Here is a 48,899-nt window from a genome sequence, read left to right on the forward strand (position 1 = left end):
TATCCTCTCAATCTAGTCTGTTTTCCCAGGTCTCAGAATCGAGACCTGGGGCACCCACCCTGTGGCAGACATTTAAAATTCTTTCGTTGTGCCGGCCGTAATCCGTAAGCTACCTTTCATGAAAGCGGTCGTGCGCCGGTCCTCCCCCAGGCAATCCGGGCCGGTTCGCCGCTGATTCAGACATCGATGAGGTCACGGATGAGAATCGGGTTACGCACGACAGCAGCGGTGCAGCTTGCGCTGGCAGTCATATATTCCGGCGCGCTGGCACAGGCGGGCGACAATGCAACCACAGCAAGCGATCAGGCGCGCGGCGAGCAATGGTGGGCGCACGTGCGCGTGCTCGCTGATCCGGCGATGAAGGGCCGCCTTACCGGCAGTCCCGAATTTCTGAAGGCCTCGGCCTACGTTGTCGACCAGTTCAAGCAGTGGGGACTGAAGCCTGCGGGCGAGAACGGAACCTGGTATCAGCCGGTGCACTTCGACGTTGAACTCGTCGTCGCGGAGAAGTCATCGATGGCATTGGTGGCGGACGGAAAGGACGCACCGTTGGTGATTGGCGACGACGCCATCCTTGGCACGCGCCTGCAACAACCGGCGAGCATCAATGCACCGCTGGCGTTCATCGGATACGGACTGAACCTGCCGGAGTCCGGCTATGACGACTTCGACTCGAAGGAACTGCCGAAGGCTGCATTGAAGGGGAAGATCGTAGTAGTGGTGAACGGTGGGCCCGCCGACTTGCCGGGGCCGTTGAAGTCGTATGCACGCACTGCGCCGATGATCCGTGCGATTCGTGAGGCCGGGGCCGTGGGGCTGATCTCGATTCCGACGCCCAAGTCGATGGATTTCGGATGGCAGCGCATCGCGTCGAGTGCGTCGCAGCCAGGCATGCGGCTGGCGGCGATGGAGGGAGACGAGGCCGTTGGCGCGCAGCATCCGGCACTCGCTGACGACCATGGCACGTTGTTTACGGCCATGTTCAATCCGGCGCAGGCAGAGAAGCTGTTTGAAGGGAGCGGCCACAGCTTTGCGGATATCCTCGCGCTGGCTGATACGCAGAAGCCGCTGCCGCGCTTTGCGTTGACGAAGAGCCTGCGCGCGACGGTGGTAACCGAGAATACGCATGTCGAATCGCCGAACATTGCGGCGACGCTGGAGGGCTCGGACCCTGCCCTCAAATCGCAGTACGTCATCGTGTCGGCACATCTCGATCATCTCGGAGTGGGCGAGCCAATCCATGGCAAGACAATATACGCGGGCGCGATGGATGATGCTTCCGGCGTGGCCACGGTGCTGGAGACGGCGCGCGCGCTAAGCCAGCGAGAGCGACCGAAGCGGTCGGTGCTGTTCCTGGTGTTCACCGCTGAGGAGAAGGGATTGCTCGGGTCACGCTACTTTGCCGGGCGCCCCACGGTTCCGTCGGACAGCATCATTGCCGATCTGAATCTCGACATGTTCATGCCGATCTTTGCGCTGAAGAAGCTGCACGTGCAGGGGCTGGAGCAATCGACGCTCGGCGATGAGGCGCGGGCGGTTGGCGCGGCGCATCACATTGAGATTGCCGGCGATCCTGAGCCCGATCGCAACTCCTTCGTACGCACGGACCAGTACAGCTTTGTGCAGGCCGGCGTGCCTGCGCTGGCGATGAAGTTTGGATGGACGGCAGGATCACCTGAGTACAAGGCGTGGCGTGCATGGCTCGCAGAGCGGTATCACTCGACGGATGACGATTTGAATCAGCCAGTAGACCTTGCGGCTGCGGCGCAGTTCAATGCGTTCTTTGCGGATTTGGCACGGGCGGTAGCCAACGACGCGGGGCGGCCGCATTATCTGGAGGCGAGCTTCTTTCGGCGGTTTGAGTCGCGGGAGTGATGCGGAGGAAACAGCGCTCGATCAGTGGGGCTTGAACCCAGGTCTCAGAAGCGAGACCTGGGGCACCCAGATTCGCATCGAAGCTGCGTCTTATTCGCCACGCAGGGCTTGCATGGGATCGATGGATGCGGCGCGTAAGGCCGGTAGCGTGGATGCCGCAACGGCCAGCAGCAAAACGCCGATGGCGGCGAAGGTCATCACCAGGGGGTCGAAGGGGCTGACGCCAAACAGCATCGATCGCAGTAGTCCCGAGGCCGCGGCAGCACCAGCCAATCCAATCACACACCCGATCACGGCAAGCTTGGCACCGGACTCGATCACCAGGCGAACAATCGCCAGGCGCTGCGAGCCCAGCGTCATACGAATCGCCATCTCCTGCACGCGCGAGGCCACTGAGAACGCGATCACGCTATAGATTCCGAGCACAGCAAGAAGCACGGCGGCAAAGGCGAAGCTCGAGATGAGCACCGTATTGAATCGGCGCGAAGACTCGGACTCGGAAACCACCTGCTCCATGGTCTGCACCTGTGTGAGGGGCAGCAGGGGATCGATGGAGCGAACCGTGGCACGAAGAGCATTCTCCATCTGTTCGGGAGGAACCGCCGAGCGCAGCGCGATGTAGCCGCCGTTGCCATTGAGATCTCCCGGCTGGGCGAGCGAGCCGACGGCGTCTTCTTCCTGATCGACGGGCATGTAGTACTGTTTGGTGGCCGGATTGTCTGGCGAGAGGAGTTGGGTATCAGAAACCTCACCCACCACCGTTAGCCAAGGCGTCTGCATCTGCACTGTGCCGATGCGAATGCGCTTGCCGACGGGATCCTGGTTGGGCCAGTAGTGCTCTGCGAATTCATGATTGACGATCACGACGAGTTGGGTGCCCGCATGGTCGGCTTCGGTAAAGAAGCGTCCCCGCAAAAGACGAATACCCATGGCCGGAAAGAAATCGCCAATAACCTGGGTCACCGTCGAGAGGTTCATGCTCGCGCCTGGCGGCGCAGCGTATCCATCGACGACGAACGTCTGATTGTTATGCACACCCTGTGAAGGCAACATGCTGGTCAGTCCGACGGCCTGGACGCCCGGAAGTTGGCCGAGCTTGAGCATCAGTTCGCGATTGAAGGTGTCGATCTGCGATTGTTTCGCGTACTGCAACTGGGGCAGCGAATACGCTGCTGTGCTTACATGCTGTGGATTGAAGCCGAGATCGACGGCGCGCATCTTGTCAAAGCTGCGCAGAAGCAGCCCGGAAGCGGTGAGGAGAACGAGTGCGATGGCGATCTCGGCCACCACAAGCGTGGACCGCAAGCGCGCATGGCCTCCGCCGGCACTACCGGTGCGGCCGCCTTCTTTCAGATTGCTGTTTACGTTGGTGCGGATCGCAGCGAATGCCGGCGCCAACGCGCAGACGACTCCAGTCACGACCGCCAGTCCAAGCGCAAAGACGATCACCTGCCAACTAAGCGAAATCTCATTCACGCGCGGCAAGCTTTCGGGAAGCATGCTCTTGCCGACGCGAAGTGAAATGGCAGCGAAGATCAATCCGAGCACACCGCCGCCGACGCTGAGTAAGAGGCTCTCAATTATGGCCTGGCGGACGAGGGCCGAGGCACGGGCGCCCAGCGCGAGACGAACTGCAACTTCGCGTTGGCGGCGAATGGCGCGGACAAGCATCAACCCGGCGAGGTTAAAGCAGGCAATGAGCAGCACAACCCCAACTGCAAGAAACAGGATGCGCAGAAGGGATCGCGATTGCTGCACGGTTTCATCTTGCAAGGGGCGCACAAGGGCGTTGATGTGGAGATTGCCCATCATGGCCGGATATCCCCGCATAATCTCCTGCGCTACGCGATCTGCATCGCTTTGGGCCTGGGAGGGTGAGATGCCGGGCTTGAGCCGCCCGATCATCTGATAACTCCAGTTCGCCGCGGCCGCCGCCGCAATCTCGTCGGTTCTGAAACTCATGGGCACCCAAAGTTCTGAACGATTCAGTTGTCCGGGAATCAGTGGGAATTCAAAAGTGCGCGGCATGACGCCAATGACGATGTAGGCTTTGCGATCAAGCAGAATTTTGGTTCCGAGGACATTCGGATCGGCATGGAACCGGTTGCGCCAAGTCGCGTCGCTCAGCACGACCACCTTTTGATCATGCTCGTCTTCCTCTTTCGTAAACACGCGGCCAAGTTCCGGAGCGACACCGAGCGCACTGAAGACGCCCGCAGTGAGGCGCGAAGCATTCACTTGAGCGGGGTCGCCAGTTCCGGACAGTTCGTAGCCTGCTCCTTGATACCCGCCAAGAGCGGTGAAGCCGTGCGTATCGTGCGTGTAGGCTTTGATGTCGGGTACCGTCACACCGACTTCATCGCCACCGCCGCCGAGTTCAATGCCTTGCAGATGATCGGAGAGCACCATCAAGCGATCGGGATCGGGGAAGGGCAGTGGACGCAGCAAGACTCCTTCGACGATGGAGAAGATCGCGGTGGTGGCGCCGATGCCGAACGCGAGCATGAGAATTGCAGTGACGGTGAAGCCGAGCGATTTTTGCAATTGGCGGAGGGCAAATTTAAGATCAAGAAGGATTTTCTGCATGCACTACCTCGAGGACCGTCCAATAATGGCAAAGCACGTGGTCAGCCAAATGCTTCGACCACTAATTCGAGCAGCATCAGGGAGTTGAGGATGCCAGAGTTTCGCGAGATATGCGAAAAATTGTTCACAGGGGCCTTCAAGTGTTCGGAAATGGACGGCAACTCAGATCGTGTTTGCGCCATCGGCAAAACGCGTCGACCGGCAGGGAAGCCGGGGGCAGGAATCGGGAATTGCGAATGCGCGGTCAATCGTTGATGAATCCCTCGTGAATCGGAACCAACCTTAAGACTGGCTTAAGAATGGACAACCTAGTCTGCGTTCAGGCCCCCAAATGTGCTGTCTCGAGGGTAAGGAGTGCCATGCGCAAACTTCATTTGAGTGTTGTCCTTCTGATTTGCTTCTTCACCGCGACGCAAGTCTTCAGTCAGTCTGGAAAGGGAGTCATCGAAGGTGTGGTCAAGGATCCAGCGGGCGCTGTCCTACAGGGCGCCAAGATCGAGATGAAGCCGCAACTCAGGCCGATCACGACCAATGGTCAGGGAGAATTCACGGTTGCGGATGTTCCGTCCGGCACGTATAGCGTGACGGTCACTTACGTCGGATTTGCTCCATTCACAGGCAGCCTTACGGTCGCTCCGGGCCAGGCAATTCACTTTGACGCGAAGCTCCAGGTTGCGTCGGCGTCCGATGACGTGGAAGTGACGGCAGACCGGCCACGAGGAGAGGCGGAGGCGATTAACCGCACCCTTGCCGCAGAAAACATTCTGCAGGTGTTGCCGGCCGATGTCATTACTTCGTTGCCGAATGCGAACATTGCCGACGCGCTGGGCCGCATGCCGTCCGTCTCGATCGAACGAGACGAGGGCGAAGGCAAGTATGTACAAATCCGCGGAACCGAACCGCGCCTCAGCAACACGATGGTGGACGGAGTGTCGATTCCGTCGCCGGAATCAGGCGTGCGCCAGATCAAACTCGACACCATTGCCTCTGACCTCGTGGACTCCGTCGAAATCAACAAGACTCTGCAGGCGAACATTGATGCGGACGGCATTGGCGGATCCGTGAACCTGGTGACCAAGACCGCGAGTGACACTCCCACAATTGTTCTCTACGGAGTGGGCGGATACACCCACATCATCGGCGGCCGCGAGGTCGATCAATTTGGCGGGACACTAGGAAAGCGTTTCTTAGCCAGCAAGAAGCTCGGCGCGCTGTTGGGGGGCACCTACGATTACAACGGTCGCGGCATTAACGACATCGAACCTGTGCCGACAGCGGGAGACGCATCGCCTCACTACGACAGCCTGGATTTTCGCGACTACATCTACAACCGCAGCCGCTGGGGAGGCACGGGCAGCATCGACTACAAGCTTGGCGAGGGTTCCAGCATCTCCCTGCGCGGTCTCTACTCCAACTTCCGGAACTGGGGCAACAAGTGGGTCTTCACGATGAACGATGGGGCGGCTCCGCAGTACAGCCAGGACTGGCGGCGTCCTAACATGGCCATCGGCAGCCTGAATCTTGAAGGCAGGCACCTCTTCGGTTCCAACACGATTCTCTGGAACGCATCTGTTGCACGCTCGCGGTCATTGGGCGGCAGCGGCGGAGCCAGCTATCAGTGGATGGGCGACCCCGATGCGCAATGTGTGAATGTACCAGGCGTCAGCGTAAACCGGCCCGGGTGGGCGGGGTGTGTTGGCAGCGGAGTAGCGCCGACAGACAACGGATTCGACAAGAACAACTATGGTTTTGTCGAATTCGACTACCCCACCTACGGCTTGAGCGCGCAGCTGAACCTCGAGGCCTCGGGCTCTTTTGCGCGGCAATATCATCTGGGTTCGCGCTACGGCACCATCGAGTTCGGCGCGAAGATTCGCAACGCGCACAAGTTCGATAACAGCTACAACATCTGGTACACGGTGCCGAATGACGACAGCGGTGATCCTGTTCCCGTGCCCAATGCAGCGCATCCCGAGTGGAACAGCACGTTCAGCGATCCGGTCTACTATGACGGCACGTATGGCGGAAAATATCCCGCCGTAACGGACTGGGGCAAGCTCCGGGGCTGGGTGGAGTCGAACAAGAGCCAACTCGTGTTCAACGAAGATTCGATGCCGAATTCAAACAACTATGACCTGATCGAGCGCATTCCTGCCGGCTACGTGATGAACACCATTGAACTCGCAAGTCGCGTGCGCCTGGTTGCGGGGCTGCGCATTGAAGCCACGCACGTGGATACGACAAGTTTCGATGAAACCGCAAACACGCTCACGTACAAAGCCGGCGGAGACTACACCAACATCCTGCCAAGCGCTTCGCTACGATTTGCGCTCGACAAGGATTCGGATCTGCGCCTGGTATACGGACGCGGGCTGGCCCGGCCCGATCCTCAGGACCTTTCTGCCGCAGTCAGCCAGCCGACCCTGGATCAGACTCCAGTCACGATCAGCATAGGCAATCCCAACCTGAAAGCAGAGCAGGCGAATGACTACGACCTGCTCTACGAGCGGACTTTCAGCCATACGGGTCTGTTACAGGTTGGGTACTTCTACAAGGACCTGACGGACCCAATCGCGTACGAGCAGTTCTTTTCCACGGCAACCTTCCCTCATGTTCCGGCTGGAACCAGGGTGCAGGTAACGGAGCCCATTAATGCAGGCAGCGCCTACGTGCAGGGATTCGAGATCGGCTTCGAGCAGCGCATGGCCTACCTGCCAAGCGTGATGGGCGGGTTGGGTATCTCGGCGAATTATAGCCACACGTCTTCGGCAGCTCGCGACTTGCCGGGACGCAGCGATCAGCCTGCGCTGCTGCGCGATGCTCCTAATACCTGGAACATCAGCCCGACGTACGATACGAAGCGGTTCTCGATGCGCATCGGCATGACTTACGACGACGCAATGATCTACCAGTACCAGTGGCAGGATGGCGCGGACTCTGTCGGTGTGAAGGGGCCTTCGGGTGACGACTACCTGTACGCGCATTACCAGTTTGACACGCAGGCAAGCTACAACCTGCCGGGAGGCATGCAGGTTTACGCGTACGGTTTGAATCTGAACAATGAGGTTTTCGGGTTCTTCAACGGCAGTCCGCAGTACGTGGTGCAGCGCGAGTATTACCACCCGACCTACGCGGGCGGAATCCGGTGGAACATCCGCCACGAATAGCGACGTCAAGGGTCTCCAGAAGACAAGAGACCCACGGTGACGAGCCGTGGGTCTTTTTCTTGCGGTTGCTCTGCGGCAGATGGATGTTTGCTCAGAAATCAGAACGAAGGGCGCGCGATGGCTTTAGTTCCACTCCCGCCACAACGCGACGCCGCCCAGAAGCCCTGCCTCGTTTGAAACGATTTCAATATTCTTGCCGGGCTTGAAGTCGATCTTTTTGGTGTTGCCGCCGCCCAGATACATGTGGTCCCAGTTGAAGAGCTTGGCGGTCTGCTCGATCGCCTCCTGCAGCAGCTTGTTCCAGCGCTTCTTGCCGTACTTGTCGAGACCGCGCCTGCCCAGGTAGTCCTCGTACTCGCGATCTTTCTTCCAGGGGTGATGGCCGAGTTCCACTCCGGGGCATAAGCGTCCGTCGGTAAACAGCGAAGAGCCAAGGCCCGTGCCTAGCGTGATCGCCAATTCCACACCGTCGCCTTTGATGGCGCCATATCCCTGGACGGCTGCATCATTCGCCAGCCGCACCGGCTTCTTCCAGCGCTTTGCGAGTTCCTTTTCCAGCGGAAAACCGTACCACAGGGGATGAAGATTCGCGGCTGTGTAGGTGACGCCTTTCTTGACTACGCCGGGGAATCCAACCGAGATGCGATCGAAATTGGCGGGTATCAAGGCGTGCAGCGCGTCCAAGCCCTTGAGCACGGCTCTTGGCGTGGGAATGGCGGGCGTCACCACGCGCTGGCGGTCGCACACGGGATGGCCCTTGGCGTCTACCAGCATTGCCTTGAGTCCGGAGCCGCCGATATCGATGCACAAGGTGATGGGGTTGGAGGTTTTAGGCGAGGCGCTGGGAGCAGTTTTGGAGGGTTTGATAGGTTGTGCGGTCATCAGGAGGAATTGTACTGAAAGACAGGGAGTAGGCAACAGGGATTAAGGGCTAAAACACTCTCGCGGGTGCGAATTCCAGGGGACCCGTTACGCACAGAGGCGGCGGCGGGGTGACCGCTACACTGGAGGTTGCTCCCGATGCCAGCCTTCTGCGAAGTCGCGTTGCCGGTGCCGCTCGATCGCACTTTCACTTATGCCTTGCGCGATGATGATCAAGTGGCGCGCGGAGCCCGCGTGATTGCGCCGTTTCGCAATGAAAAGCTTATTGGCGTGATAACCGCGACCGACGTGGCCGCACCAACGGAGTTCGAGGCAAAGTACCTCGAAGCGGTGCTCGACGACGAGCCATTGCTCAGCGAACACCTGCTCGCACTGGCGGAGTGGATCGCCGGCTACTATCTTGCCCCCCTGGGCGAAGTGCTGCGAGGCATGTTGCCCCTGATGGCCGAAGTGAGGCGGGTGGTCTATTACCGCATCACCGATCTTGGCCGAGACCTGCTGGCCGGCACTCTTGACGGAGATGGAGGAGTCCTCAACTCCGGACCTTCACGAAGGAAGAGCAAGGAAGCGCGAAGTGACAAGGGTAACTTGGAACGGCGGGTTCTTGAGCGCCTCGCTACCGGCGAATCTGTCAAAGTTTCAACCCTGCGCACCGCGACCGCCGCCAGTTTGCCTGTGCTGGCCGGAATGCTTCGCAAGAAGTGGATTGTCCGCGAGACTTCGGCCAGCGAGCGAGACGCGCGACGCACCGAGCGCTTTGCCGTCCTCAGACCGGACACGCGCCTGCCTGCTCTCACAAAACTGCAGCAGGCCATCCTCGCCGAGCTGGCTGCCAACGGCGGTGAACTTCCCCTGGTAGCACTGCGCCGCCGCGAGCTGCCGTCCTCCACGCTTCAGACCCTAGTTCGACGTGAACTCGTGCGCATTGAAGAAAGGCCGGCTGCTTTCCGGATGGGTGGAATCGAGGCTCCAGCGGGCCCGCTCATGCTTAATGAATCGCAGCTCGATGCCGTTGCCTCCATCGTTTCGCAGCTTGGGGGATTCCATCCCTTTTTACTCCATGGGGTGACGGGGTCGGGAAAGACGGCCGTGTATTTGAAGGCCATGCAGCGGGCGCTCGATCGCGGGCAATCGGCCATTTTGCTGGTTCCCGAGATCGGTCTTACTCCACAAACGGTTGGTCTGCTCGACGCGGCTTTCGGCGAGCGCGTGGCGCTGCTCCACTCTGCCCTGACACCCGAGGAGCGCACCGAGCAGTGGCGTCGGATCCACCGCGGCGATGCGCCCATCGTCGTCGGTACCCGCTCGGCCATCTTTGCTCCCGCACCAAACCTCGGCCTCATTCTCGTCGACGAGGAGCACGATCAGAGCTACAAGCAGGAGGAGACACCGCGCTACAACGCGCGCGATGTCGCCGTGATGCGCGCCAAGCTTGCCGGTGCAGTCGTGGTACTCGGATCGGCGACGCCGTCGCTTGAAAGCTGGCAGAACACGGTGCAGGGAAAGTACACGCGCATCGCGATGAACGACCGCGTCAAAAATCGCCCGCTGCCCGAAGTGGAACTGATCGACATGCGGCGCGAGTTTCAGGAGACCGGGCAGGAGCAGCTCTTCTCGCGCTCGCTGGTCGAGCAGACGAAGTTCGCGATCGAACGCGGCGAGCAGGCCATCATTCTGCTGAATCGCCGCGGCTATTCGTTTGCTGTACTCTGTCGCGCATGTGGGCAAAAGCTCGAATGCCAGAACTGCGCCATAGCGCTCACACATCACAAACCTTCAGACGGCCTGGCGCGCGCAGGCCAGCGGCTGGAGTGCCATTACTGCGGATTCAAGCGCACGGTGCCGTCGAAGTGTCCGAAATGCGAGAGCGAGCATCTGTACTATCTTGGCGCGGGCTCGCAGCAGGGTGAGGAGCGTCTCACCGAGATTTTTCCTGGCGCGCGCATTGGGCGCATGGATCGCGACACGGTGCGCGGCCGGCACGATCTGGAACATCTGCTCGCGCGTCTCCATTCGGGTGAGATCAACCTGCTGGTCGGCACGCAGATGATCGCCAAGGGCCACGATATTCACGGCGTCACGCTGGTGGGCGTTGTCGGTTGCGATCATGCGCTTTCCATGCCGGACTTTCGCGCCGCCGAGCGTGTCTTTCAGTTGATGACGCAGGTTTCGGGCCGTGCTGGCCGCGGAGAGCTACCGGGCCGCGTTGTGGTGCAGACTTACTATCCCGACCATTACGCCATCGTAGCGGCGAGCACACACGATTACGCGTCCTTTGCCGAGCGCGAGCTGAAGTATCGCCGCTGGATGCACTATCCTCCCTTCGGCGTGCTGGCCAATGTACTGATCCAATCAGAAAAACTCGAAGAGGCTGCAGGATGGTCCGCTGCGATCGGCACGTGGTTTCAGAAAACTGCGCCCGAAGGCATTCGTGTGCTCGGCCCCTGTGCAGCGCCGATCGCTCGCATCAAGAATGTCTATCGCTTCCATCTAATTCTGAAAGCGACCTCGCGCAAGGCACTGAATGCAGCGCTGCGGGGTGCACTGGCGCATGCAGACGAGGCCGGTATTCCACGCCGCAACATCGTGGTAGACGTCGACCCCCGGCGTCTGATGTGAATTTGACGTTGGGCAGTGGAGACAAACCTTGTCACATTCCGCTGGACCCGTGCTGCGCTAGGATTCCATTGCTTTCTTGAGGTGCGCGATGGAATACATCAATGCATTTAAAGGCAGGGAAAACCGTCCCTCAGACGCGGAAATCGCCGATGCCCTCGGTCCCACCGTTAACCTATGGAACGAATTCATCAAGTGGATGGCCGATGAAGAAGGGGTTACAGAGCAAGAATGGAAGGGAATCGTGGTCAAGAAGTACGGCTGGAGTCTGCGCCTCAAGCAGAAGAGCCGCAACATCGCCTATCTCGGCCCCGGGAGAGGCTGCTTTATGGTGTCGTTCGTAGTGAGCGACAAGGCGTTGCAAGCGACGAAAGAGGCGCATCTGCCCAAAGCCGTTGCAGAATTGGTGGCAATTGCTCCGCACTATCCTGAAGGAAATGGGCTGCGTCTCATCGTGCAAGGTGCTGCCGATATGCCCGCGATCCGCAAAATTGCCGCGATCAAGCTCGCGTGCTGAAGCCGTTTCAGCGTGCTAGCGCATCTAGACAGCAACTGAAGTTGTCCACGCCACGGGCTGGCGTCCGAAGACGGTCGAAGACCTGCGCACACAATGTCGCGCAGGATAAGATCAGCAGCACTATCAGCGTGAGGGCGCTTGCTTTGGCTCTTCCGTCTCCTCGTCTTGCCGGTCATTCGCGGTTCCGACCGGTGGCACGATCAAGCGCTCGGGGTCGGTGCTCCCTTTTCCAATGTATGCAGTTCTTTACCGGGTTTGAAGCGCACGGCCTTTCCCGGCGTGATGCTAACTTCAGTCCCAGTGCGGGGATTGCGTCCGATCCCGGTCTTGCGTGCGCGCACGCTAAACACACCAAAGCCGCGCAACTCAATGCGTTCTCCTGCAGCAAGGGCTTCTTTCAAGCCTTCAAACACGGTATCGACCGCCGCTTCGGCCTTGGTTCGGGGCAGGCCTGTGCGCTCGATCACATGGTGCACGATGTCTTGTTTAATCAAAGCGGTCACCTCTCTAGCGCGACTGTTCTCGACTTTACCACGCCCTACCGGACTGATGGTACAGCCTTTGCCTCATTTGTGGAACACTAGGGCCGATGATTTTTACATAGAGTGAGGAGGAAGACAGGGCAACACCGGATCAACTGTACGTGTTCCGTCTCACAGTTGGAGCGGATTCGGCCGCCTTGGCCGGTGGAAAAGTCGTCCTTTGTGACTTTAGAGATAGGGCAAGCCGCTTTCCTGTGCGCTAAGGCCTATACGAGAGAGTGACTTTGCCGGATACTGTTATTTCAAGGTAATCAGTACCACGATGCCATCGGTAACAACCGCCTGGCGAAGTGCAACAAAAGACAGGGGATGTGTCTCAGGAACTTCCGGCCTTGCAGGCCGATTTGCTCTGGGATCCGGCGAAAGCCAATCCGTTCCCGTCGCTCGTTGATGCCAGGCAAGGAGAGAGGCTCGATGTCCGCAATTTATAGCTTAGAACCAATCCGAATCGGCGTCGTCGCTAACGAACCGATGCGGCTCGAAGGCCTCACCAGCATCTTTGAAAATCACGCCAAGCCGGGAGAGACACCACTTCTCCCCGTCGTGGGTACGCTCGAAGAACATCTGGATAATGAATCGATTGAATACGTGCTGATTGACTGGAGTAGTTCCTCCAAAAAGCTTGGCGTGCTGGAAGGCATTCGCCGCAAGCGTCCCAACCTCCGCATGGTTGTCATCGGTCCAGATAGCAACGAGCAGGTCATGATGGATACGATCATCGCTGGCGCCCGCGCCTATCTTGACACCGGCGCGGGGCCGCGTCTTGTTCGTGAAGCACTCGACGTTGTGATTTCGGGTTCCATCTGGGCTCCGCGCAAGCTGCTCTCCAAGCTCATCGACCGTCTCCTTTCCGGGGACGACGCGAGCGTGACGAGCCCGCGGCCGCATCTGACCGCGCGCGAAGAACAGGTGCTCCAATTGCTTCTGCTTGCCCGCTCCAACCGCGAAATTGCCCAAGAACTCGGGATCGAAGAGCGTACGGTCAAGGCGCACGTCGGCAAGCTCATGCGCAAGGTCGGCGCTGAGAACCGGATTGAGCTCTCCATGCGAGCACTCCACGGGTCGTACAAACCGGCGGCGCAGCAAATCCATATTGCTGAAGCTGTCATCGCCTAAAGGCTCGCCGGGATGTCGCTAGTGACTAGAAAAATACCCACGCAAGAGTTACTAAAAGTGTAAAACCTTAGTACTCTTGTGCCATTCCGGGACATTACTAATAATCATTCCAGAAACAACGCAGATCTGGGGAAAGGAGTTCCCAGGCACCATGTAAACCATGAGGCCTGTGAACTCCTCTTTTTTCTTTGCACCTGATCCCGTTGCGCGCGCACCTTTCCGCCGGCGAATCTCTCCCGTGAGTGCTCTCATCCCCCATGTTCCTCCCGGTAGGGACTTGAAAGCCCTGCGTAATCCGCTTGATGCAGCGACATCGAATTCCTTGCGCCCTGTGGATCGACTCAGCGTGGCGATGCTGTAGGCTGAAGCCGGATGTTGTTGCACGCAGATGTTCCTCTATGCGAAACCTTCGGTCGAGTGCGCGACTTCCGGCTCTCAGCGCTGTCCTAGTTGTCAGCACCCAACGAGCCGCGCGATCCACGTGTGCGGACAAATTGAAAGGACTCCCCGAATGAAGAAATTGATTGCTTCCCTCTGTCTTTGCTTCTTGGCTACAGGAGCAGCCAACGCGGCGTCGTCGAAATCGGACCTGGAAGACCGCATCCAAGCTGCAAAAACCGTTCTCGATCAAATCATGCAGGCACAGGACAAGACGATTCCGCTGAACATCCTGGAGCAGGCAACCTGCGTGGGCGTGGTGCCCGGCATGATCAAGGGCGCGTTCGTATTCGGCGCCCAGTACGGACAGGGCGTGGTCACCTGCCGCACCGGCCATGGCTGGAGCGCTCCGGTCTTCATCCGCATGGCGGGCGGCTCATGGGGATTGCAGATTGGCGGCCAGTCCACTGACCTGATCCTCGTGGCGGTGAACAACCGCGGTTTTCAGGACTTGCTTAAAAGCAAATTCAAGATCGGTGCCGATGCCTCGGCCGCGGCGGGTCCTGTGGGCCGCGCCGGACAGGCAGCTACCGACTGGAAGATGAATGCCGAGCTGCTGAGCTACTCGCGCAACAAGGGCCTGTTCGCCGGCATCAGCCTCGATGGCACGAGCGTCTCACAAAACAAGGACGACACCGAGACCTTCTATGGCGCCCCGCAGGATTTTCAAAACGTGCTGAAGGGCAACGTGGGAGTGCCGGCGGGCGCCGTTGAGTTTGTTCGCGCAGTGGCGCACTACTTCACACAAGCGAAGCACAACTGATAACACTGCACATAGCACAATCGGGGGCGGCCTGAGCAAGGCCGCCCTCATTTTTTGCGTTTGCGTCGAAATCGTCCCATCCGGCAGAAGCCCAACCGAATGTCCTAAACTTGTGTTTGCCTCAAACGATGCAGCAGACCCTCGAATATTGGCTGGTAGTCGCGGTAGCGCGCGCGCTTGGTGCAATGCCGCGCTGGCTGGCGCGCCTGCTTGCCGGCGTCCTTGCCTGGGCTGTCTTCCATTCCATGGGACGCCTGCGACGCGTGGGTGAACGGAATCTCTCTCTCGCGTTGCCCGATCTGTCGAAGAGTGAGCAGAGCAGAATCCTGCGCACGGTCTATCGTTACCTCGGTTGGCAGCTCGTCGAATTCTGCCGCATGCCTGGATACACGCGTGAGAATACGCAGCACTGGATTCGAACCGACGGACTTGAACACTATCTCGCGGCCGAAGCACTGGGGCGAGGAGTGCTGGTGCTCACCGGGCATCTGGGTGCGTGGGAGCTTTCAAGCCTTTACCACTCGCTGATGGGCCACCCGATGGGCATGGTCATTCGCCGCCTCGACAACCGCCGTCTCGATGAATTCGTCAACGGCGTCCGCTGCTTGCACGGCAACCGGGTCCTCCCCAAGGACGACTTTGCGCGCGGCCTGCTTACTGCGATGCACGAGGGCGGCGCCGTGGGCATCCTGATGGACACCAACATGACGCCGCCGCAAGGCGAATTCGTAGAATTCTTCGGGATCTCTGCATGCACCGCTTCGGGCCTCGCGCGCATCGCGCTCAAAACCGGCGCAGCCGTCCTGCCGGGCTTTATGCTGTGGGAGCCTACCGAAAAGAAGTACGTTCTCCACTTTGGCTCCCAGATGCATTTTTCCGAAACTGGCGATACGGAGGCCGACGTTCTTGCTGCGACCCAGAAGTGCAATGACGTGCTCGAGTCCTGGATTCGCCGCTATCCCGACCAGTGGCTCTGGATTCATCGCCGCTGGAAGACCCGTCCTCCCGGCGAACCTGCGGTCTACTAGAGGAGACTCGGAATCCCAGCTTTTCAAGATCAACGAAGGCGGCTTGTTCCCGGCAAAAAGGCAACCCGACTCCGTGGCTTCGGTCCGACCAATTTCGGAACCGTTCCAGATGAAAGCCATCGAGCAGGGAATCGCAAGCTTCGCATAAGATGCAGATATAATTCGCAGAGGTTTCGCAAGGACAGCGACGATGGAATTTGACTTGCACAGCGCAGGAATCCTGCGCATGCTCATCTATCCGATTCAGTTCGATCCAGAACCGGTGAAGGGAATCGACCGCGTTCTCAAGATGGTGGTCTTTGCGGATCATTTGAGACTGCAGGTGCCTGACGTGATCGCCGCAATTGACGCCGGTCTCGCCAGTAATGCCAGGCTCTCTGAACTCATCCCGCAAGGGCACAATGAGACAGTGATCTGCGGCTTCCTTTCCGCCGTGCGTGTGCGCCTGGAGTCGCCTCCTCCGGCGGAGCGGACCTGACCGGTTCCTCACCTGTGTAGCGAATAGGGAGTTGTGATTTTCCGCCACATTGGCAAAGGCCTCAGCCTTTCGCGCCGGGTTTCGCCGCTTGCGTTTCCACATCGGACAGCATCTTTTTAACCTGGTCTCTGGCCGCGTACTCGGGGTTGGTTGCCAGCAGTTTCTTCCAATCGGCGATGGCGGCGGCACTATCGTGCTTGCCCTCCCACTTGACGAGTCCGAGATTGAACAGGGTGTTCGGATTAGTCGGTGCAGACTTGAGCGCCGTGTTAAATTCCGCGATGGCCTTATCTGCATTGCCCAGATACCAGTAAGCCGTCGCCATATCGGTGCGCACCGCCGCATCGGACGGTCTCACCGCGAGCACACGTCCGTAGTAATTCACTGCGACGGGATATTGCTGTGCGTCGTAGTACAGGTTGCCGATGCTGGTGAGCAAATCGAGATTCTTCGGATCCGCATTCAGCTTCGCGATCAGCGAAGCAGCCTGGTTGTCGGCCATGGTCTTCAACTGGTCCGGACTCGGCGCCTGAGGCACGGGGTTTGCGCTGGTTGCGGCTGCTGCTGGAATGTCTGCAGCCTTCGCAGTCTCAGTTTTTGCGGGACGCCGCGTTCCGCGAATGGCCCATCCCCCAGAGATTCCAGCCAACAGGCAAACTGCCATCAGGGTCAGGGCCCGCAGCCCGGTCCACTGCTTCGCAGGAGATTTATTCGTGTCCATTGCTGTTTTGCGCTCTCTCGATTCCATGTTGATCGCCCATCATAGTCATCGCATCCGCCATCAGTTTCAGCACCATGGCTTTGCGCTCGGGGCTGAGCTGAGGATTTGTTTTGAGCAGGCGCTGCCACGTTGTCAGCGCGCCCTTGGCGTCGCCCTTGCCTTGCAGCTTGATCATGCCCAGATCAAAGAGGGCATTCGCGTCTGTCGGCTGATCCTTGAGAGAGCGATTCAATTGCGTCATCGCGCCATCGATATCTCCGTTGCGATAGAGACTTGAAGCCAGCTTTGTGCGAACGGCAACGTTCTTCGGGTCGAATTCAAGGGCGCGAGTGTAGTAATCGGCCGCTTCTTTGAATCGGTGTGTCGTGTGATAAATCGCGGCAACCTGCACAAGAAGAGAACTGTCGTTCGGATTGCTCTGAAGTTTGTCGAGCAACGGTGCAGCCTGCTTGTCGGCCATTTGCCGCATCTCTTCGAGACCGGGATGATGCCCCGCAGGCTTCGCACTTGGAGTCCCCGCATGAGTTGTGTTTCGCTGCGCTGTCGTTGCCGGCTGCGAACGGAGGAGGTATCCGACACCCAGGCCGGCACACAGGCAGAGTGTCGCCATGAAATACACCTGCACCGCACCGAGTGTGGGCGCCGCTGGCAAGGCCGTGGTTGATTCGTTGGTCATACCGTGAACTCCCGTTGTGAGCAGAACTCGAGAAGGCTGTCTCCTCGAACCACTGCAACAGCGTAGCAGCGATTCAGCAAGCACGTTGATCGCCGTAAAGAGGCTCCATTGCGCCGGTGCGGTTCATAGTGTGCGTGAACGCGCGCCACCCTGTAGTAGAGCAAGTTGTCAGTCGTGTTGACGTGACGCAAATCACACTACTATTCGCGAGTGGAGGCGATTGTTCGGAGTTGAATCACTGTTGTCGCAGTTTAGATTGAGTAATTTGTGACGGCTGTCACGAACGACTTGGGGCATTTCACCAATGCGGTGTGGGAGAACGCCCATCGGATCGTGGTGAATTTGACGCAAGCTTGTTGTCCGTGCGTTGAAGCAAGGGCACAACACTCCTGTCGACAACGGATTACGAACGATGTGCGAATTCATTACCCCTGCTGAGGCAACGGCACAAGGCGTGCACATTCTGAAAGCAGACTGAACTGAAAGCAAGAGACGTGACGGTTCAGACAAGTTGTAGGAGTGCGCACTAGGAGGCTCCACATAATGAAGAATATTCTTCTCATCGCTCTTTTGTTATTGGCAACCGCAGGTTTTGCGGCCGCCCAGATAGGAGCGGCACCAGCGACTGACGTTCTTGGTGCCCACCTTAACTACGGCCGCGGCTGCGCGGCCTGTCATGCACCACACAGCGGCGCCTACGGAAACGGCAAAGCCGGACTGGCCGATCCGACCGCCGGAAGCATCGCTCTCTGGGGCGAGGATGTAAGTGCTCTGTACGGTAAAACCATCACCACGGGTCAAAGCGAGCACGGCAATGCCATCGAGACTCTGCCGACAGCCCTGAACGCTGGAACACCTGATGTCGCTGGCGTTCTCATGTGCCTTAGTTGCCACGATGGCAACTATGCACAGGGCGCCATGATGAAGAACCAGGTCTATGAGAAGCTTCCTGCGACTTATGGAACCGCTCCCATCCCGACGCTGCTCGGCAATGACGGCTCCACCACAGGGAACTACCTCAATGATCACCCGGTGGGCATGAATGCCACTATGACGTGCGGCGGAACCTACGACTGGGATTGCACCATCAGCGCTACGGGTGCGGTACAGATGACGGGACCAAATTCCAGCAAGTTCCTTACGAACTATGGATTCTTCGTCAGCCCGGGCGTTTACAAAAACCAGCCAGTGGTGATGTGCACGACCTGCCATAACCAGCACTTGATGAACGTTGTAAAGGTAACCACTGGCCCGAAGTCGGGTCTGCCGAGCGGAAACTACGCAACAATGTTCTTCATTCGCGCTCCTTACAATCCGGCGAGCGGCACCGGCGCGAGCAACCAGACAGCGCAATTCTGCCGCCAGTGCCACGGTGGCGAAGCGAACGAGATGAACGGCGGCACCGCGGTTACTACTTTCTAAATTCTTATGCATGGGGGAGGGGGGTAGCGCTTTCCCTCCCCTTCCTTTTCAACGGGGGTCAATTAAATGAAGTACACAGTTTCAATTATTGGATCTCTTCTCCTGGGGATGAGTGCTGCCTATGCGCAGGTCTCGTCACATGCTCCCACCGTATTCAATCAGGCGCCAGCTCAAACCGTAGTGAAACCAGCGCCGGCTGCAGACAAGCCTGTTGCCCGCGTTAACGGCGCGATGCTCACCGACTCAGACCTGGTCCGCGAGGAATACGCGATTTTTCCCTACGCCCGCCAGCATAACGGAATTCCGAAAGAGTTTGAAAAGCAGATCCGTGACGGCGCGATGAAGATGATCATCTTCGAAGAGCTCGCCTATCAGGAAGCGCAGCGTCGGAAGTTGACAGTCTCGGCGCCGAAGCTGCAACGGGCAGAAGCGGATTTTCGCAAGCAATTCGTTACTCCGGAGGAATACAACACTTTCCTGCAGAGCGATTTTCACGGTTCGCGGCAACTTCTGCTGGAGAAGATCCGGCGCTCGCTGTTGATTGAAACCTTTCTGAAGACCGAGGTTGATGCAAAGAGCATTGTTTCGCCAGCAGAAATTCGGGCTTTCTACGACAAGAACCCGGCTCGCTTCCATCATCCCGAAACATTCACCTTTCAAACGATCTCCATTCTGCCGCCGGCGAATGCGACTGCAGAGCAGTTGAAGGAAGCGCGCACGCGTGCAGAGAATGCGTTGCACCAGGCAAAGGCGACGAAAACCGCCGAAGAATTCGGACTACTGGCCGAGAAGATTTCCGATGACGACTATCGGGTGATGATGGGGCAGCACAAGCCGCTTCCTGTCGATCAACTGGCGCCGCAGGTTGTGAAGGCGTTCAATGCAATGCACCCGAACGACATCAGCGGACTTATCCAGGTGGAACAGGCCTACACAATCGTGCGCCTGCAGGGTCACACGCCTGCGGGACAAACTCCATTTGTGGAAGTCAAGGCGCAACTGCAGAAAGAGCTCCAGCAGACAAAGACCAACCAGATTCGCGCAGCGTTGGATCAGAACCTTCGCAAGAATGCGAAGATCGACGAGCTGTAAAAAGGCGAATGTTGCCTGGATTCAAGATCGGGCCTGAATCGGGCAACTGACTTCAGACAACTCGGTAAGGATCGAGCAAGTGGACTCCGACACGAGAGAGCTTAAGGATGGCATTGAGTGTTGCGGTTTTTTCAATGTGCGACGTGGGTAACTGCAGGGTTTCTGCTGACGGCGATCGATGCCGGCGCACAAATCCGGTTCGGTGAGACCAGCACCAGCGGCACGGGCACCATCTCTTCGGGATATACCGCCAATTACGGTAATATGATGTCGTCAACCCATGGATGGACGTTTGGAGGCGCGGCTAACTTTACAGGATCGTTTCATAGTCCAAATTTCCTTTCGTACAATGTATCCCCCTATTTGAATCAGTCGCGGGCCAACTCCAATTTCCAGTCGATCTCCGCTGCCAGCGGAGTCAACTTGAGCGCCAACATCTTCGCCGGCAGCAAATTTCCTGGCTCCATCACCTATTCCCGGGCATACAACAGCGACGGGAATTATGCGGTTCCGGGTCTGGCCAATTTCGTAACCCACGGGGATAGCGGGGTCTTGGGCATCAACTGGAGCGAGAATCTCCCTGACGCTCCCAGCTTCTCCGCGGGATTTCAAAGCGGAAACAGCCAGTATTCGGTCTACGGGGCAAATGATGAAGGGAAGAACGCATTTCATTCCCTGAATCTGCATTCAGGCTATCGGTGGGCCGGTTTCAACATGGGCGCCTACTATTCGAAGGGAGCGGCGCACTCGATCATTCCGCCCGTAGTTACGGCAACCATTTCGGATTTACGGTCGGACAACACCGCTTACGGGTATAACCTGTCACACTTGCTGCCTCTGAGGGGTTCGTTTGCCGGCAGCATAAACCGGTCTACCTGGAACACGAATTACCTCGACACAAATTCCAATGGTTCAATCGACACGGTGAATACATCCGCGGGAGTACATCCAACCGGCAAGCTGTCGGTGACAGCCACCGCAAGCTACTCTGACAACCTGACGGGGCAGATTATTCAATCCCTGATTGCAGCCGGGGGCGTCACTCCAATACTGAACGCAAATCAGACATCCAATTCGCTCGACCTGATGACAGTCGCCACTTACACGCCTGTACCGAATCTACAGACGGCAGGCTTCTTCGAGCGTCGCACTCAAACATTTCTGGACCAGAACTACGGTGTGAAGTCCTATGGCGGGAACGCCTCCTTCACACATAAGCTTCTCGACGGCACCATCAACTCGGCGGTGAGCGTAACTGCCAACTCTTCGGATCAAAATGGCCAGGACTCCATCGGCATTTCAGCATCCGAGAACTACAGTAACCGCATTCTCGGGTGGCGCGTAAACGAGTCGTTCAGCTACGCGCAAAACGTCCAGACGCTACTCGTCAGCTACACAAATTCGTACTACAACTATTCAGGAAGCATCAGCCGTAACTGGGGAATGTTCAGCATCGGCGCCGGTGGCGGCGGGGGACAAACCGCATTGACCGATCAGGCGGGGACCTCGAACAGCAGCGAATCTTATAACGGAAGTATCGCGTATGGAGCCTTGCTTACGGCTACGGGCAGTTACTCCAAAGCCGATGGACAGGCCCTCGCAACCGGCGCCGGTTTGGTGGGTGTACCGGTGCCGACGCCGATCCTGCCTTCAGATCTGGTGAGTCTCTTCGGCGGAAAGAGCTATTCCTTTGGGGTCTCCAGTGCGCCGGTAAAGAAGTTGATTCTCGCAGCCACGTATGCGAAATCAACGAGCAATACCTTCAGCAACAGCATTACTTCCTCAAATGAGAACAGCCAATACAACGCGCTCATTCAATATCAGGTTCGCAAGTTGAACTTCATCAGCGGCTATGCACGCTTGGAACAGGGATTCAGCAACACCGGTTCCCGGCCCGAGGTGATCTCGTCGTACTATATGGGGATCTCACGGTGGTTCAACTTCTTCTAACCCGGAAATGCCGAGGGATCGCCGTGTGGTCAGCTTACATGGCGCTGCTGCCGTTTGCGGTCTGGGCCGCGCCCAAACCAAAGGCGGCAGCCACGCATGAACGTTGGGAGATGTCGCTCGATGGCGGTCGCAGCCTAACCTGGGAACGCAGCTTCAAGTCGGAATTCGAAGTGCGGCCGAATCGTGGATTCTGGAACAAGCTCGTGGATGTCGTTGCCGGAGCCCCCGATTACCGCTTCCTGGTGCGCCCCTACAGCATCGCGAGCGATTCGCACGGGCGCCTCATTGTCACCGATCCCGGCGCCTCCGGCGTTCACATCTTCGATTTCGCGCAGCGCAAGTACAAGTTCATCGAGCGCAGGGAAAAAAGCAAGGATGCGATGACAACTCCGCAATGCGTTGCGGTCGATGCACAGGACAATATCTATGTAACCGATTCAGACGCGGGCAAAATCTTCGTATTCGAACCCAGCGGAAAGTATCTCCACGCTATCGGCAGTCTGAAGGGCGGCGAAGGTTATTTCAAACGGCCCACCGGAATTGCCGTAGACTCAACGGAACAGCGCATATATGTAACCGACACTTTGCGAGACCAGGTTTTTGTGCTCGACATGCAGGGCAACATCCTTCAGACGATTGGAAAAACCGGCGACGGCGATGGCGAATTCAATTTGCCGACTGAGCTGCGTTTGAGCGGTCCGAATCTCCTCGTAGTCGATGCCATGAACTTCCGCGTGCAGGCGTTCGACCGCACTGGGAAGTTTCTGTATTCGATCGGAAAGATCGGCGACACCACCGGGGCCATGTTCCGTCCGAAGGCTGTGAGTGTCGACTCGGAAGGCGATATCTATATTGTGGATGCCTTGTGGGGCGTGGTGCAGGTCTTCAATCACGAGGGCCAACTGCTTTATTACTTCGGCGCAAAGGGCACACATGCCGGAGAGTTTCAGCTGCCCTCAGGCTTGTTCATCAACCATGACGACAAGGTCTATGTGGTGGACTCGTTCAACCGTCGAATTCAGGTGTTTCAGTATGTGCGTGCGAAGGGTCCTGCGGCGGGGGCGGCAAAGTGAGAATCAGATTCTTATTGGCCGCGCTCACAATTCTGCTGACGGGGACAGCCTTGTCGGCGCAGATTGTCGGCGACGCGTTGGGCGTTCACAATCTTGGACCCGGAGGCCCATCTCCGTTGACGGGCTCCCGGCCTGACTCGTGTGCCTACTGTCATGCTCCGCACTCCGGGTTGAATATGGGTCTCTGGAACCAGAAGCTGACCACGCAGACATATACAACCTACAGCAGCAACACGGAAAAGAACATCACTACGCAGCCGGCTCTCGGCGCCGTGAGCAATCAGTGTTTGAGCTGCCACGACGGCGCCGTTGCCGTGGGGGCCACCGTGGCTTATGGCCAGATCATAACCCGCGGATCCATGCTGTCGGCTGACGTATTTGGCAGCAACATGCAATCTTCCCACCCATTTAGTCTCGCACTTCCCTTGCACGACAACATTGACCTGGCCGCGTCTCTGGCGGCCAATGGATCGACAGCAGACCCAACGCTCGCGGTCAAGCTGATCAATGGCAATGTGGAATGCACATCGTGCCACAATCCCCATGTGCAAGCCAAGGATCCGCTATCGCTGAATTTTCTGGTGAAGGACAGCTCGAGCGGCCAGCTGTGCCTTGCATGCCACGATCCCAGCCGCGTGATCGGCGGCCAGTCGAATCCACTGGCAGATTGGTCCACAAGCGCTCATGCGCTCTCTACCAACAAAATATCTCCCCAGGCGCTGCTCGGGAGCTACCCGACGGTTGCCACCGATGCGTGCATCTCGTGCCACGCGCCCCACAATGCAAGCGGTCCAAATCGCCTGCTGCGCGGACAGAATGAGCAGGACTGCATTTCCTGCCACAATGGCGGAGCCAACGTTTCCCCGATGGCGCCATATGCGAACGTATTTGCAGAGTATGCTGCGCCCAAGGTCGGTCATCCCTTCCCGGCTTCGACAAACCCGCACGATGCGACCGAAGCTGTCTTGCTGAACAACAATCGCCACTCGACATGCGTCGACTGCCACAACGCGCACGGTTCGGAACCGTTCGGTGTCTTCCCGCCCGCGCCGCTAATGCGCATTTCGCAAAAAAACGTTGCAGGCATGAGCGCGACAGACGGAACAACCGTGCTCACACCGGCCGTGAATCAATACGAGAGCTGCCTGCGCTGCCACGGCGCCAGTTCCGGAAAACAGGTTCAGGTGATCTATGGGTACTTCCCGGTGCGCGCGGTTTCGGGTGGCGATCCCCTCAACCTTATTCCGCAGTTTGCCGTGACCGCGACCTCGAGCCATCCTGTGATGCATACCAGAAGCAGCGCGCTTGCGCAGCCCAGTCTGCTTGCGAACATGCTGAATCTCGACGGAATCACTCCCGGCCGCGCGATGGGAACGCAGATCTTCTGCACAGATTGCCACAACAGCGACGACAATCGCGAGTTTGGAGGCTCTGGCGCTAACGGACCCCATGGATCACGATGGACGCATATTCTCGAACGCCGTTATGAATTCAGCCAGGCGGTGACACCGGGCTCGGCGATTTCCAACCTCTTTCCCAACCCCGATCTCAGCGTGAACGGACCCTATTCGCTGTGCGCGAAGTGTCACGATGTAGCCAACCAGATTGTGAAGAACACCAGCTGGACCAATCATGCCGACCACATCAACACGGGAGTCAGCTGCTCCACGTGCCATACTGCGCATGGTTTGGGAACTGCAAGCGGCACCCTGAGTGGCGAGCGTCTGGTGAACTTCGACGTAAACGTCGTGGCGCCCAACGGCGCATTACCAATTTCCTACAATCGAGCAACCAATACGTGCACGCTGGTCTGTCACCAGGTTGCGCACAATCCTAATGGCTCCGTTTCGACAGTGGGTGCGCACCAAGTGCCCGGCATCCGACGATAAGTGGACGACGCGCCAGCATTCTGGGTGCGCGGGGTCCCGAATGTACCAGGGGCCCCGAAGAACTCCGCTCTTTGGGGGTAGATTTGGGGGTGGTAAACCTAGAAATCTGCTTTTCGTCTTTCTTCATTTCCGGTAAGCATTAGAACGTTGTGCCCGCGGTACTGCCATTCATCTCATTTGATTTGTCCGCATGACACTGACGGCAGAATTGTGCCGTCTGGTTAGACATCGGGTTGGTGTCGTTCGGATTGTAGGGGGCGCGCAGGAAGAACATCGTCGCGTAGGTTCCCGCCGGCAGTCCTGAATTCGAGTTACGGCCTACGGTGACCACGTTCATCGAGTGCGGGTTGTGGCAGGTCGTGCATACAACGACGGCACGGTTGTTGTAGACGCCAGTCTTGACGAAGAAACCGTAGCTGGTCACGAAGCGGCGGGAGGCGGCGCCGCCCATGTTGATCATTCCGTTCACCTCGGTGCAATCCCACCCCGCAGAGCCTCCGCAACTGACGGTGACGTTCAGTCCCATCGGATGGTCACTGACGTAGCTCTGCGTACCGGTGGTTGCGAGCAATGTGGGAACGGAGTTGCGGTTCCCGTAGGTTGCAGGCAGGTTTTCGTAGACCTTGTTCCGCATCATCGCGGCAGGAGCGAAGTTGCCGTCGTGGCAGCCGAGGCAGGTTAGCATTCCCGATACGTCGGGTGTTGTCGCAGATATGCTTGACGGAAGGACTTCTACATATTTGCCCCCGCCGGTCGTGATGGTCTTGCCGTACAGAGGGCTCATATCTTCGCCCCATAGGATTGTATATCCCGAACTCGCACTGCCTGACTTGCCGTTGCCAGACGTACCTATATGGGGCGAGTGACACGCCGCACAACCGCGGCCGTAGTTCAAATGCGCACCAAGAACATCGGTCGATGGCTGCGCAATCTGCGCTGCCGCGAAACCCACGAATGCCAACAATACGAGGACGACGGTAAGAGTCCGCTTCATGGAACAAGGCCTCACTTCGCCTTGTTCCGTTCATCGGCGGGGATTTAACTGATCTTGAGGGGAGTGGTTCCGGTTGGATGAAGTGAAATTTCAACGGGGACCGTGCGCGTGCGTCAGGCTTCTTCTTCTGCGTGCACCATGCTGAATTTTTTCAGCTTGTAGCGCAGCGCATCGCGGCTGATATCGAGCAGCTTGGCGGCATTGGTCTGGTTGCCGTTAGCCTGGCTCATGGCCAGTTCGACCATCGAGTGTTCCAGTTCTTCAAGTGAAGTACCGCCGTCGGGAATGTAGAGCCGCGGAAGTGCTCGTCCGTTGGGCAGCTTGCGTCCGCCATCGGGCGGCGAGGTGCGCTCGAAAAGCGTGCGCCCGCCGGACTCGCCAACCGAAAACGGCAGATACATCGAGCGCAGAAACGATTCCTCTTCCAGAATCATTCCCCGCTCAATCGCGTTCCTGAGCTCGCGCACATTTCCGGGCCAGTTGTGGCCTAGAATCAGGTGCCGCGTGTCGTCGGTGATGCCGCGAATCGATTTGCGGAAGCGCCGGTTGTAGCGGTCGATAAAGAAATCGACGAGAGGGAGAATGTCTTCCTTGCGGTCGCGCAGCGGTGGAATGAAGATGGCGATGATTGCAAGGCGGTAATAAAGATCCTGGCGGAACTGGCCTTCGCGCACCGCTTTCTCGAGGTCGCGGTTAGATGCAGCGATGACACGCACGTCCACCTGGTTGTCGCGCAGGCCGCCGACGCGGCGAATGACCTGGTCTTCAAGCACGCGCAGCAACTTGGCCTGGAGCAGGGGAGAGAGTTCGCCGATTTCATCTAGAAACAGAGTGCCCCCATCGGCCGCTTCAAAGAGGCCCTTCTTCATCTGCTTGGCGTCGGTGAACGCTCCCTTTTCGTGACCGAACAGCTCGGCTTCCATCAATGTTTCGGGAATAGCGGAGCAGTTGATGGCGATGAAGGGCTTTTCGCAGCGGATGCTCTCGTAGTGGATGGTCTTGGCGATGAGGTCCTTGCCGGTGCCGCTTTCGCCCTGGATGAGGATTGTGGACGCTTCGCAGGAGGCGACCTTCTTGACGAAGTTCATCAACTCCGTCATCTTTGGCGATACACTGACGACGCTTTCATATCCTGCGCCGGTGCGAGCCTTGGCGCGGAAGGGTTGCTGGTCTTCGTTGCGAGCGCCGATCGCCTCGATCGCACTCTCCATCACGTCGTGCAAGGCGTCAAAGTCGATTGGCTTGCCAACAAAGTCGTAGGCGCCGAGTTTAAGCGCGGCCTTCACATCGTCAAGCTGCGGATCGGCGGTGATCATGATGACGGCGCGCGCATTCCCGCTTTTCTTCAGATGGTCGAGAACTTCAATGCCAGTCATGTCGGGCAAACGCACATCGAGCAGGACCAGGTCAGGATTTTCGCGCTGGGCCAGCCGCAAGGCCGGCTCGCCGGCGTCGGCTTCGATGACGATGTAGCCCCATTCCTCGCACTTCTGGCGAAGCGACCAGCGCACCAGGCGCTCATCGTCCACGATCATGACCTTTTCTGCAGGCATCGGCGTTCTCATCTATTGCGCGAGCTTTGGGGATTGCTGTGGCTCGTATTCAGGGTGGTCGGTTTTCCGTATTGGGGATCTTAACGCTCGTGTATCGAAGTGATCCCCGATACAACGCTGGAGATATTAAAGGGGCTATCGCGCGTCGAAGAATGTGATTCAGGTCACGTGACTGCGTGGAGCGAACAGAAAGTGGGGAAGAGGGAGTTGCTCGCTCCGTTAAGTCCTTACGAGAAGACTCTGCAGCTAACCCCAATATCAATGGTACTTTGCGGCCAATGGCTCCACGTAAACACGCCTGCAATGGGACGTCACTATTCGTAGCGGAGGGCGACGGTAGGATCGACGCGCATGGCGCGGCGAGCAGGAATGTAGCAAGCGAGCATGGCCACAGCGGTGACGGTTACTGTGACGGCTGCCAGCGTGGCAGGATCGTTTGCGCCAATGCCGTAGAGCAGCGGAGAGAGAAGACGCGCTGCCGCGATGGCGCCAGCGAGACCGATAAGGAGACCGACCGAGGTGAGGAAGAGTCCCTGGCGCATGACGAGTTTGAGTACGTCGGTTTCGCGTGCGCCGAGGGCCATTCGTACGCCGATTTCGTGCGTACGCTGCGAAACAACATAGGCGATCACGCCGAAGAGTCCGATAGCGGTGAGCACTACCGCGAGAATGCCCGACGCGCCAAGCAGTAGTCCGGTGGCGCGCGCGGGGAAAAGCGGCAGCGCCATGTACTCTTCGATGGTTTGCGAGTCGGTGACCGCCATCAACGGGTCGACGTCCTGCACAGTACGCGCCAAGGCATCAAGGAGCGGGCGAGCATCTCCGGATGCACGAACCACGAGGGTTCTTTTTCCCTCTGGAGGGTTCGCGCGGAACACGACGGCCACGGGGCTTTCGCCAAGGGTTCGATACTTTCCGGCTTTTACCTCGCCAATGACTTCGCTGGTGGTTTTTGCTCCTCCCAGTGCGATTCGCTGCCCGATGGGATCCTGACCGGGCCACATCTTTTGCGCGAGCACTTCATTGACGATCACAACGCCTGGATCAGGGCTTTCACTTTCTTTCGAAGTAAAGTCGCGGCCGCGTCTGAAAGGGATTCCCATGGTGGCGAAGTATTCCGGGCTCGCGCTAAATAGATCGACCCGTACCTGGTCAGGATCGGGAGCGACGTGGTGGCCGGCCGAGGTTGCTTCGCGCGAAGTGCCCAGGGGCAGATGACTCACATAGCTGGCGGCAGTTATACCGGGAAGTGTGCGGACACGGTCAAGGAGGCGCCCGTAGAATGCGTCGATTTTAGCGGGGGAATATCCCAGGGTTGAGGGGTCGAGGGTGGCGACGGCGATGTGTTGTGTATCGAAGCCGGGATCGATGGAGTTCGCGTGCATGAGACTTCGGACACAGAGCGTGGCACCGGCGAGGAGCACAACGCAGGTCGCGATTTCGCCGATGAGCAGAAGAGTGCGCAGGCGCGACTTGCGGAGGCCGGCGGTTTGAGTCTCATCCTTGAGCGCTGGTGCGGCTTCAACCGTCGCGCTCCGCAATGCCGGAACGAGACCGAAGAGGATCCCAGTGGCGAACGAAACCACCAGAGCGAACGACAGGACGCGCCAATCGAGCGGAACGGAGATTGAAAGAGGAATGGCAGCCGGCTTGAGTTCGAGAAGCAGGTGCGCCATCCACCATGCAACAGCAATCCCGGCGAGGCCGGCGATGGATGAGAGCATCAGGCTCTCGATCAGCATTTGCCTAATGAGGCGCGCACGCCCGGCGCCGAGGGCAGAACGGATCGCCATTTCACGCACGCGTCCTGTGGCCCGGGCGAGCAAAAAGCTGGCGGCGTTGGCGCAGGCAATCATCAGCACAAGGACGAAGACTCCAAGGATGAGTCCGGTAAAGGCTTCAACGTAGCCGCGATACGGGCCCGGGACCAGGGTTGCAGGATAAATAAGGGTGTCGAAATCCTTGTTGGAGTCGGGGTAGTCTTTTCCGAGTTGGCGTGCAAAGACGCGCATCTCGGCCTGGGCTTTTGCCCTGTCGACCGAGGGCCGCAAGCGGCCGGCGACGATGAGCCAGAATTCTTGCCGGCTGGTGAGGCGATCCTTGTCTTGCGTGAACTGCTGCTGCAGTGTGAGGGGCGCCCAGAAGTCAGGAGAGGTTCCGACGAGGAGTCCCGTGAATCCTTGTGGGGCGACGCCAATGACGTTGAACTCTGCTCCGTTCAGCACTAGCGTCTTTCCCACGATCTCCGGATCGGAGGCCAACTCGCGCTGCCAGAAGGAATGGCTGAGAACAATGACGGGATGCGGACTGCCCAGCTGATCGTCGCTGGTGGACAGGGTGCGTCCCAGCAAGGCGTTAACGCCGAGAAGGGAAAAGAAATTTCCAGAGGCCAGTTGTCCCTGGACCACCTGGCCCTGGCCGTTGCGATTCCAGATGGATTGGGCGCCGTCGCCATCGAAGGCGAGCAGGCCTTCGAGCGATTGTGTGTGATCGCGGTAGTAGGCATAATCCGGGTAGGAGAAGGGAGCGTAGCTTTGCATGTCTATGGCGATGCGGGAGTGCTTCCAGAGTTCAACCATGCTGCCCATGGAATGAACCACGGCGGGAGGACGCAGCAGCAGCGCATTGACGAAGCTGAAGACGGCAACGTTCATCCCGATCCCGAGGGCTAGGGCGATGATGACGGCGGCATTCGACCCGGGCTTCTTCCTCATCATGCGCAGGCCAAAGCGAATGTCTCCCCACCACTCGGCGGGAGAGAGGAAGCTGCGTTGCGCACGCTGGGTTTCCTGAAGCAGAGTCACATTGCCAAACTGGAGGCGTGCAGCTTTGACCGCGTTAGCGCGAGACATTCCCTGGCGCAAGTAGCGCTCGGTGAGGTCGTGGATGTGGGCCCGGATTTCTTCGTCGAACTCGTGATCCTCACGCTGCCGGGTGAAAAGACCTTTGACCTTTGCCGCCCACACGCGAAAGAATCCCATGGCCTAGCCCTGCCTTTCCACACGGAGTACGCGGCCGATTACGCCGGCGATGCGCTCCCAGTTTTCGGTTTCGAGATCAAGCTGTTTCTTGCCGAGCCGGGTGATGGAGTAGTACCGCGCCTTGCGATTGTTGTCAGAGGTGCCCCACTCGGATTTGATCCAGCCCTGCTGCTGCAGGCGGAGAAGGGAAGTGTAGACGGTTCCCTCGTTGAGCTGGAGAACGTCTTCACTGAGTTGCTCGATGCGGCGAGCAATTCCGAAACCATGTAATGGTCCCATGGCATGGAGGGTCTTAAGGACCATGAGGTCCAGCGTTCCCTGCAATACGTCAGATTTCTTCTCGCCCACCGGAGACTCCTTTGGACATCCCAAAGAAGTTAGCATTACTCCTTTGGAATGTCCATAGGAAATTGGCAGCGAATGTTTATATTTGATGAGGTGGCCTATTGCTGTTGTCGGCTGTAACTTTTGTGGTCTATCGGGAGTCTCATGTATGGCGTATGTGATTTTGGAGGTTGCATGATGCGTTTGTTTCCCCGACCCTTGATTCCTTTGACGGCCTTGCTGGCAATGGCTTCCAGCGGCTGCGCGCCGGCTGAGACGCGCGGCGGGATCCCAGCACCACAGACCGATGATGCCTTGGCACACACTTCAGGCAAACAGACGGCAGTCTTTGCGGGCGGTTGCTTCTGGGGGACGCAGTCGGTGTTTGAGCGCGTGAAGGGAGTGATTGCGACGACGGCTGGCTACGCCGGCGGCTCCGCTGCAACCGCAACTTACGACCAGGTCACGACCGAGACGACGGGCCACGCCGAATCAGTGAAGGTTGTGTTCGATCCTTCAAAGATCAACTATGGAAAGCTGCTGCAGATATTCTTTTCCGTGGTTCACGATCCGACGCAGCTCAATCGGCAGGGGCCGGACGTAGGGACATCGTACCGCTCAGCGATTTTCTATACCAGCGACGAGCAGCAGAAGATCAGCTCGGCCTACATCGCGCAACTCGAGGCCGCACATGTTTTCGGCAAGCCGATCGTGACGCAGGTTACGCCGTTGAAGGGTTTCTACGATGCGGAGTCGTACCATCAGGATTACGCGCTGCACAATCCCAACAATTCATACATCCAGGTTTGCGACCGGCCGAAGGTGGACGCACTGCGGAAGGAATATCCGGAGTTGTTTCAGGAGTACAAGGGGCGTTAACGGCGGGCGATTCCCGATACTTTACGGTCTTGCAAAGAGAGAAGCAGATCCTTCGCTCGTCTGCCCCACCCGCGTCAACGCGAGCGGGACCCCACGGCGCTCCGCTCAGGATGATGCAGTCAAGCTTAAAAGGACGAGATCAGGCGACTTCGGCGGGAACCGCGGCGGAGGCGAAGGGTAGCTGGACTTCAAAGGTGCTGCCGTTGCCTGGTTCACTTGTGACTTCGATTTGGCCTTCGTGTTCTTCAACGATGCGATGGACTAATGAGAGGCCGAGGCCGGTGCCGTTGCTCCGGGTGGTGTAGAAGGGGCGGAAAATCTGCGCCTGCTGTTGTTCTGTCATTCCGCGGCCGGTATCGGTAACGGTAACGACGGCGCAGTCATGCTGCGAACCGATCTGGACCGTTACGGTGCCTGGGCCGTCGATGGCCTGCACTGCGTTGAGCAAAAGATTGAGAACCACCTGGTGAATCTGGTCACTGTCGTGTTCGACTTCGGCAAGGTGGGGTGCCTGCTGGAGTTCGATCTTGATGGGTTGGCTGAGAACCTGCTGACGGGCGAGCATCACGGCGTGCTCGACGGTGGTGTTGAGATTGCTGCGCATCATCTGCGGCGGATGGGGGCGAGCGGTTTCGAGGAGATCGGTGAGGATGCGGTTGATCTGGTTGATTTCGAGGCGCACGTCCTTGACCATGGCGCGGGCGGGGCTTGACGCGGGTAGATCTCGACCGATGATGTCGATGACACCGGCAATACCGGCGAGCGGGTTGCGAATCTCGTGAGCCAGACCGGTTGCCAATTCGCCGAGCGTGGCGAGATGCTCGGCGCGGGACATCTGTGTGCGATGCATGGTCTCTATCTCCAAACGGCTCTCTCGCAATTGCTGAACCATGTGATTGAACTTGCGACCGAGGTCACCGATTTCGTCGTTGCTCTGACTAAAGCTGACTGCTACGTCGAGATTTCCGGTACTGATGATCGCCATTTTCTCCTGGAGTTCGACCATGGGGCGCTGGACGAGATACGTCAGAACGCTGATGGAGACTCCGCAGACGATGACGGCTCCGACTCCGGCAAGTAGCAAAAGGGCATCACGATCGTTGTCACGCAGGGTGACGGTGGCGATGGTGAAAAGGAGCAGCCCTGCCAGTAGCACGAGCACTACGGGCAGGATTGCCTTGATCTGCCAATTGACTCGAACTGGATTCACGCTGCAGTCCCTGCCCGGGCGGGTGCTGTTGAGCCGAATGTGATGCAGAAGGTTAGCGGCCTGCCGATTTCGGCATAATTGCTCGAGGAGCCTTGCCCGTCTCCACGTAGGTATAAGCAGGCGGAGCGCCAGACGGAGCCAGAATCCTAAACCAAACACCGAGAAGACTTAAGCATGCCGGATGGGTTACGCGCAGGGGGGATTTTGCGCAAAAACGCGCAACTGGAACGCAGGAACTTGGGGATTTAACGCATCAGTTAGAGTCCCAAGGAAACCGCCAATCAGGATGGGGGATTTGACGGATAAAGGTGAGGCAGAACGCTCACGGTGTGTTTTAAATCACAGTCATGCGACTTATTTCCGTTTCTAATCGAGCTGCGAAGTTGCTGAGGCGCAGAAGGTTGGGCACGGGGCGAACTGTTCGACCGTGGAACCGGGTTACGGCAACCTCCGTGCAAGCAGAGTTGGTTAAGAAACCGTATGAAACTGCTCTCTTATTATGTGTGGTTCCGCGCAATGGCTGCCGGCCCCAGTACTCGCCAGTCCGGCATCGCTCGCCTGGTCTGCATCTGCCTGATGATGATGCTGGCGTCGCACGCCCGCGCCGCGGTACACCCGGTTCCGCTGGACAAGAATACCGATCCCAAAAAGTGCCTTGAATGTCACGACGACAAGGCCAAGCATAAGTTTGTGCACTCGGCCATGCAGGCAGGCTGTCTGAGTTGCCATGAGATCCGGGTGAACAAGGATGTAACGCGGGTCAAGCTGATTACGGCCACTCCAGTTGCGCTGTGCATCAGTTGCCACGCAGACAAAGCTGCCAAGGATATCAAGGGAACGGTGCATCCGCCGGCCGTGCGCGACTGTCTTACCTGTCACGATGCGCACTCGAGCGACAACAAGAACCAACTGGTGAAGCCTGAGTCGGGCGACGAAAAAGAGAATCTCTGCCTGGGTTGTCACAAGACGGGTTTGCATGTTTCAGAAAAGGGCAGCCGTCATGCGGCGCTCGACATGGGATGCGACACGTGCCACTTGACGCACAAGACCGGCGCCGAGCCGACGGCGGAGAACCATTTCCATCTGACCAAGGCTGCGCCTGAGCTCTGCGTTGACTGTCACGATCCCAAGGACGCCGAGCTGGCGAAGAAGCATAACAACCAGCCGTTCGGTACGGCTAATTGCGTGCAGTGCCACGATCCGCACCAGTCGGATTCTCCGAAGCTGATGGCGAAGTTTCAGCATGTCCCGTTCCAGGGGAATGGGTGCGACACATGCCACCAGCCCGCCAAGGACGGGAAGGTGGTGCTGACGCAAACGGATACGAAGGCGCTTTGCGTGACTTGCCATACCGACGTGGCCAAGACGATTGATTCAGCAAAGGTACCGCATCCGGGTGCGGCGGGCGATTGTACGGATTGCCACAACCCGCATGCGAGTAGCCAGCCCGGACTGCCGAAGACCGACGCGGTGAGTATCTGCCTGGGATGCCACAGCGACATCGACGATCTGCGCAAGAAGTCGGCACATCATCAGCCGGCGTTTGCGCAGGGCTGTTCCACATGTCATACGTCGCATGGCGGCGAGAACGAGCACCTGGTGCGGGTCAAGGGCAACGGGCTTTGCCTGGAGTGCCACGGGCCGGATTCGGCTCCGCAGAAGGATGAAGCGAATCACCTGCTCACCATCTTTAACGGAGCCGTGAGATTGCCCGATGACTACTACGTGAAGAACAAGGTTGCGATTCTGCCGCTGCGCTATGGCCTTGGTCACCCGGTGGAAGGCCATCCGGTTTCAGACGTGATGGACCCGACGAATCAAAGCAAGGTGAAGACGCCAATCAGTTGTCTTTCATGCCACCAGCCGCATGCCTCGGCTCAGCCCGATCTGCTGGTAAAGGACCAAGTGAACAACATGGCGTTCTGCGACAACTGCCACAAGAACCGGATCAACATGAATGAGACGATCGTGCCCGGGAAATGAAAATGCGCGTGGCGCTGGAATGGCACACGCGGTAGTCACTGGAGATTGAGATGTTTCGCTTCCTCATCAATTCGATTCGCAATTGCAACCAGCGCACCGTGCTGCTTCTGCTGGCGGTGGCTCTTACATTTCCTTTGACCGCCGGCGCCGCCAGAAAGAAGAAGGCCGATACCGCGCCAGCGGCCGAGGTTGGGCCGCGCAAATTTGCATTCGACCCTACCAAGCTTGTGTGGCCAAGTCCGCCGAATATCGGACGCATCCGCTGGCTCGACTATTTTGCAGGGGCGAAGATCGATTACACGCCAACGTCCAACGCGAAGGCGAAGTCAAGCTGGATGGACAGGCTGGCTGGAGGACAGAGCGACGAGGAAAAGATCAATCCGAAGAGCTTTCCGTTTCAGATGATCGGGCCCTATGGTATCGCGATCGATTCGAAGGGCCTTGTGTATGTAGCCGACCAGAGAGTGGGCGCGATTTTCATCTTCAACACCGAGACCCGCGACTGCCGGATGATCCGCAACGGCATTGAGGCGCACTTTGGCTGGATCAACGGACTGGCGATCGATGATGACGACCGGTTGTTTGTCTCCGACGGCAAAATGCATCGCGTGCTGATTTTTAATCCCAAGCATGAGTTGGAGAACCAGATCACCGAGGGAATTGTCGATCCCGTGGGGCTGGCCATCGACACCACCAACCGCTTTCTCTACGTGGTCGACACGCAGCAGGACCAGGTGCTGGTGTACGACGCGGACACCCTCAAGCCGCTGCGGCGCATCGGCACCGGCGGCAAGAATCATTTCCTGACAACACCGGGCGATTTTGGCGCTCCGCAGGGCGTGGCGTTGGACGCAGATGGCAATCTGTATGTGACGGATACACTCAACAATCGCGTGGAGATTTTCGACGCCGACGGAAACTTCATAAGCGCGTTTGGCAAACACGGCGATGGGCCGGGATACTTTGCGCGTCCGAAGGGAATTGCGGTCGATGGCGATGGGCACATCTGGATTGCCGACCAGATGAATGATCGGCTGCAGGTCTTCAATAAGGATGGACAGTTGTTGACCTATATCGGGACCAGCCACGGCGAGTTGCCGGGCCAGTTCCGTTCGCTCAGTGGAGTCGCGATCGACAAGAACAACCGAGTCTTCACGACTGAGCAGGAGCCAGGACGTTTGCAGGTTTTTCGCTACGTAACCGATGCGCAGGCTGCGGAGGAAAAGGCAAAGAAAGACCAGGAACTGCAGAAGGCCGCCGATCGCCGGCAGAATGGTGCAGGCAAGCCCATGGAGAAGCCCGCCGAGCCGGCCCCGCAGAAGGCTCCGGAAGCGCCAGTGCCGAACAGCGCCGCGCAGAGCAAATCACGGGGGAAGTAAGTAGTACCTCTCGGAATTGACAAACGATCGCATGAGGCTTCGGAGTTGATCCCGGGCCGCATTTTTCGTGGCGCGTTGGCCCGATTCCAGCACGCGATCCCTGACCTTTGGCATCTGCTTCGCCCAGCGAAGGTAACCACACCTCGAATCGAATGAGCCACACCGGTTGCAACTCCTGAAGGATTTCAGACTCAGCGAGCACGAGATAGGCTTCGACTATGACGCGGGAGTGCTGCGGCATTCCCCCGTCTTCCCGGGACGCATTACGCAGGGATTGTACTTTGCAAGTCGCGGGCCGATGCGCCTTTTCGGTGTCAACGGTCCGCATATTTCAGGTCAGCGGGCAACAACGATTGCACGAAGGGGGAAGCGATGGGCACGAATTCGGGTGGACTGGCGCAGGAGACGGAGAGCACGACTGTTGGGGCTAATGAGCTGCGATCCGGGAACTCTGAAGGGATCGAGCTACGGCGCGTGGAGTGTCACCTGACCAATTCTTTGTGGAAGCGCATGCTTCGCCTGATCTTTCCCGATCAACGCAAGCAGGAACGCCTCCCGACGCCTCCGCTGGTGGGCTATCTGGGAACCGCGTGTGCATCGAAGCCTTACGATCTGGGAGACATAAGCTTGACCGGATTCTGCCTGCTAACCGGTGAGCGATGGATTCCCGGAACCGAGATGCCGATCACGCTGCATCGGACCAATCTGCCGGCACAGGATGACAAGGATTCTTTTACCGTGCAGGCCACGGTTGTGCGGAGTGACGGAGAAGGAGTCGGCTTTTCGATCGTGTTGTCGGAGGAAGAATCGAACGCGGTACATGGAAATCCATTGCGCGTGAAGTGGATGACCAAGCAAGAAATGGCGCAGTTCCTGGCACGGCTGAAGGCGCAGCCCGGATCAGAACTGCCCAAAGGTCGTTCGCAGAATCCAGTGAAGACACCGGCGAGTACGCAGTCGGGAACTGGGGCGCAGTTGAATGCTGCGTTTGTGGGCGGGCGGTAGAAAAGTCCACTACAGATGTGGGGGCTGAAGCCCGTTCCCTCGCAGCCTACCTTCCGAAGTGCGGGCGGAGACTAAAAGCGTGCCGGGTGCGGAGAGATCGGCTAAGGCGGAGCGACCGGACCGGATACAGGCTACGACCTTTGAGTTGGACACTTTCATCCTTTCCCAACCGTTGCGGTGGTTTGTTGCATCTAAAATGGCACTATGACTCCAGGGATATCCTCGCGCCGGCATGTGAAAACACCCCCGCCGGGCGAAACGGGACAAGAGGCCCTCTATCTGCGTTCGCTTAGCGAGCGTCAGGTTCCGGTAGCGGTGAAACTGCGCGGTGGCGAAGTAGTGCGAGGGTGGATCGAATACTTCGACGACGGCATGCTGCGCCTGACGCGCGAGGGCAAGCCCAACCTGTTCATCTACAAGCACCAGATCGAGACGATTACCGAGACGGCAAAGCGCCGCGGACAGCGCAGCAGCTCCAGTGAACCCTCGGCCCGGAAGGCTGGCCAGTGAGCGAGACGGCTGCTCGTTCGGCGGCGACAAAGATGACCTGGACTCCGCAAGCCGCGGAGATCGCGCGCGAAGCGGGAGCACGGCTGCGCGAGTTTTTTGTTGAGGGCGTTGCCACGGAGTACAAGGGCGACGTGGACCTGGTGACCGTGGCCGATCGCACGGTGGAGAAGCTGATCCGCACGCGGCTTGGCGAGGCATTTCCTACGCATGGAATCTACGGCGAAGAGGGCACGCGCGAGCGCATGGACCAGGAGTTTCGCTGGTACGTCGATCCACTCGACGGAACAACAAACTTTGCGCATGGGTTCCCGCAGTTTTGCGTCTCCATGGGGCTGGAGCAGCGCTCGGCCGGGTTGAAGCCGGATGAGGATGGAACGATTCTGGGGGCAGTAATTTACGACCCGATGCGGGACGAGTTGTTCGAGTCGGAACTGGGACGCGGTGCGACGCTGAATGGCAAGCCGCTGCATGTGTCGAACACGCCGCATCTGGCGGAAGCGCTGGTGGCGACCGGGTTTCCAAGCCGAAAACGTCACCAGAATCCGAATATCCACTTCTACCACGAGTTCACACTGCGTTCCCACGGGGTACGCCGCGCTGGTTCCGCCGCGTTGGATCTGGCGTACGTGGCGGCAGGGCGCCTGGAGGCTTTCTGGGAGTTCAACCTGAACCCCTGGGATACGGCGGCCGGGGTTCTGCTGGTGGCCGAGGCGGGCGGACGCGTAACGGACTTTGCCGGTGGCCCGTTTCGATTGAACAGCAGCGAGGTGCTGGCGACGAATGGGCTGATTCACGATGAATTGGTGGGGATGTTCGTGGACCTCTTCGCAGGGCGGGGGCTCGCGCCGATTCCGACGCCGCAGGAGTTTGCCGCGATGCGGGAGTTGCGGACCAAGCGGCTGGAATAGGCCTGCGGTTTTGATGCGGTGGGCCAGCGTTTTGGGCTGGCGAAGACGATTCCCGCATGGCAAAACGCCGGTGGTCTGGGCGGCAGTCAGGCCGTGGGGCCGTGTGCTACTATCAGCGTCGAGACTTCAACTCTGTCGGAGAAATCAAGAAATGGCCTATGTAATCGCAGAACCCTGTATCGGCACCAAGGACACCGCCTGCGTGGACGCCTGTCCAGTCGATTGCATCCACCCCAAGAAGGACGAGGCCGATCATGGCGCGGCCGATCAGCTGTTTATCGATCCGGTCGAGTGCATTGATTGCGGCGCCTGCGTTCCGGCCTGCCCAGTTTCAGCTATCTTCGCGCAAGACGATGTGCCGGAGAAGTGGGCGCACTTTACGCAGAAGAACGCCGAGCACTTCGGTCGATAGTCCGGTTGTAGCGCAGAGACGATTGCGCGAGTTCAAAACGCGTCCGCTGCGGCGGGCGCGTTTGTGCGTTTGGGCTTGGTGAAGAACAATCATGACAGTTCTTAACTCAGAAGCCGTGGTATTGCGCACGTGGCCGGTCCATGAAGCCGACCTGGTGGTGAGTTTTTTTACGCGCGACTATGGGAAGATGACGGGCGTGGCGAAGTCTGCGCTGAAATCGCGCAAGCGATTTGGCGGTGCGCTGGAGCCTATGACAGTGGCACGGGCGTGGTTCGCAGAGCGGCCGAAGCAGGATCTGGTGCGGCTGGATCAGCTGGAGATTTTGCGTTCGCCGCTTTCGATGCCGGTGGACCCGACGCGGCTGACGGTGCTGAGCTTTTTTGCCGAGGTGCTGGAGCAGGCGCTGCCCGAGCATGATCCGCAGGAGACGGTGTTTCGATTGATCGTCTCGGTGCTGGAGCAGACGACGGTGGAGCAGCCGTGGATGCCGTTGACGTACTTCGCGCTGTGGATGACGCGGCTGATGGGTTTGCTGCCGGACATTGCGCATTGCACGGCCTGCGGTGAAGCGCTTATCGCTGGCGAAACGAGTTTCAATGCGTTTGCAGACGGGCTGTTTTGTCATGTGCACCGCGCGAGCAATGCGAGCGAGTTGTCAGCCGATTCGTGGCAACTCGCGCTGAAGATGCTGCGGGCGCCGGTGGGCGCGTTTGCGGGCGAGACGTGGCCGCGGCGGCGTGGGCAGGATCTGCGGCGGTTTGCGATGCAGTCCCTGGAGCGGCACATGGAGCGGAAGTTGAAGTCGGGGGAGATGCTGGAGCGGATGGTGTTATGAGGATTTCCTGATCGATCGTGATTTCCAACTCATGACGCAAAATGCGCGTCATGAAAGTGGCATCCGAGGGACCCGCAATTGTCTTTCACTGATGCCCGCACGAACCCGGGGGCCCCATGTCTCGCTTCTGAGACGTGGGAGGGATGCGCCAATTCGAATGACCTCGAATGACCTCGGCTCCTTTTGGTCGTTCGGGAGGCCATTTCTGAGGATTGAGTCGTAGAAGACTTCAGCCGACGAGGTCGGCGGAGAGTTTCTCTTTTCTTGCGCGCTCGCCAGTATCGAGGATTTCTTTGATCTGGCCGGCGGCGTACTGGGCACGAAGATTCTTCTTGTCGTATTTGCCGACGCTGGTCTTGGGGACTTCGGCGATAAATGCCCACCGCTCGGGAATCCACCACTTGGCGACACGGGAAGCGAGATGCGCGCGGAGGATGGCGATGTCGATCGGCACCCCATTTTTGGGAACGACGCAGGCCAGAGGGCGTTCGTCCCAGCGATTGTCGGGAACGCCGATGACTGCGGCTTCGAGAACGTCGGGGTGGTCGGTGATGGCGTTCTCCAACTCGACGGAGGAGATCCACTCGCCGCCGGATTTGATTACGTCCTTGGAGCGGTCGGTGATACGCAGGTAGCCGCGCTCGTTGAGCACTCCCACATCGCCGGTGCGCAGCCAACCGTTGTGAAAGCGCTCCGGCGCAGGATTGCCGTAGTAGGACGCAGTGATCCAGGGACCGCGCACTTCAATTTCGCCGATCGACTCATCGTCCCAGGGTAGAACCGTGTCGCCGTCGCAGAGACGCATTTCGACTCCGGGGATGATGCGTCCGGTCTTGGTGGTCCAGTTGATCTCTTCGTCTTTTGGACAGTGACGCGGCGGCTGCGCTGAGGCGGCAACGGGGCTGGTTTCGGTGAGTCCCCAACCTTGAACAACCTTGACGTTGTAATGCTTGCGGAATCCCTCCGCGACACTGCGGGGCAGGGCCGCTCCGCCGCTGAAGAGGATGCGGAAGAGCGAGAGGTCAACAGAATGCGCGATAGCGTGTTGAAGCATTCCGGCGAGGATGGTCGGTATGGCCGCCGAGATCGTGGGGCGACAGGTGGTGATGAAGCGGCACAGCGGTTCCGGGTGCAGGAACGGGCCGGGCATAAGGAAGTCGGTGCCAGCGAGCCAGCCTGCGTAAGGAATGCCCCATGCATTGGCGTGAAACATGGGAACGATGGAAAGGGCGCGGTCGTTTACATTCAAGCCGAGGCACCACGGCGCGCAAATGCCGAGAGCGTGCAAATAGATCGAGCGGTGGCTGTAGACGACGCCCTTGGGGTCGCCAGTGGTGCCAGTGGTGTGGCACATGGCTGCGGCAGAGTGCTCGTCGACATCGGGCCAGGTGAATTCCGGCTTTTCCGCGGCGAGGAGGTCTTCGTAGCGGAGAAGGTTATCCTGCAGGCCGGCTGCGTCGCCGACAACAATGATGTGTTCGACCGTGCGGAGGTCCTTGGCGACGCGGGCAAACGCCGGATAAAGCGAGGCGTCAACAAGGACGACGCGGTCCGCGCCGTGATTGATCACAAATGTGAGTTGCTCAGGGAAGAGACGAATGTTAAGCGTGTGGACGACAGCGCCCATCGAGGAGATGGCATAGTAGGCTTCGAGGTGCTCCTGGTGGTTCCAGCAGAATGTTCCCACGCGGTCACCGGGTTTGATGCCGAGTCGCTGGAGCGCATTGGCAAGGCGGCGCACGCGGTTGCCAACTTCGCGGAAGGTGGAGCTGCGCGCGTGATCGCCCATCCAGGTGAGAACTTCGCTCTCGCTGTGGACCCGGACGCCATGCTCGAAGATTGAGCCGATGGTGAGTTGATAGTCAGACATGGTGGACGGCATGGGAAGCATCGTTTGACCTCCGAGGAATGGGCCGACAATTCTATCGAATCAAAAGAGGCACTCTCAAAACAAAACCGAAGGCAAGAATGCGCCGGCGGGCTGATTGTAGAGACCCATGGACATGAGCGTCATGGGCTCGACGACGCGGAGGCCGTTCGAAAGGCACCAGCGGAAGAGTTCGGCATTGCGCGAGGGAACGAGGATACCGGGGCCGGCGAAGGAATCGACGGACGCGATCAGCGCCTGGAGATCAGCGTTCGATTCGGCGGTGGCGTGCCCGAAGAAGGCGAGGTGCGATGCGTAGGCGGTGATGCGGCCACCGCGTTCGACGACCAGAGATCCACCTCGCGGAATGGCCTGGGCGAGTTCAGTACCGCGGTCGAATCCGTGCACGCGCTGGGAGAGTGAATTGCACGCGGGGAGGTCTGCGATAGTGGCGGGGCGCACGATGCCACCGGGGATTGCGCGCTCGCGCGTGCGACCCTGCATGACGGCGATCGGCTCGCGGATATCGAAGCCGAGCGAGGCGTACAGCGAGATTGAGCGGTTGTGAAAGGCAGCCTGCACGAGACGGACACCAGCGGCTCCGCGCTGCCGGGAGCGTTCGAGTACGGCCTCCATCAACTTGCGGCCGACGCCCTTGTTCTGCGTCTCGGGGTCGACGGTGATGGGGCCGACGCCGTGAATGATGGAGCGCTCGTCAAGGCAGTTGCTGCCGAGGATGCGACCGTCTGACTCCCACCCCAGCGGCGAAGACCTGTCGCCCGGGGTCCTGGATTCGGCAACCAGACAGTAAAAATCGGGAGCCGAGAAGCAAGCGCTAATGATGCCGCTGGCGACTTCGGGGACTGGGACGTCGCTAGGGAAGTTGTGGGCGGCGTTGATAGCAGAGAATGCGCGATAGCAAATGTCAGCGCAGACAGGAATGTCCTGGGAAGTGGCGGGGCGAATGACGACGTCGGGCAGGGAAGTCGCGGGCATCGTGATGTCCTTGATTGAAGTGGGAGGAAGTATAGCAGGGCGACAGAGGCGCGGGTAGACCGAATGGAGGACCGATACGATGAGCGCGTCTGGATTCAACTAAGGGTTTCGATGATTGGAATGATCGTCTGCTGTTCTGCCGGATGAGCAGCAGGCTTGACTGGCGGATGCGGTTCAAAGGAGGCCTTATCCTCTTCTGCGGGATTGGTTTGTTCGCGCGAGGGGGCCATGCCGATCGCCTGATTCTTTCCCGCCTTCTTGGCGCGATAGAGACCTCGATCGGCGTACTTCAGTACGCCTTCGTAGCCAACGGCGCCTGCATCGTCCTCGATCCACGGAAATGCCGCCCAGCCGATGGAACATGTCTGGTGCACCACGTCATCTTCGCCGACCACAAAGGGCTTTATCCGGAACGCATCCAGCACGCGCTCGGCGAGGATGGCAGCCTGGCGGCGATCTGTGAAACGTGAAACAACCAGAAACTCTTCGCCTCCCCAGCGCACCAGCAGATCGGAGTTGCGGATTGCGGAACTGATGCGCCGCGAAGCCTCGATGAGCACACGGTCCCCCGCATCGTGACCATGCTGGTCGTTCACTTTTTTGAAGTTGTCAAGATCGATGGCGTAGAAGATGAGATCGCGTTCCGAAACGTCCGCCCCTTCAGCATAGTTACGAAGACACTGGGCGATATCGCCCTGGATGGAACTCATGAGGAAGCGCCGGTTTCGGATACCCGTCAGCGGGTCAGTGGTGGATGATTCTTCCAGCACCCGATTCGCTTGCTTCAACTCCTGGTGCAGCAGCTTCTGCTTCATGAAGACAAGCGCAGCCATGGCAAACATTGCAACGGCCGTCACCAGCACCCTGAAGTGCATGATCTCGAGCGATACACCGTGTTCAAGCACAGCCGCGAGGACGATGACGGGAAGAGACAGAACCGCGAGAATCGCGAGGCGCTCCAACCAGGAACCGTATTTTTCGCGGTCTCCGGTGTCGCGGCAATGCTGCAGGCCTCGCCCGCTTAAAGCAACGATAACGAAGACGGCGAAGGACGCGACGTAAAGAGGGTCGTACCAGCTTCCGTTGAAGTACGTATTCAATTCAATGGCGCGGTTCTCCAAAGTGAAACTGAAATAGCTGAACAACACGGCACCGAGATAGAAGGCATAAAACCGTCTCCATGCTCCCGTGCTTCGCTTGAGAAGAACACACTGTACGACGAGTACAACCAGGATCTCAACCATGTACAGCCGGTCGTAGTTTTGGTTGTACAGGTCGACATTGGGCGAGACGTATTGCCAGCAGATGACCAGGTAGACGTAAAGGAAGACCCACCACACCATCAGGAGCAGAAAGTCCAGCGTTCCCAGTCGTGCGCTGCGCTTGGACTGCTCCAGATGCGGCTGCAGTAGAAAGCCTGCCAGCATGAGGACTCCGGGAAGAAAAAGGAGCACATCGATGGCAAAGGGTGTGGGCACGGGCTTTTGCCAAACCAGGTCGTAGAGCATCCACCCGAGCTGATCGACCCACAACATGAACCAGCCGATCGATTGCATGATCCAGAAGGCGCGCAAGCGGCCGCGCGTGGGAATGGCGTTTTTGGCGAAGACAACCGAGAGCGCGAGCAAGAGCAGGGCTAGTGCAACGTCACTGATGGCGGTGAGGGCATACCCGCGCGGGAGCAATACGGACCCCAGAACCTGTGCCAAGGTCAGGATGACCGCCGTGCCTAGCCAAACTCTCGTGCTCGTGCGCAAGCGATCTTCCTCTTACCTGTTTATTTTAGGAAGGTTGTGGACACAGGAACAGATGCGGAACGTGGTAGCGGCATGCGACTTTCGGACCAGTTGGGATCTATTGATTCGGTTGAGGTTGTGAGAGAAGTTGGGGCGGGGTTGAGAGGACTGTGATTTGGTGCACATGTTCGGGTGTTCGAAATGTGTCAATAAGGTGCTCCCGATCCTTAAGGCACCGGGGGTTTGTGAACGGTGACTGACTGCTAAAATCACCTTCAGTCCCAGTGAAAGAGATGACCGTATTGTGGATTCGACATCGGTAGCGACTTCTCAGCAAGAATCAGCGCTGACCTTTCAGGAATTGTTGTTTCGGCTGCAGGGGTTTTGGGCCAAGCGCGGGTGCGTGCTGCAACAACCGTATGACGTGGAAGTGGGCGCGGGCACCATGGCACCGGAAACTTTTTTGCGCGTGCTGGGGCCCAAAGCGTACCGCGTGGGCTATGCGCAGCCTTCGCGGCGTCCGGCTGACGGACGCTATGGTGAGAATCCCAACCGGCTGTTCAAGCACACCCAGTTCCAACTGATTCTGAAGCCTCCACCGGTCAATGTGCAGGAATTGTATCTGCAATCGCTTGAAGCAATTGGGATTGATCTTGCGAAGCATGACCTTAAGTTTGAAGAAGACAACTGGGAGTGGCCAGCAGGGGGCGCCTGGGGCGTGGGCTGGCAGGTGATGCTGGATGGGCTGGAGATTACGCAGTTCACCTACTTCCAGCAGTGCGGCGGAATGGATCTCGATCCGATCTGCGCCGAGCTTACGTACGGTCTCGAGCGCATTACGCAGTTCCTGCAGGACGCGGATTCGATTTACGACATCGTGTGGGCGCGCGATCCCGAGACGGGTACGGAGATGACGTATGGCGAAGTGCGCCTGGCGGAAGAACTGCAGTTTTCGGTTTACAACTTTGAACAAGCCGAAGTGCCGAAGCTGTGGGAGCACTTCAGGCTATATGAAGCCGAGGCGCACGATCTGCTGAAGCGCGCGAACGAATTGATGGCGAGCGAGACGGCGACGGCGGCCGAGAAGAAACGGTTTCCGCTGCTGCCCACCTACGAACTGGCGCTGAAGTGCTCAAACCTGTTCAACATTCTGGATGCCCGAGGCGCGATCAGCGTGACGGAGCGGGTGGGAGTGATTGGTAGGATTCGCGCACTGACGGTCGGCGTGGCGAAGGCGTATGCGGTGCAGCAGACCTGCGCTTAGCTCGCAGCTCTCAGCTTTCAGAGGACAGTGAAGGGTGCCAGCCAGATCAACAAGAGATCGGCTGAAAACAGTGATTCATTGAGAAAGAAGCTGAAGGCTGAGAGCTGACAGCTGATGGTTTCAAGGAAAGAATCGATTTCATGTCTGACTTTTTACTAGAGATTGGGCTGGAGGAAGTTCCGGCCCGGATGATTGCGGGAGCCGAGGCAGAGCTGGGTCGGCGCGTGCACGAGCTGCTGGCGCGCGAGCGGTTACTCGAAGCCAGCGCGACGGTGAAGACCTACTCGACGCCGCGACGGCTGGCAGTGCTGGTCGCAGGAGTGCGCGCGACGCAAGCCGGTGTGGAAGAGAAGCTGACTGGTCCGTCGTGGAGCGTGGCATTCAAGGATGGCGCTCCCACCAAGGCCGCGGAGGCCTTCGCGAAGAAGGCAGGCGTGGAAGTGAGCGCGCTTGAGAAGGTAACGACGGCGAAAGGCGAGTACGTCGGGGCAACGATCACGCGCAAGGGAGTGTCTGCACCGCAGGTGCTGGCCGGTGATCTGCCGAAGGAAGTGCTTGGCATTTACTGGGCGAAGAACATGTACTGGCGCGCGGGCAAGCCGGAACGGTTTGTGCGGCCTGTGCGCTGGGTTGCGGCCATGCTTGATTCAGAGGTAGTGCCGCTGGAGATTGCGGGTATCCACGCTGCGAATGCCAGCCGGGGGCATCGCATCCTCCATGGAGATGCGCCGGTCGTGATTGGATCGGCGAAGGGGTATGCCGATGCGCTGCGTAGTGCGAGCGTCGTGGTCGATGTCGCCGAGCGGCGGCAGGCAATTCGCAAGGCGCTAGACAAGGTAACGCGGACGGTTGCCGGAGCACGCTGGCGCGAAGACGAGGGCCTTGTCGAAACCGTGACGCACCTGACAGAGTGGCCATCGGTGATTCTCGGGAACTTTGAGGCGGAGTATCTTGCACTGCCCGAAGAGGTGCTGGTGACGGTGATGCGCGATCACCAGAAGTACTTTGCCGTTGAAGAAGCGGACGGCAAACTCGCGCCGCATTTTCTCGCGGTGCTGAATACGAAAGCCGATGACGAGGGAAATGCCATCATCCGGCACGGCAACGCGCGTGTGTTGCGGGCGCGGTTCAAGGATGCGCGCTTCTTCTGGGACTTCGACCAGAAGGTTCCGCTGGCAGAGCGCGTGGAGAGCCTGAAGAACGTTACGTTCCAGAAAGAATTGGGGTCGTATCACTGGAAGACTGAGGAGAACATCGAGTCCGCGAGCTGGTTGTCAGAGGTTGCCGCAAAAGCGGGTGCGAAACACGATAACGCCGCGCTGATGGAAGCGGTTCGGCTGGCGAAGACGGACCTGACAACGGAGCTCGTCAAGGAATTCACCGAATTGCAGGGCGTAGTGGGCGGCCTGTATGCGCGGTCGCAGGGACTGGGGGAGCGCGTGGCGCTGGCAATCTACGAGCAGTACATGCCGACCTCAATCGAGGATGACATTCCTGTTTCCGTCGAAGGGCAGTTGCTGGGCCTCGCCGATCGCATCCAGACAATCGCGGCGATGTTCGGCATCGGGCTGCAGCCGACCGGGTCGAAGGATCCCTTTGCGTTGCGGCGCGCGGCGAACGCGATTGTGAAGATCTTGGCGGAGTCGGACCTGCCGCTGAAGCTCAGCGAGGTGGCCCACTCCGCGTTGACCGATGATGTGAACCAGCGCGAAATGTCAGCGTTTCTGCGCGAGCGGCTGCATTTCTATCTCAAAGATGTGCGCGGGTTTGCCTATGACGTGGTGAATGCCGTGTTGGCGGCTGATGCCGACGATGTGCGCGATGCGATGGCGCGGGCGCAGGCGATGACGGCAGCGCGGGCTTCGGCAGACTTCGAGGCGGTTTCGGCGGCGTTCAAGCGGATCAACAATATTCTGCGGCAGGCGGCGGAGAAGGAATTTGCGATGGGTTCGCCGGATGGGGTGGCGTTGTCTCCCGAGGCTGCGAAGCTGCGCGATGCGGCGAATGCGCTGGCTCCCGAAGTTGCGAAGCTGCGGCAGGAGCGCGCGTACGGCGAGGCCCTGGCGAAAATCGCTACGCTGCGGCCGGTCGTGGATGCGTTCTTCGACAAGGTGATGGTGCTGGATCCGGATGCGGCGGTGCGCGGCGCGCATCTTGGACTGATTGATGGCGTGCTGCGCGGGTTCTCGGGGATTGCGGACTTTAGCGAGATTGTGACGAGCTAGCTGCTTGCTCCGGAGACCCCTTCCTTCGCGTCGAGTCGCTATTTGCGGCGTGTGCCAACCACCACCAGCCCTACGCCGGCGATCAGGGAGAGTGTGCTGAGAATTGGCGAAATCGGTAGAGTGCGCGTTTGCTTGTGGTAAACCTGCAAGGGACCTAGATCAACATCTTTCTTTTCGTGAGTGAAACTGAATCCACCCAGTGCGAAGCCCACAATCCCGACGATAATCAGCAGAATGCCTACAACCGTGGCAGCTTTCATGGTTCCTCCATTGAGTATGATGCCGCCGCTATCGAAGTGACTGGTATCGGCATATCGAATTCCAGTGTGTGTGGCTATCGTGGCGGCGGAATGCGGACGGTGTTGGCGCGGCAGGAGCGGATGGGGCCGCAGGCGATGGGATGGAGTGATTTGTCGAGGCAGACTTCGACGGCGGTGAGGAAGTTGTGGCCGCAACTGATGGCGACGCTGCCACGAGAAAGCGAAGGATTGGCGCGGGTGAAAAGCGAGACAATTTCGTCAGGCGGCATCGATGTCTGCGATGTGAGGCCCGCAAGCGTGGGCGGAATGGTGATGGAACGGTAGGCAATGCGCGCGTTGTTGAAGAAATCATCGGCACTCAGGCCAGAGCAGGTGCCGTGCGTGCTCCACTCGTGTTCGAGCAACCCCTGGTCACGATAGATGTCTTTGAAGGCCGATGGATCGCTCGGTCCGGGCGCGTCGGAGCACTTCTCGGGGTAGCCTCCGCTGGTGTTCTGCGGCCAGAGTCCGTGCAGGACGAAGGTGGAGTGCGTTGCGCACTCTGGCGCATCCTGATGCGAGTAACAGAACTCCGGCGACCAGGAGAGGTTCAACAGGTAGTAGTCGAAGCCGGAGCTGGTAGCCACTTGCGGCCGCACACGACCTGAAGCCGCCGACGCACCGGGAACAGGGGCCACAGAATTGGGAGCGGACTTGCACGCGCTGAGCACGATAAGAAGCGCGAGACTGATCGAGAGGGGCGCGTGC

38 protein-coding genes are annotated in these 48,899 nt (G+C 58.7%); 23 read left to right on the plus strand and 15 right to left on the minus strand.

The genetic code is table 11. The annotated features are described in order from the left end of the window. Positions 1 to 198 precede the first annotated feature (198 nt). Entirely contained in the window at positions 199 to 1,875 is a 1,677-nt protein-coding gene (locus VK574_RS06325) for a M20/M25/M40 family metallo-hydrolase (protein WP_472798980.1), read from the plus strand. A 90-nt stretch (positions 1,876 to 1,965) separates the two neighbouring features. Here VK574_RS06325 and VK574_RS06330 read toward each other — a convergent pair whose 3' ends face one another. Then, the gene (locus VK574_RS06330; protein ID WP_472798981.1) at positions 1,966 to 4,461 is read right to left on the minus strand and encodes an ABC transporter permease; all 2,496 of its coding nucleotides are present in this window, start codon (positions 4,459 to 4,461) and stop codon (positions 1,966 to 1,968) included. A gap of 359 nt (positions 4,462 to 4,820) precedes the next feature. On the opposite strand from VK574_RS06330, the gene VK574_RS06335 reads away from it, so the two are divergent. Then, positions 4,821 to 7,628 (plus strand): TonB-dependent receptor, encoded by a 2,808-nt coding sequence (locus tag VK574_RS06335; RefSeq protein WP_472798982.1) that lies wholly within the window; start codon positions 4,821 to 4,823, stop codon positions 7,626 to 7,628. 123 nt (positions 7,629 to 7,751) lie between these two features. Here the strand turns inward: VK574_RS06335 and VK574_RS06340 are convergent, their stop codons facing one another. Beyond that, complete coding sequence (locus tag VK574_RS06340; RefSeq protein ID WP_472798983.1) at positions 7,752 to 8,510, minus strand: ROK family protein; 759 nt, start codon at positions 8,508 to 8,510, stop codon at positions 7,752 to 7,754. A gap of 138 nt (positions 8,511 to 8,648) precedes the next feature. On the opposite strand from VK574_RS06340, the gene priA reads away from it, so the two are divergent. Continuing rightward, a complete protein-coding gene (gene priA / locus VK574_RS06345) occupies positions 8,649 to 11,129 on the plus strand; it encodes a replication restart helicase PriA (protein WP_472798984.1) in 2,481 nt (826 codons plus the stop codon). Between the two features lie 88 nt (positions 11,130 to 11,217). Next, positions 11,218 to 11,643 carry a DUF3788 family protein gene (locus tag VK574_RS06350; protein ID WP_472798985.1) on the plus strand — a complete coding sequence of 142 codons (426 nt, stop codon included), beginning with the start codon at positions 11,218 to 11,220 and terminating at the stop codon, positions 11,641 to 11,643. Positions 11,644 to 11,843: 200 nt separating this feature from the next. Here the strand turns inward: VK574_RS06350 and VK574_RS06355 are convergent, their stop codons facing one another. After that, positions 11,844 to 12,137 (minus strand): HU family DNA-binding protein, encoded by a 294-nt coding sequence (locus VK574_RS06355; RefSeq protein ID WP_472798986.1) that lies wholly within the window; start codon positions 12,135 to 12,137, stop codon positions 11,844 to 11,846. 462 nt (positions 12,138 to 12,599) lie between these two features. On the opposite strand from VK574_RS06355, the gene VK574_RS06360 reads away from it, so the two are divergent. The 4 genes from VK574_RS06360 to VK574_RS06375 all read left to right on the plus strand — a co-directional run bounded on the left by VK574_RS06360 (position 12,600) and on the right by VK574_RS06375 (position 16,008). Next, positions 12,600 to 13,301 carry a response regulator transcription factor gene (locus tag VK574_RS06360; RefSeq protein WP_472798987.1) on the plus strand — a complete coding sequence of 234 codons (702 nt, stop codon included), beginning with the start codon at positions 12,600 to 12,602 and terminating at the stop codon, positions 13,299 to 13,301. A gap of 511 nt (positions 13,302 to 13,812) precedes the next feature. Then, a complete protein-coding gene (locus VK574_RS06365) occupies positions 13,813 to 14,502 on the plus strand; it encodes a lipid-binding SYLF domain-containing protein (RefSeq protein WP_472798988.1) in 690 nt (229 codons plus the stop codon). 128 nt (positions 14,503 to 14,630) lie between these two features. Further along, positions 14,631 to 15,530 (plus strand): lysophospholipid acyltransferase family protein, encoded by a 900-nt coding sequence (locus VK574_RS06370; RefSeq protein WP_472798989.1) that lies wholly within the window; start codon positions 14,631 to 14,633, stop codon positions 15,528 to 15,530. 190 nt (positions 15,531 to 15,720) lie between these two features. Further along, complete coding sequence (locus tag VK574_RS06375; RefSeq protein ID WP_472798990.1) at positions 15,721 to 16,008, plus strand: hypothetical protein; 288 nt, start codon at positions 15,721 to 15,723, stop codon at positions 16,006 to 16,008. Between the two features lie 61 nt (positions 16,009 to 16,069). Here VK574_RS06375 and VK574_RS06380 read toward each other — a convergent pair whose 3' ends face one another. Both VK574_RS06380 and VK574_RS06385 read right to left on the minus strand, forming a co-directional pair. After that, complete coding sequence (locus VK574_RS06380) at positions 16,070 to 16,729, minus strand: tetratricopeptide repeat protein (protein WP_472798991.1); 660 nt, start codon at positions 16,727 to 16,729, stop codon at positions 16,070 to 16,072. After that, the gene (locus VK574_RS06385) at positions 16,716 to 17,405 is read right to left on the minus strand and encodes a tetratricopeptide repeat protein (protein ID WP_472798992.1); all 690 of its coding nucleotides are present in this window, start codon (positions 17,403 to 17,405) and stop codon (positions 16,716 to 16,718) included. The genes VK574_RS06380 and VK574_RS06385 overlap by 14 nt, the downstream gene beginning before the upstream one ends. 543 nt (positions 17,406 to 17,948) lie before the next feature. On the opposite strand from VK574_RS06385, the gene VK574_RS06390 reads away from it, so the two are divergent. From VK574_RS06390 to VK574_RS06410, 5 genes are all read left to right on the plus strand, one after another. After that, entirely contained in the window at positions 17,949 to 18,827 is an 879-nt protein-coding gene (locus tag VK574_RS06390) for a hypothetical protein (RefSeq protein WP_472798993.1), read from the plus strand. Positions 18,828 to 18,893: 66 nt separating this feature from the next. Continuing rightward, positions 18,894 to 19,919 (plus strand): peptidylprolyl isomerase, encoded by a 1,026-nt coding sequence (locus tag VK574_RS06395; protein WP_472798994.1) that lies wholly within the window; start codon positions 18,894 to 18,896, stop codon positions 19,917 to 19,919. A 117-nt stretch (positions 19,920 to 20,036) separates the two neighbouring features. Further along, positions 20,037 to 21,869 (plus strand): hypothetical protein, encoded by a 1,833-nt coding sequence (locus VK574_RS06400; protein WP_472798995.1) that lies wholly within the window; start codon positions 20,037 to 20,039, stop codon positions 21,867 to 21,869. A 23-nt stretch (positions 21,870 to 21,892) separates the two neighbouring features. Beyond that, complete coding sequence (locus VK574_RS06405; RefSeq protein ID WP_472798996.1) at positions 21,893 to 22,942, plus strand: 6-bladed beta-propeller; 1,050 nt, start codon at positions 21,893 to 21,895, stop codon at positions 22,940 to 22,942. Positions 22,943 to 22,956: 14 nt separating this feature from the next. Continuing rightward, complete coding sequence (locus VK574_RS06410; protein WP_472798997.1) at positions 22,957 to 24,831, plus strand: cytochrome c3 family protein; 1,875 nt, start codon at positions 22,957 to 22,959, stop codon at positions 24,829 to 24,831. Between the two features lie 139 nt (positions 24,832 to 24,970). Here the strand turns inward: VK574_RS06410 and VK574_RS06415 are convergent, their stop codons facing one another. The 4 genes from VK574_RS06415 to VK574_RS06430 all read right to left on the minus strand — a co-directional run bounded on the left by VK574_RS06415 (position 24,971) and on the right by VK574_RS06430 (position 30,707). After that, positions 24,971 to 25,825: a hypothetical protein gene (locus VK574_RS06415; protein WP_472798998.1), complete on the minus strand. Its 855-nt coding sequence runs from the start codon at positions 25,823 to 25,825 to the stop codon at positions 24,971 to 24,973. A 113-nt stretch (positions 25,826 to 25,938) separates the two neighbouring features. Continuing rightward, on the minus strand, positions 25,939 to 27,378 hold the full coding sequence (locus VK574_RS06420) for a sigma-54-dependent transcriptional regulator (protein ID WP_472798999.1): 1,440 nt from the start codon (positions 27,376 to 27,378) through the stop codon (positions 25,939 to 25,941). Between the two features lie 314 nt (positions 27,379 to 27,692). Continuing rightward, positions 27,693 to 30,359 (minus strand): ADOP family duplicated permease, encoded by a 2,667-nt coding sequence (locus VK574_RS06425; RefSeq protein WP_472799000.1) that lies wholly within the window; start codon positions 30,357 to 30,359, stop codon positions 27,693 to 27,695. A 3-nt stretch (positions 30,360 to 30,362) separates the two neighbouring features. Beyond that, complete coding sequence (locus VK574_RS06430) at positions 30,363 to 30,707, minus strand: PadR family transcriptional regulator (protein WP_472799001.1); 345 nt, start codon at positions 30,705 to 30,707, stop codon at positions 30,363 to 30,365. A gap of 171 nt (positions 30,708 to 30,878) precedes the next feature. On the opposite strand from VK574_RS06430, the gene msrA reads away from it, so the two are divergent. After that, positions 30,879 to 31,562, plus strand: coding sequence for a peptide-methionine (S)-S-oxide reductase MsrA (gene msrA / locus VK574_RS06435; protein ID WP_472799002.1), 684 nt, complete (start codon positions 30,879 to 30,881; stop codon positions 31,560 to 31,562). A gap of 139 nt (positions 31,563 to 31,701) precedes the next feature. Here msrA and VK574_RS06440 read toward each other — a convergent pair whose 3' ends face one another. Continuing rightward, on the minus strand, positions 31,702 to 32,772 hold the full coding sequence (locus VK574_RS06440) for a sensor histidine kinase (RefSeq protein ID WP_472799003.1): 1,071 nt from the start codon (positions 32,770 to 32,772) through the stop codon (positions 31,702 to 31,704). Between the two features lie 480 nt (positions 32,773 to 33,252). On the opposite strand from VK574_RS06440, the gene VK574_RS06445 reads away from it, so the two are divergent. From VK574_RS06445 to recO, 7 genes are all read left to right on the plus strand, one after another. After that, complete coding sequence (locus VK574_RS06445) at positions 33,253 to 34,755, plus strand: cytochrome c3 family protein (RefSeq protein WP_472799004.1); 1,503 nt, start codon at positions 33,253 to 33,255, stop codon at positions 34,753 to 34,755. A 50-nt stretch (positions 34,756 to 34,805) separates the two neighbouring features. Further along, positions 34,806 to 36,134, plus strand: coding sequence for a 6-bladed beta-propeller (locus VK574_RS06450; RefSeq protein WP_472799005.1), 1,329 nt, complete (start codon positions 34,806 to 34,808; stop codon positions 36,132 to 36,134). Positions 36,135 to 36,506: 372 nt separating this feature from the next. Further along, positions 36,507 to 37,139 (plus strand): PilZ domain-containing protein, encoded by a 633-nt coding sequence (locus VK574_RS06455; RefSeq protein ID WP_472799006.1) that lies wholly within the window; start codon positions 36,507 to 36,509, stop codon positions 37,137 to 37,139. A gap of 234 nt (positions 37,140 to 37,373) precedes the next feature. Continuing rightward, a complete protein-coding gene (locus VK574_RS06460) occupies positions 37,374 to 37,649 on the plus strand; it encodes an RNA chaperone Hfq (RefSeq protein ID WP_472799007.1) in 276 nt (91 codons plus the stop codon). Between the two features lie 32 nt (positions 37,650 to 37,681). Continuing rightward, positions 37,682 to 38,557, plus strand: a complete 876-nt coding sequence (locus VK574_RS06465; RefSeq protein ID WP_472799017.1) for an inositol monophosphatase family protein — start codon at positions 37,682 to 37,684, stop codon at positions 38,555 to 38,557. A 151-nt stretch (positions 38,558 to 38,708) separates the two neighbouring features. Continuing rightward, positions 38,709 to 38,969, plus strand: coding sequence for a 4Fe-4S dicluster domain-containing protein (locus tag VK574_RS06470; RefSeq protein WP_472799008.1), 261 nt, complete (start codon positions 38,709 to 38,711; stop codon positions 38,967 to 38,969). 91 nt (positions 38,970 to 39,060) lie between these two features. Further along, positions 39,061 to 39,804 (plus strand): DNA repair protein RecO, encoded by a 744-nt coding sequence (gene recO, locus VK574_RS06475; RefSeq protein WP_472799009.1) that lies wholly within the window; start codon positions 39,061 to 39,063, stop codon positions 39,802 to 39,804. A 229-nt stretch (positions 39,805 to 40,033) separates the two neighbouring features. Here the strand turns inward: recO and VK574_RS06480 are convergent, their stop codons facing one another. The 3 genes from VK574_RS06480 to VK574_RS06490 all read right to left on the minus strand — a co-directional run bounded on the left by VK574_RS06480 (position 40,034) and on the right by VK574_RS06490 (position 44,424). Then, complete coding sequence (locus tag VK574_RS06480; protein ID WP_472799010.1) at positions 40,034 to 41,695, minus strand: long-chain fatty acid--CoA ligase; 1,662 nt, start codon at positions 41,693 to 41,695, stop codon at positions 40,034 to 40,036. 54 nt (positions 41,696 to 41,749) lie between these two features. Beyond that, positions 41,750 to 42,667 (minus strand): GNAT family N-acetyltransferase, encoded by a 918-nt coding sequence (locus VK574_RS06485; protein WP_472799011.1) that lies wholly within the window; start codon positions 42,665 to 42,667, stop codon positions 41,750 to 41,752. A gap of 95 nt (positions 42,668 to 42,762) precedes the next feature. After that, positions 42,763 to 44,424, minus strand: coding sequence for a GGDEF domain-containing protein (locus VK574_RS06490; RefSeq protein ID WP_472799012.1), 1,662 nt, complete (start codon positions 44,422 to 44,424; stop codon positions 42,763 to 42,765). Between the two features lie 283 nt (positions 44,425 to 44,707). Here VK574_RS06490 and VK574_RS06495 point away from each other — a divergent pair, with 283 nt between their 5' ends. Continuing rightward, positions 44,708 to 45,667 carry a glycine--tRNA ligase subunit alpha gene (locus VK574_RS06495; protein ID WP_472799013.1) on the plus strand — a complete coding sequence of 320 codons (960 nt, stop codon included), beginning with the start codon at positions 44,708 to 44,710 and terminating at the stop codon, positions 45,665 to 45,667. Positions 45,668 to 45,807: 140 nt separating this feature from the next. Then, positions 45,808 to 47,892 (plus strand): glycine--tRNA ligase subunit beta, encoded by a 2,085-nt coding sequence (gene glyS, locus VK574_RS06500; protein WP_472799014.1) that lies wholly within the window; start codon positions 45,808 to 45,810, stop codon positions 47,890 to 47,892. A gap of 38 nt (positions 47,893 to 47,930) precedes the next feature. On the opposite strand, the gene VK574_RS06505 is transcribed toward glyS, so the two are convergent. Together VK574_RS06505 and VK574_RS06510 are read right to left on the minus strand one after the other, a co-directional pair. Next, a complete protein-coding gene (locus VK574_RS06505; RefSeq protein ID WP_472799015.1) occupies positions 47,931 to 48,152 on the minus strand; it encodes a DUF3185 domain-containing protein in 222 nt (73 codons plus the stop codon). 74 nt (positions 48,153 to 48,226) lie between these two features. Next, on the minus strand, positions 48,227 to 48,899 hold a 673-nt coding region (locus VK574_RS06510), incomplete at its 5' end, for a ribonuclease T2 family protein (protein ID WP_472799016.1).

The organism is Occallatibacter sp., assembly GCF_035317045.1.
Classification (GTDB): Bacteria; Acidobacteriota; Terriglobia; order Terriglobales; family Acidobacteriaceae; genus Telmatobacter.

Bases quoted from the DNA above. Each gene is read 5' to 3' on its own strand.
- VK574_RS06325 (WP_472798980.1), top strand. From the start codon at position 199: ATGAGAATCGGGTTACGCACGACAGCAGCGGTGCAGCTTGCGCTGGCA.
- VK574_RS06330 (WP_472798981.1), bottom strand. From the start codon at position 4,461: ATGCAGAAAATCCTTCTTGATCTTAAATTTGCCCTCCGCCAATTGCAA.
- VK574_RS06335 (WP_472798982.1), top strand. From the start codon at position 4,821: ATGCGCAAACTTCATTTGAGTGTTGTCCTTCTGATTTGCTTCTTCACC.
- VK574_RS06340 (WP_472798983.1), bottom strand. From the start codon at position 8,510: ATGACCGCACAACCTATCAAACCCTCCAAAACTGCTCCCAGCGCCTCG.
- priA (WP_472798984.1), top strand. From the start codon at position 8,649: ATGCCAGCCTTCTGCGAAGTCGCGTTGCCGGTGCCGCTCGATCGCACT.
- VK574_RS06350 (WP_472798985.1), top strand. From the start codon at position 11,218: ATGGAATACATCAATGCATTTAAAGGCAGGGAAAACCGTCCCTCAGAC.
- VK574_RS06360 (WP_472798987.1), top strand. From the start codon at position 12,600: ATGTCCGCAATTTATAGCTTAGAACCAATCCGAATCGGCGTCGTCGCT.
- VK574_RS06365 (WP_472798988.1), top strand. From the start codon at position 13,813: ATGAAGAAATTGATTGCTTCCCTCTGTCTTTGCTTCTTGGCTACAGGA.
- VK574_RS06370 (WP_472798989.1), top strand. From the start codon at position 14,631: ATGCAGCAGACCCTCGAATATTGGCTGGTAGTCGCGGTAGCGCGCGCG.
- VK574_RS06375 (WP_472798990.1), top strand. From the start codon at position 15,721: ATGGAATTTGACTTGCACAGCGCAGGAATCCTGCGCATGCTCATCTAT.
- VK574_RS06380 (WP_472798991.1), bottom strand. From the start codon at position 16,729: ATGGACACGAATAAATCTCCTGCGAAGCAGTGGACCGGGCTGCGGGCC.
- VK574_RS06385 (WP_472798992.1), bottom strand. From the start codon at position 17,405: ATGACCAACGAATCAACCACGGCCTTGCCAGCGGCGCCCACACTCGGT.
- VK574_RS06390 (WP_472798993.1), top strand. From the start codon at position 17,949: ATGAAGAATATTCTTCTCATCGCTCTTTTGTTATTGGCAACCGCAGGT.
- VK574_RS06395 (WP_472798994.1), top strand. From the start codon at position 18,894: ATGAAGTACACAGTTTCAATTATTGGATCTCTTCTCCTGGGGATGAGT.
- VK574_RS06415 (WP_472798998.1), bottom strand. From the start codon at position 25,825: ATGAAGCGGACTCTTACCGTCGTCCTCGTATTGTTGGCATTCGTGGGT.
- VK574_RS06420 (WP_472798999.1), bottom strand. From the start codon at position 27,378: ATGCCTGCAGAAAAGGTCATGATCGTGGACGATGAGCGCCTGGTGCGC.
- VK574_RS06425 (WP_472799000.1), bottom strand. From the start codon at position 30,359: ATGGGATTCTTTCGCGTGTGGGCGGCAAAGGTCAAAGGTCTTTTCACC.
- msrA (WP_472799002.1), top strand. From the start codon at position 30,879: ATGATGCGTTTGTTTCCCCGACCCTTGATTCCTTTGACGGCCTTGCTG.
- VK574_RS06445 (WP_472799004.1), top strand. From the start codon at position 33,253: ATGAAACTGCTCTCTTATTATGTGTGGTTCCGCGCAATGGCTGCCGGC.
- VK574_RS06450 (WP_472799005.1), top strand. From the start codon at position 34,806: ATGTTTCGCTTCCTCATCAATTCGATTCGCAATTGCAACCAGCGCACC.
- VK574_RS06455 (WP_472799006.1), top strand. From the start codon at position 36,507: ATGGGCACGAATTCGGGTGGACTGGCGCAGGAGACGGAGAGCACGACT.
- VK574_RS06465 (WP_472799017.1), top strand. From the start codon at position 37,682: ATGACCTGGACTCCGCAAGCCGCGGAGATCGCGCGCGAAGCGGGAGCA.
- VK574_RS06470 (WP_472799008.1), top strand. From the start codon at position 38,709: ATGGCCTATGTAATCGCAGAACCCTGTATCGGCACCAAGGACACCGCC.
- recO (WP_472799009.1), top strand. From the start codon at position 39,061: ATGACAGTTCTTAACTCAGAAGCCGTGGTATTGCGCACGTGGCCGGTC.
- VK574_RS06480 (WP_472799010.1), bottom strand. From the start codon at position 41,695: ATGCTTCCCATGCCGTCCACCATGTCTGACTATCAACTCACCATCGGC.
- VK574_RS06485 (WP_472799011.1), bottom strand. From the start codon at position 42,667: ATGCCCGCGACTTCCCTGCCCGACGTCGTCATTCGCCCCGCCACTTCC.
- glyS (WP_472799014.1), top strand. From the start codon at position 45,808: ATGTCTGACTTTTTACTAGAGATTGGGCTGGAGGAAGTTCCGGCCCGG.
- VK574_RS06505 (WP_472799015.1), bottom strand. From the start codon at position 48,152: ATGAAAGCTGCCACGGTTGTAGGCATTCTGCTGATTATCGTCGGGATT.